The 57126-nt window shown below is 74.9% G+C and carries 48 protein-coding genes and 1 riboswitch (1 of these 49 only partly in view); of the genes, 33 read left to right on the top strand and 15 right to left on the bottom strand.

Annotated features, from left to right (window positions below; all coding sequences use genetic code 11):
* Positions 1-2762, bottom strand: a 2762-nt coding sequence (locus ACWDVG_RS21930; protein WP_451701022.1) for a HAMP domain-containing protein, incomplete at its 3' end; no start/stop codon positions are given.
* Between the two features lie 319 nt (positions 2763-3081).
* On the opposite strand from ACWDVG_RS21930, the gene ACWDVG_RS21935 reads away from it, so the two are divergent.
* The 3 genes from ACWDVG_RS21935 (at position 3082) to ACWDVG_RS21945 (ending at position 4651) form a co-directional block, all read left to right on the top strand.
* Positions 3082-3471, top strand: a complete 390-nt coding sequence (locus tag ACWDVG_RS21935; RefSeq protein WP_451701023.1) for an ATP-binding protein — start codon at positions 3082-3084, stop codon at positions 3469-3471.
* Between the two features lie 112 nt (positions 3472-3583).
* The gene (locus ACWDVG_RS21940; RefSeq protein WP_451701024.1) at positions 3584-3997 is read left to right on the top strand and encodes a DUF4190 domain-containing protein; all 414 of its coding nucleotides are present in this window, start codon (positions 3584-3586) and stop codon (positions 3995-3997) included.
* Positions 3998-4135: 138 nt separating this feature from the next.
* Positions 4136-4651: a MarR family winged helix-turn-helix transcriptional regulator gene (locus tag ACWDVG_RS21945; RefSeq protein WP_451701093.1), complete on the top strand. Its 516-nt coding sequence runs from the start codon at positions 4136-4138 to the stop codon at positions 4649-4651.
* Positions 4652-4677: 26 nt separating this feature from the next.
* Here ACWDVG_RS21945 and ACWDVG_RS21950 read toward each other — a convergent pair whose 3' ends face one another.
* Both ACWDVG_RS21950 and ACWDVG_RS21955 read right to left on the bottom strand, forming a co-directional pair.
* Complete coding sequence (locus tag ACWDVG_RS21950) at positions 4678-6417, bottom strand: PP2C family protein-serine/threonine phosphatase (protein WP_451701025.1); 1740 nt, start codon at positions 6415-6417, stop codon at positions 4678-4680.
* 279 nt (positions 6418-6696) lie between these two features.
* The gene (locus tag ACWDVG_RS21955; protein WP_451701027.1) at positions 6697-7869 is read right to left on the bottom strand and encodes a PP2C family protein-serine/threonine phosphatase; all 1173 of its coding nucleotides are present in this window, start codon (positions 7867-7869) and stop codon (positions 6697-6699) included.
* 143 nt (positions 7870-8012) lie between these two features.
* Here ACWDVG_RS21955 and ACWDVG_RS21960 point away from each other — a divergent pair, with 143 nt between their 5' ends.
* The 10 genes from ACWDVG_RS21960 to ACWDVG_RS22005 all read left to right on the top strand — a co-directional run bounded on the left by ACWDVG_RS21960 (position 8013) and on the right by ACWDVG_RS22005 (position 16886).
* Entirely contained in the window at positions 8013-8495 is a 483-nt protein-coding gene (locus ACWDVG_RS21960) for a MarR family winged helix-turn-helix transcriptional regulator (RefSeq protein ID WP_451701028.1), read from the top strand.
* A gap of 298 nt (positions 8496-8793) precedes the next feature.
* Positions 8794-9786 (top strand): dihydroxyacetone kinase subunit DhaK, encoded by a 993-nt coding sequence (gene dhaK / locus ACWDVG_RS21965; protein ID WP_451701029.1) that lies wholly within the window; start codon positions 8794-8796, stop codon positions 9784-9786.
* A 131-nt stretch (positions 9787-9917) separates the two neighbouring features.
* Positions 9918-10583 (top strand): dihydroxyacetone kinase subunit DhaL, encoded by a 666-nt coding sequence (dhaL, locus tag ACWDVG_RS21970; RefSeq protein WP_451701030.1) that lies wholly within the window; start codon positions 9918-9920, stop codon positions 10581-10583.
* Positions 10580-10990, top strand: a complete 411-nt coding sequence (locus tag ACWDVG_RS21975; protein WP_451701032.1) for a PTS-dependent dihydroxyacetone kinase phosphotransferase subunit DhaM — start codon at positions 10580-10582, stop codon at positions 10988-10990. The genes dhaL and ACWDVG_RS21975 overlap by 4 nt, the downstream gene beginning before the upstream one ends.
* 107 nt (positions 10991-11097) lie before the next feature.
* Positions 11098-11305, top strand: a riboswitch (cobalamin riboswitch).
* A gap of 29 nt (positions 11306-11334) precedes the next feature.
* Entirely contained in the window at positions 11335-12030 is a 696-nt protein-coding gene (locus tag ACWDVG_RS21980; RefSeq protein ID WP_451701033.1) for an energy-coupling factor ABC transporter permease, read from the top strand.
* Positions 12030-12494, top strand: coding sequence for an energy-coupling factor ABC transporter substrate-binding protein (locus tag ACWDVG_RS21985; RefSeq protein ID WP_451701034.1), 465 nt, complete (start codon positions 12030-12032; stop codon positions 12492-12494). The genes ACWDVG_RS21980 and ACWDVG_RS21985 overlap by 1 nt, the downstream gene beginning before the upstream one ends.
* 4 nt (positions 12495-12498) lie before the next feature.
* Positions 12499-13248 (top strand): cobalt ECF transporter T component CbiQ, encoded by a 750-nt coding sequence (gene cbiQ, locus ACWDVG_RS21990; protein ID WP_451701035.1) that lies wholly within the window; start codon positions 12499-12501, stop codon positions 13246-13248.
* A complete protein-coding gene (locus ACWDVG_RS21995) occupies positions 13245-14087 on the top strand; it encodes an ATP-binding cassette domain-containing protein (RefSeq protein ID WP_451701036.1) in 843 nt (280 codons plus the stop codon). Before cbiQ ends, ACWDVG_RS21995 begins: the two co-directional genes overlap by 4 nt.
* A 196-nt stretch (positions 14088-14283) precedes the next feature.
* Positions 14284-16311 carry an FAD-dependent oxidoreductase gene (locus ACWDVG_RS22000; RefSeq protein WP_451701037.1) on the top strand — a complete coding sequence of 676 codons (2028 nt, stop codon included), beginning with the start codon at positions 14284-14286 and terminating at the stop codon, positions 16309-16311.
* 32 nt (positions 16312-16343) lie between these two features.
* Positions 16344-16886: a PadR family transcriptional regulator gene (locus tag ACWDVG_RS22005; protein ID WP_451701038.1), complete on the top strand. Its 543-nt coding sequence runs from the start codon at positions 16344-16346 to the stop codon at positions 16884-16886.
* 66 nt (positions 16887-16952) lie between these two features.
* Here ACWDVG_RS22005 and ACWDVG_RS22010 read toward each other — a convergent pair whose 3' ends face one another.
* Positions 16953-18845 (bottom strand): heavy metal translocating P-type ATPase, encoded by a 1893-nt coding sequence (locus ACWDVG_RS22010; RefSeq protein WP_451701039.1) that lies wholly within the window; start codon positions 18843-18845, stop codon positions 16953-16955.
* A gap of 104 nt (positions 18846-18949) precedes the next feature.
* Here ACWDVG_RS22010 and ACWDVG_RS22015 point away from each other — a divergent pair, with 104 nt between their 5' ends.
* Both ACWDVG_RS22015 and ACWDVG_RS22020 read left to right on the top strand, forming a co-directional pair.
* The gene (locus ACWDVG_RS22015) at positions 18950-19333 is read left to right on the top strand and encodes an ArsR/SmtB family transcription factor (RefSeq protein WP_451701040.1); all 384 of its coding nucleotides are present in this window, start codon (positions 18950-18952) and stop codon (positions 19331-19333) included.
* Between the two features lie 23 nt (positions 19334-19356).
* On the top strand, positions 19357-20790 hold the full coding sequence (locus tag ACWDVG_RS22020) for an FAD-dependent oxidoreductase (RefSeq protein ID WP_451701041.1): 1434 nt from the start codon (positions 19357-19359) through the stop codon (positions 20788-20790).
* Positions 20791-20871: 81 nt separating this feature from the next.
* On the opposite strand, the gene ACWDVG_RS22025 is transcribed toward ACWDVG_RS22020, so the two are convergent.
* Positions 20872-22212, bottom strand: coding sequence for a DUF2252 domain-containing protein (locus tag ACWDVG_RS22025; protein ID WP_451701042.1), 1341 nt, complete (start codon positions 22210-22212; stop codon positions 20872-20874).
* Between the two features lie 185 nt (positions 22213-22397).
* Here ACWDVG_RS22025 and ACWDVG_RS22030 point away from each other — a divergent pair, with 185 nt between their 5' ends.
* Complete coding sequence (locus tag ACWDVG_RS22030; RefSeq protein WP_451701043.1) at positions 22398-23174, top strand: GntR family transcriptional regulator; 777 nt, start codon at positions 22398-22400, stop codon at positions 23172-23174.
* Positions 23175-23229: 55 nt separating this feature from the next.
* On the opposite strand, the gene ACWDVG_RS22035 is transcribed toward ACWDVG_RS22030, so the two are convergent.
* Both ACWDVG_RS22035 and ACWDVG_RS22040 read right to left on the bottom strand, forming a co-directional pair.
* Positions 23230-24768 (bottom strand): amino acid permease, encoded by a 1539-nt coding sequence (locus ACWDVG_RS22035; protein ID WP_451701044.1) that lies wholly within the window; start codon positions 24766-24768, stop codon positions 23230-23232.
* Positions 24769-24881: 113 nt separating this feature from the next.
* Positions 24882-25856: a hypothetical protein gene (locus tag ACWDVG_RS22040; protein WP_451701045.1), complete on the bottom strand. Its 975-nt coding sequence runs from the start codon at positions 25854-25856 to the stop codon at positions 24882-24884.
* 322 nt (positions 25857-26178) lie between these two features.
* On the opposite strand from ACWDVG_RS22040, the gene ACWDVG_RS22045 reads away from it, so the two are divergent.
* The 5 genes from ACWDVG_RS22045 to ACWDVG_RS22065 all read left to right on the top strand — a co-directional run bounded on the left by ACWDVG_RS22045 (position 26179) and on the right by ACWDVG_RS22065 (position 31350).
* Positions 26179-27621 carry an FGGY family carbohydrate kinase gene (locus ACWDVG_RS22045; RefSeq protein WP_451701047.1) on the top strand — a complete coding sequence of 481 codons (1443 nt, stop codon included), beginning with the start codon at positions 26179-26181 and terminating at the stop codon, positions 27619-27621.
* 209 nt (positions 27622-27830) lie between these two features.
* On the top strand, positions 27831-29225 hold the full coding sequence (locus ACWDVG_RS22050) for an FAD-dependent oxidoreductase (RefSeq protein ID WP_451701094.1): 1395 nt from the start codon (positions 27831-27833) through the stop codon (positions 29223-29225).
* The gene (locus ACWDVG_RS22055; RefSeq protein WP_451701048.1) at positions 29222-30454 is read left to right on the top strand and encodes an FAD-dependent oxidoreductase; all 1233 of its coding nucleotides are present in this window, start codon (positions 29222-29224) and stop codon (positions 30452-30454) included. Before ACWDVG_RS22050 ends, ACWDVG_RS22055 begins: the two co-directional genes overlap by 4 nt.
* Before the next feature lie 109 nt (positions 30455-30563).
* A complete protein-coding gene (locus ACWDVG_RS22060) occupies positions 30564-31040 on the top strand; it encodes an NUDIX domain-containing protein (protein ID WP_451701049.1) in 477 nt (158 codons plus the stop codon).
* A gap of 61 nt (positions 31041-31101) precedes the next feature.
* On the top strand, positions 31102-31350 hold the full coding sequence (locus ACWDVG_RS22065; protein WP_451701050.1) for a hypothetical protein: 249 nt from the start codon (positions 31102-31104) through the stop codon (positions 31348-31350).
* 48 nt (positions 31351-31398) lie between these two features.
* On the opposite strand, the gene ACWDVG_RS22070 is transcribed toward ACWDVG_RS22065, so the two are convergent.
* Complete coding sequence (locus ACWDVG_RS22070) at positions 31399-32649, bottom strand: cytochrome P450 family protein (RefSeq protein ID WP_451701051.1); 1251 nt, start codon at positions 32647-32649, stop codon at positions 31399-31401.
* A gap of 385 nt (positions 32650-33034) precedes the next feature.
* On the opposite strand from ACWDVG_RS22070, the gene ACWDVG_RS22075 reads away from it, so the two are divergent.
* A complete protein-coding gene (locus tag ACWDVG_RS22075; protein WP_451701052.1) occupies positions 33035-34417 on the top strand; it encodes a D-alanyl-D-alanine carboxypeptidase family protein in 1383 nt (460 codons plus the stop codon).
* A 65-nt stretch (positions 34418-34482) separates the two neighbouring features.
* On the opposite strand, the gene ACWDVG_RS22080 is transcribed toward ACWDVG_RS22075, so the two are convergent.
* Positions 34483-34731 (bottom strand): DUF5133 domain-containing protein, encoded by a 249-nt coding sequence (locus tag ACWDVG_RS22080; RefSeq protein ID WP_451701053.1) that lies wholly within the window; start codon positions 34729-34731, stop codon positions 34483-34485.
* Positions 34732-34885: 154 nt separating this feature from the next.
* Between ACWDVG_RS22080 and ACWDVG_RS22085 the strand changes: the two genes are divergently transcribed.
* Positions 34886-35923 carry an NAD-dependent epimerase/dehydratase family protein gene (locus ACWDVG_RS22085; protein WP_451701054.1) on the top strand — a complete coding sequence of 346 codons (1038 nt, stop codon included), beginning with the start codon at positions 34886-34888 and terminating at the stop codon, positions 35921-35923.
* 91 nt (positions 35924-36014) lie between these two features.
* Here the strand turns inward: ACWDVG_RS22085 and ACWDVG_RS22090 are convergent, their stop codons facing one another.
* Positions 36015-36953 carry a glutathione S-transferase C-terminal domain-containing protein gene (locus tag ACWDVG_RS22090; RefSeq protein WP_451701055.1) on the bottom strand — a complete coding sequence of 313 codons (939 nt, stop codon included), beginning with the start codon at positions 36951-36953 and terminating at the stop codon, positions 36015-36017.
* 413 nt (positions 36954-37366) lie between these two features.
* On the opposite strand from ACWDVG_RS22090, the gene ACWDVG_RS22095 reads away from it, so the two are divergent.
* From ACWDVG_RS22095 to ACWDVG_RS22110, 4 genes are all read left to right on the top strand, one after another.
* A complete protein-coding gene (locus tag ACWDVG_RS22095) occupies positions 37367-37822 on the top strand; it encodes an RrF2 family transcriptional regulator (RefSeq protein WP_451701056.1) in 456 nt (151 codons plus the stop codon).
* 225 nt (positions 37823-38047) lie between these two features.
* Positions 38048-39358 (top strand): acyl-CoA dehydrogenase family protein, encoded by a 1311-nt coding sequence (locus ACWDVG_RS22100; protein ID WP_451701057.1) that lies wholly within the window; start codon positions 38048-38050, stop codon positions 39356-39358.
* Between the two features lie 186 nt (positions 39359-39544).
* Positions 39545-40417: a universal stress protein gene (locus ACWDVG_RS22105; protein ID WP_451701058.1), complete on the top strand. Its 873-nt coding sequence runs from the start codon at positions 39545-39547 to the stop codon at positions 40415-40417.
* 387 nt (positions 40418-40804) lie between these two features.
* On the top strand, positions 40805-41287 hold the full coding sequence (locus ACWDVG_RS22110; RefSeq protein WP_451701059.1) for a CAP domain-containing protein: 483 nt from the start codon (positions 40805-40807) through the stop codon (positions 41285-41287).
* Positions 41288-41531: 244 nt separating this feature from the next.
* Here the strand turns inward: ACWDVG_RS22110 and ACWDVG_RS22115 are convergent, their stop codons facing one another.
* The 5 genes from ACWDVG_RS22115 to ACWDVG_RS22135 all read right to left on the bottom strand — a co-directional run bounded on the left by ACWDVG_RS22115 (position 41532) and on the right by ACWDVG_RS22135 (position 48932).
* A complete protein-coding gene (locus ACWDVG_RS22115) occupies positions 41532-43001 on the bottom strand; it encodes a sigma-70 family RNA polymerase sigma factor (protein ID WP_451701060.1) in 1470 nt (489 codons plus the stop codon).
* A gap of 135 nt (positions 43002-43136) precedes the next feature.
* On the bottom strand, positions 43137-43427 hold the full coding sequence (locus tag ACWDVG_RS22120; protein ID WP_451701061.1) for a hypothetical protein: 291 nt from the start codon (positions 43425-43427) through the stop codon (positions 43137-43139).
* A 95-nt stretch (positions 43428-43522) separates the two neighbouring features.
* Positions 43523-45742, bottom strand: coding sequence for an NADP-dependent isocitrate dehydrogenase (locus ACWDVG_RS22125; protein WP_451701063.1), 2220 nt, complete (start codon positions 45740-45742; stop codon positions 43523-43525).
* Positions 45743-45785: 43 nt separating this feature from the next.
* Positions 45786-46859 carry a phosphatase PAP2 family protein gene (locus ACWDVG_RS22130; RefSeq protein WP_451701064.1) on the bottom strand — a complete coding sequence of 358 codons (1074 nt, stop codon included), beginning with the start codon at positions 46857-46859 and terminating at the stop codon, positions 45786-45788.
* A gap of 198 nt (positions 46860-47057) precedes the next feature.
* Positions 47058-48932 (bottom strand): glycoside hydrolase family 15 protein, encoded by a 1875-nt coding sequence (locus tag ACWDVG_RS22135; RefSeq protein WP_451701065.1) that lies wholly within the window; start codon positions 48930-48932, stop codon positions 47058-47060.
* Positions 48933-49224: 292 nt separating this feature from the next.
* Between ACWDVG_RS22135 and ACWDVG_RS22140 the strand changes: the two genes are divergently transcribed.
* The 6 genes from ACWDVG_RS22140 to ACWDVG_RS22165 form a co-directional block, all read left to right on the top strand.
* The gene (locus ACWDVG_RS22140; protein ID WP_451701066.1) at positions 49225-49557 is read left to right on the top strand and encodes a glycosyltransferase; all 333 of its coding nucleotides are present in this window, start codon (positions 49225-49227) and stop codon (positions 49555-49557) included.
* Positions 49558-50222: 665 nt separating this feature from the next.
* Positions 50223-50990, top strand: coding sequence for a glycosyltransferase (locus ACWDVG_RS22145; RefSeq protein WP_451701067.1), 768 nt, complete (start codon positions 50223-50225; stop codon positions 50988-50990).
* Between the two features lie 5 nt (positions 50991-50995).
* Positions 50996-52429, top strand: a complete 1434-nt coding sequence (locus tag ACWDVG_RS22150; RefSeq protein WP_451701068.1) for a glycosyltransferase family 4 protein — start codon at positions 50996-50998, stop codon at positions 52427-52429.
* Positions 52430-52443: 14 nt separating this feature from the next.
* Positions 52444-55050, top strand: a complete 2607-nt coding sequence (locus tag ACWDVG_RS22155) for a hypothetical protein (RefSeq protein ID WP_451701069.1) — start codon at positions 52444-52446, stop codon at positions 55048-55050.
* Positions 55047-56948, top strand: a complete 1902-nt coding sequence (locus ACWDVG_RS22160; RefSeq protein ID WP_451701070.1) for a glycosyltransferase — start codon at positions 55047-55049, stop codon at positions 56946-56948. Before ACWDVG_RS22155 ends, ACWDVG_RS22160 begins: the two co-directional genes overlap by 4 nt.
* A protein-coding gene (locus tag ACWDVG_RS22165; RefSeq protein WP_451701071.1) for a PIG-L deacetylase family protein crosses the window boundary here: on the top strand, positions 56930-57126 show its 5' end (the start). 694 nt of this gene lie beyond the right edge of the window; 197 of the gene's 891 nt are visible here — the first part of the coding sequence; it begins with the start codon at positions 56930-56932; the stop codon falls past the right edge of the window. Before ACWDVG_RS22160 ends, ACWDVG_RS22165 begins: the two co-directional genes overlap by 19 nt.

Genomic DNA, 57126 nt, shown 5'->3' on the forward strand with positions numbered 1-57126 from the left:
TCGGATCCGGCCGAGTGGATGATGCCGGCGTACTCGACCTGCTTGGCGGTGAGGTTGCGGGTCGGGTTCTGGGCCAGCAACTGGGCGAGGATCAGAAGGCTGTTGAGCGGGGTGCGCAGCTCGTGGCTCATGTTGGCCAGGAACTCCGACTTGTACTTCGAGGCCAGCGAGAGCTGCTGGGCGCGATCCTCCAGCTCCTGCCGGGCCTGCTCGATCTCCAGGTTCTTGCCCTCGATGTCGCTGTTCTGGGCCGCGAGCAGCGCCGCCTTCTCCTCCAGCTCGGCGTTGGAGCGCTGCAGCTCCTGCTTCTGCACCTGCAGTTCTTCGGAGCGGGCCTGGAGTTCTCCGGCCAGTCGCTGGGACTCGTCGAGCAGTTCGTCGGTGCGGGCGTTGGCGACGATGGTGTTGACGTTGACGCCCACCGTCTCCATCAGCTGCTCCAGGAAGTCCCGGTGGACGGCCGTGAACGCGGTGAAGGAGCCCAGCTCGATGACGCCGAGGACCTGGTCGTCCGCCACGATGGGCACCACGATGAGGCTGCCCGGTGCCGTGCGGCCGAGACCGCAGGAGATGCCGATGTAGTCGGCGGGGACGTTCTCGACGGCGATGGTGCGGCGGCTGCGGGCGGCCTGTCCGACCAGGGACTCCCCCAGCTTGAAGCGTTCGTGGCCCGTGATGTCGGTGGGACGGCCGTAGGAGCCGACGAGCCGCAGCTCGGTGCCCTCGGACGTGTCCTCCGCCAGGTAGAAGGCGCCGTACTGGGCCGAGACCAGCGGGGCCAGCTCGTCCATGACCAGTTCGGCGACGACGGCCAGGTCGCGGTGGCCCTGCATCAGGCCGGAGATCAGGGCAAGGCTGGACTTGAGCCAGTCCTGCTCCTGGTTGGCGCGTGTCGTCTCGCGGAGCGAGCCGACCATCGCGTTGATGTTGTCCTTCAGTTCCGCCACCTCACCGGAGGCGTCGACGGTGATCGAGCGGGTCAGGTCGCCCTCGGCGACGGCGCTGGCGACCTCGGCGATGGCGCGAACCTGGCGGGTGAGGTTGCCGGCCAGCTCGTTGACGTTCTCGGTCAGCCGCTTCCAGGTGCCGGAGACACCCTCGACCTCGGCCTGGCCGCCGAGCCTGCCCTCGCTGCCGACCTCGCGGGCCACGCGGGTCACCTCGGCCGCGAACGAGGAGAGCTGGTCGACCATCGTGTTGATGGTCATCTTCAGCTCCAGGATCTCGCCCCGGGCGTCGACGTCGATCTTCTTCGACAGGTCGCCGTTGGCGACGGCGGTGGTGACGAGGGCGATGTTCCGGACCTGGCCGGTCAGGTTGTTCGCCATGGAGTTGACGTTGTCCGTGAGGTCCTTCCAGGTGCCGGCGACGTTCGGCACCCGGGCCTGGCCGCCGAGCCGGCCCTCGGTACCGACCTCGCGCGCCACCCGGGTCACCTCGTCGGCGAACGCCGACAGGGTGTCCACCATGGTGTTGATCACCGCGGCGAGTGCCGCGACCTCGCCCTTGGCCTCGACCGTGATCTTCCGGGACAGGTCGCCGCGCGCCACCGCCGTGGCGACCTGGGCGATGGAGCGCACCTGCCCGGTGAGGTTGGACGCCATCACGTTGACGTTGTCCGTGAGGTCCTTCCACGTGCCGGAGGCGCCCCGGACGGTGGCCTGGCCGCCGAGGTTGCCCTCGGTGCCGACCTCGCGGGCGACACGGGTCACCTCGTCGGCGAAGGCGGACAGCTGGTCGACCATCGTGTTGATGGTCTCCTTCAGCTCCAGGATCTCGCCCCGCGCCGTGACCTTGATCTTCTGCGACAGGTCGCCCTGCGCCACCGCCGTGGCCACCTGGGCGATGGACCGCACCTGGGCGGTCAGGTTGCCCGCCATGGAGTTGACCGAGTCGGTCAGGTCCCGCCAGGTGCCCGAGACGCCCTTCACGTCTGCCTGCCCGCCGAGGATGCCCTCCGTGCCCACCTCACGGGCCATACGGGTCACCTCGTCGGCGAACGAGGAGAGCTGGTCGACCATCGTGTTGATGGTCTCCTTCAGCTCCAGGATCTCGCCCCGCGCCGTCACCGTGATCTTCTGCGACAGATCGCCCTGCGCCACCGCCGTGGTGACCTGCGCGATGTTGCGGACCTGGGCGGTCAGGTTGCCCGCCATGGAGTTGACCGAGTCGGTCAGGTCCCGCCAGGTGCCCGAGACGCCCTTCACGTCTGCCTGGCCGCCGAGGTTGCCTTCGGTGCCCACCTCGCGGGCCACGCGGGTCACCTCGTCGGCGAACGCGGACAGCTGGTCGACCATCGTGTTGATGGTCTTCTTCAGCTCCAGGATCTCGCCCCGGGCGTCCACGTCGATCTTCTGCGACAGGTCGCCCCTGGCGACCGCGGTCGCGACCTGCGCGATGTCACGCACCTGGGTGGTGAGGTTGCCGGCCATGGCGTTGACGGAGTCGGTCAGGTCGGCCCAGGTGCCGGAGACCCCGGGCACCTCGGCCTGCCCGCCCAGGGTGCCCTCCGTGCCGACCTCGCGTGCGACGCGGGTCACCTCGGAGGTGAAGAGGGAGAGCTGGTCGACCATGCCGTTGAACACCGTGGCGATCTCGCCGAGCAGGCCGTCCGCCTCGTCCGGCAGGCGCGTGCCGAAGTCACCGTCGCGTACCGCCGTCAGTCCGGCGAGCAGCTGCCGCAGCTCCGGCTCCCCCACCTTGCCCGCACCCCGTGCGCGTGTCCGGGGGACACGCGCGTTGTCGACCGTCGTCTCAGCCATGACCATTCCTCGTTGAACGCTGCTGGGAGTCCGCCAGGAGCCGGACATCGCCACGGCCCGAACGGGCCGCCCCCCCTCGTCGGCAATCGTTGCCGTACGACAAATAAGAGTCAGCCTACCCCGTCCCGGGCAGCCGAGAAAGCAGCGGGCGGGACCGCTGCTTCCCGACTGCAAATAGCTTCCCGTGATACGGCGTGTAACCGGCCTTGGCGGGCAAACGAGGTCAATACGTATACACCTCACCAGGCAGGGGGTTCCGGCCATGACAACGGACGAAACGACCGTCGTCCGACAGGAGAACCGAGGGCAGAGGCGCGCCATGACCGCGGCAGCGGCTCGCGACGAGGTGCGCGGGTTCCTCGACGAGCGGTTCTGCCGCGAGCGGCCGGGGATGGGCGAGGACGTCGTCCTCGCCGACGCCCTGCTGGTCGCCACGGAGCTGGTCACCAACGCCAACCGGTACGGCGGCGGCGTGCGCGCCTTCCGACTGCATCTCGCCGACGAAGGCCTCTGGATCGCGGTCACGGACCGCGCTCGGACCTGGCCCACCGCCGTCGCCGCCGCCACCGCCCCCGCCGCCGCCCCCGGCGTGGCGGCCGCGCGTCCCGGGAGGCTCGGCCTCCTCATCGTCCGGCGCCTCAGCAAGGAGGTCACCGTCACGCCCGCGCCCGGGGGCAAGACCCTGCACGCGCTGGTGCCACTGAGGTGACGGGCGCGGCGCCTCCGTCAGCAAGGCCGGGCCCCCACGCATTCATCGCTCTCTCGCGGGCACACGGCCGGGGACAACTCCGTGGAACGACAGCAGAGATGAGCGTGATGGCGTGTCCTTCTCCGACCACCCCACGAAGCCGAACGACTCCGCGCAGCCCCTCTCGGCCCCGAGTGCGCGGCGGAGCAACGGTCTGGCGATCGCTTCCCTCGTTCTCGGCATCGCGGCGGTCCTCCTTTTCTGGACCGTCTTCGGTGGCATCGTGCTCGGCCTCCTCGCCCTGGTCCTCGGCGTCATCGGCGCTCGCAGGGCTCGTCGCGGCGGCGGTCCGCGCAGCGGCATGTCCGTGACCGGCGCGGTTCTCGGCGCCCTGGGGATGCTCGCCTCGGCCGTGATCCTCGCCATCGGCGCCTCGATCCTCAACTCGGACGAGTTCAAGAACTTCGACGACTGCGTCGCACACGCCGGCACGCAGGCCGAGCGGGACGCGTGCACGAGGGACTTCGACAGGGAGCTGAACGACTGACCGTGTCGCAGGACGGACGGCCGTGGCCGTCCGTCGGAGTGACGCCGTTCACCGTGTTGCCCGGCGCCTCATCGGGTACCGCGTTTAAATGAGGGTGCCATCCCGTTTGTGCAGGCGATTGCTGAAAGCGATGGGTTCGTGACTCGTCTCAGTGGCTCCGGGGACGACCAGACGAGGGGACCGGGCGAAGATCCGTTCTCGTTCGCGCTGGAGATCGCCGTTGCCGTGGACGGTCTGACGCACCTGTGGTCATCGGCGAGCCAGCAAGCGAGTCTGCGGCTGTCGCAGCATCAGCTCCGGGCGCTGCAGATCCTGCGGTCCCAGCCGAAGCTGAACCTCACCGCTCTGGCGAAGAGCATGGACATAGCGCTGCCGGCCGCCAGTCGATTGTGCGATCGACTGGCGGCGGCAGGACTTCTGGAACGTGTGCTGCACCCTCACAAGCGACGGGAACTCCAGTTGAACCTCACGGGGTACGGCCGTCATGTGCTGGACGAGGTGGCCTCGCACAGGTCGCGAGCGCTTGCCGAGGTCGCGGCGGCGATGAGACCGACCGACCTGGAGGCCCTGAGGCGGGGCCTGCGCGCCTTCCTGGTCGCCCAGGACGGCGCGGTCGCCCGGGGCGCCGCAGCCCGGGAGACGGAGACGCCCTGACCGCGCCGGGCCGGCCGGTGCGTGGATCAGTCGGTGGAGGCCGGGGCGTGGCACAGGAGCAGGCAGACGTCGTCGTCGCGTCCGGAGTCGCACAGGAGCTGCTGGAGCAGGCTGTCGGCCGCCGCGTCCAGGTCGCGGTCCAGGTCCGTGAGATCGAGGGCGGCCATGGCCCGGCCGAGGCGTTCGATGCCGGGGGCGATGCCGCGCGCGCGGCGTTCGACGAGGCCGTCGGTGTACATCGCGAGGGAGGATCCCGGGGGCAGGAAGGCCGTGTGTTCCTCGTACGTGAAGGGGACCGGGAGGCCGAGCATGACGCCCGGCTTGGCGTCCAGGAGGCGGACCGTCCCGACGGCGTCGCGGACCACGGCGGGTGGATGGCCGGCGGACGCCCAGACGACCTCCGCCTCGCCGGGCCGGAAGCGGGCGATCATGGCGGTGGCGTAGAGGTCGGGTTGCAGGTGCCGCAGCATGCGGTGCAGCTTGGTGAGCACGGCGCCCGGGCCGCTGTCCCCGACCGCGTAGGCACGCAGGGCGGTGCGCAACTGGCCCATGACCACGGCGGCGCGCAAACCGTGGCCGGTGACGTCACCCATGACGGTGATCAGGCTGCCGTCGGGCAGGTGGAAGGCGTCGTACCAGTCGCCCCCGATGTTCATGCCCTGGGCGGCCGGAAGGCAGCGGGCGGCCAGGAGCAGGCCGGGCGGAGTGGGCAGCTCGGTGAGCTGGGCTCGCTGGAGGGTCTCGGCGGTGTCGCGGTACCGCTCGTAACGGAGGGCGTTGTCCAGGGCGACGGCGACGCGGCGGGCGAGTTCGACCAGCATCACGCAGGTGTCCGCGTCGAAGCGGGGGCCGGGGGCGGTCAGGCTGAGCACGGCGAGGGCGCGGCGCGCGACGAGCGGAAGGGCGAGGAGGGGCCGCCGGGGGGACAGCTCGGAGGGCGGCAGGTCGTCCGTGCCCGGTAAGCCGCCGGGGTGAGCGGCGGCGTGCTGCGGGCGACCCGTGCGGGCTGCCGCCACCGCGGCGGCCGAATGTCCGTACGTCCGGGGTGCCCGCTCCGGGGCGGGCTCCTCGTCGCCCTCGTCGAACAGCCAGACGTCGAGGTGTTCCGCGTACTCCGGTACCAGCAGCTCGCCGAGGCGTCGCAGGACGACCGTGGGGCTGAGGGACTCGGTGACGGCCGCGCTGGCGTCACCGAGGAAGGTCAGCAGGCGCCGGGCCCGCTCCGCCTCGGCCCGTGCGGTCCGCTCGGCGTCCAGGAGCTCGCGTTGCGTCCGTGCGGCGACCTTGAGATCCGCGTGCAGGGCCAGCACGCCCTGGTTGGTCCGGTGCAGTTCTTCCCGGCCCGTTCGGACCAGGTGCTCCTGCTCGTCGAGCAGGCGAAGCACGGCCGCGGTGGTCTCGTCGGCGCGCAGCAGGGCTTCGGCGAGCGGCACGTCGGCCGGCGGACGGCGCTCGGCCGACGGTGCGGGCAGGGGACACGTGAGGGTGGGCGTGCTCTCGGGGGCGGGTGCGGGGGCGCCGACCGGTCGTAGCCGGACGTCGAGCCGGCCACCCCTGTCGGCGGTGGCCTTCCGGACGGTGAGCAGGAGTTCCCAGTCGCCGCCGAGGTCCAGACACGCACGCAGACCGGCCGTCAGTGACGTGAGGAAACGGGCCCGTTCGCGCGCCGGTGCTCGGCCGTCCTCCGTGAGCAGTCCGAGCGCGGCGCGCGCCTGGGCCGCGTCGGCGGTCGACGCCACCTTCCAGGTGTGCGACGTCAGGGTCATGGGGTGTCATCCGATGCTGCGGGGGCCAGGACGGTCACGCTGGTGTCGGCGCGCAGGGGACGCGCCGTGCCGCCGGCGCCCCGGAGGACGAAGGCGGCCACCACGGCCGGGCCGTGGTGGGGTCCTCCAGGGCCGTGTCGTGCTCCGGCTCGTGCATCGCCTCCCTGCAGCGACCCGGCGGGCCGGTCGCTCAATGAGCCGTCAGGCAATTGTTGTCGCATGGCAACTTTAGCGCGCGGGGTGGGGCGGAACAACACGCGGCCGCGGTCGCGGTCACGCTCAGCTGTCGGCGGGCCGTCCGCGCCAGTCCAGGCACACGATCAGGGCGTCGTCGTCCGGCGCGGGCCTGCCGCGGTGTCCGGTCAGCTCGCGCAGGATCGCGCGCGGCACCTCGGCGGCGGGCAGCAGCCGGGTGGACTGGATGGCCCGGGCGAGGGCCGCGTCCCCGTACACCTCGCCCCGGGGAGAGGCCACCGCGTGCACCCCGTCGCTCACGAAGACCAGTCGGTCGCCCGGCTCGACCTGGAAGTCCTGGGTCACGTAGTCCGTCTCCTCGAACATGCCGAGCGGCAGCTGGGCCTCGAAGTCCACGCGCTCGACCACCCCGTCGCGCAGCCGCACGAGCCGGGGGGAGCCCGCGTCCACGACGCTCGCCCGCCCCGTCGCCAGATCGAAGTCGAACATCAGGACCGACAAGTAGCAACGGCCCTGGTAGTGCGCGTAGACGGCCTGGTCGGCCAGCGCCGCCTGGTCCGCCATGGGAATGCCGGCGCGTCGCGCGTTGCGCAGGGCGTTGATGGCCAGGTTCGTCAGCAGGGCCGCCTCTATCCCCTCCCCCATGCCGTTGGTGACGTACAGCACCAGACGGTCGGCGCTGGCCGACCAGTCGAAGTTGTCACCGAAGATCGCGTACGCCGGCTCCAGCTGGGCTCCGAGGTCGTACTCGGGGCGCGAGCAGGAACGGCCGGGCAACAGCTGCCACTGCATCTCCGCTGCCAGCGTGAGCCGGTCCTTGCGCCTCGCCTGGAGGTAGAGGTCGGTGTCGCGCTCGGCCACCACCACCTCGTGCCCCAGCACGTCCGCGATCGCCGCGAGTTCGGTCTCCCACCTCCCCGCGGTCTCGCCGTCGGGGAAGGTCATCGACAGCACCCCGAGCCGGTCCCCCCGCACGCTGACCGGCAGGTGCAGACGGGTTCGGCCGCCGTCGGCGCTCTCCCGGTACGGCGCCTGCGAGCCGAAGGCGCGGCCGGCCGGACTGTTGTGCACCGACACCGGCTCCAGCGTGTGCGGCAGCACCGACACCGGCTGAAGCACCGTCAGGCCGTAGTCGGCCATGAACAGCTCCACGTCCCGCGCGCCGTACCGGTCGACCAGCACCGCGCGAACCGCATCGAGCAACTCGTGGGGAGCCGCTGTCCGCAGAGCGCGTTCAGCGGCCACAAATCTTTCCATAAGGGATAACACCCATCTTTCTCCGCAGAGACTCGCCTCTCGACCACGAGCCAGGCCTCAAACGGGACACAACGATCCCACGGGCATGTCTGACCCGTACGTACGCCTAGTACGCTGACAGGCACCCCAGTGCCTGCGAGAGTGTGACCGTGACTGCCTTCCGCCGCCCCGAGCCCGACGAGGTCGCGCGTGTGACCACGACGGCATCAGAGCTCCTGGAAGTCGTGTGGGGCCGGGCCTCGACCGCGCCCACCTCCGCGTCCCAGCTCCGTGCGCTGTACATCCTCGAGCACCACGAGGGCATCAACCTGCGCACCCTCGCCGAAGGCATGGCGTCCTCGGCGCCGTCCACCAGCCGCCTCTGCGACCGACTGCACGCGGCGGGTTTCATCGAGCGCGTGGCGAGCGCGGAGGACAGGCGCGAGGTGCGCCTGCGCCTGAGCAGCCACGGCCGCGCCTTTCTCGCCGACCTGCGGGCCCGCCGGGAGACGGAGCTGCAGAAGGTGCTGGAGGACATGCCCGCCACCAAGCGCGTCGCGCTCCTGGAGGGACTGGAAGCCTTCTGCTCCACCGCGGCGGCGCAGATACACGGCGAACCCCTGGACGCCGACAGCTGGACAGCCTGAACGGCGCCAGCACCCGGAGCGATCCCCGCCCACCGGAGCATTCCTGGTCCTTCCCCGTGCGTCCGACCTGGATACTTTGTTGCCTCACGGCCATAGTTGTCAAACGACAACCATCTCGTGGATGGCTCTCATCTCGGCCCTCCTACCCCCGATCGCCCGCCGTGAGCCGATGGGGCCCGGCCACCTCCCCCGCCCCTTCCGACCTGTACCCGCGTGCGGTCGTGCGCCGATAATGGCCTGGTGGCGCGCGTGCGCGACGATCGATCCGCCTGACTGCTCCTCTCACCAGGAGGTATCCGTGAGGATGCTGATCAATGTTCCCGAGACGGTCGTCGCCGACGCCCTGCGCGGCATGGCCGCCGCGCACCCCGGGCTCACCGTGGACGTCGAACGGCGGGTCGTGGTCCGGCGGGACGCGCCGGTGGCCGGAAAGGTGGCGCTTGTCTCCGGGGGCGGATCGGGGCACGAGCCGCTGCACGGCGGGTTCGTCGGGCCCGGGATGCTGGCGGCGGCCTGTCCCGGCGAGGTGTTCACCTCGCCCGTACCGGACCAGATGGTGCGGGCCGCGGCCGCGGTCGACAGCGGCGCCGGGGTGCTGTTCGTCGTCAAGAACTACACCGGTGACGTGCTGAACTTCGAGATGGCGGCGGAGCTCGCGGAGGACGAGGGCATCCAGGTCGCCCGGGTCCTCGTCGACGACGACGTGGCCGTGGTGGACAGCCTCTCCACGGCGGGGCGGCGTGGCACCGGGGCGACGCTCTTCGTGGAGAAGATCGCCGGAGCCGCCGCCGAGGAGGGCGCGCCGCTGGAGCGCGTCGAGGCGATCGCCCGCCGGGTCAACGAGCGGTCCCGCTCCTTCGGTGTCGCGCTGAGCGCCTGCACCACGCCCGCGAAGGGCTCTCCGACCTTCGACCTGCCGCCCGGGGAACTGGAGTTGGGGATCGGCATCCACGGCGAGCCGGGGCGCGAGCGGCGGCCGATGATGACCTCGGGCGAGATCGCGGACGTCGCCGTGGACGCCGTCCTCGACGACCTGCGGCCGTCCGGGCCGGTCCTCGCGCTGGTGAACGGGATGGGCGGCACCCCGCTGCTCGAACTGTACGGGTTCACGGCGGAGGTGACGCGGGTGCTGGGCGAGCGCGGGGTGCCGGTCGCGCGCACACTCGTCGGCAACTACGTGACCTCCCTGGACAGGGCGGGCTGCTCGGTCACCCTGTGCGAGGCGGACGAGGAGCTGCTGCGGCTCTGGGACGCGCCCGTGGAGACGCCCGCGCTGCGCTGGGGTCGGTGACCGCGGCGCGAGGGGGCGCAGGTGGCGACGGTGCCCGAGTCGGTGCCGATGTCGGTGCCGATGTCGGTGTCGGTGTCGGTGTCGGTGTCGGTGTCGGTGAGCAGTGCAGTCGGACGGGAGAGGGCGAGCGGATGACGGAGACCTACGGCGCGGAGTTCCTGGTGCGCTGGCTGACCACGGCGGCGGCCGGCGTCGACCGCGAGGCGGACCGGCTCACGGAGCTGGACTCGGCGATCGGCGACGCCGACCACGGTGCCAATCTTCGGCGCGGCTTCGCGGCCCTGACCGAGATCCTGGCGAAGGAACCGCCGGGCACCCCGGGGGCGGTGCTCGTGGCCGCCGGGAGGCAGTTGATCTCCACGGTGGGCGGGGCGTCGGGACCGCTGTACGGGACGCTGCTGCGCCGCGCCGGGAAGACGCTGGGCGAGGACGCCCGGGTCACGCGGGAGCAGCTCGCCGCGGCGCTGGACGCCGGGGTGTCCGCCGTTTCGCAACTGGGCGGTGCGCGGGTCGGTGACAAGACGATGCTGGACGCGCTCGTGCCGGGGGTGGCGGGGCTGCGGGAGTCCTTCGCCGCGGGGCGGGCGGCGGCCGCGGAGGGCGCCGTGGGGACCGTACCGCTGCGGGCCCGCAAGGGCAGGGCGAGTTATCTCGGCGAGCGTTCGGTGGGGCACCAGGATCCGGGGGCGGCCTCCTCGGCGCTGCTCCTGGCCGCCCTGGAGGAGGCCGCGCGGGCCGAGGCCGTATCAGCCGAGGCGGCGGACGGCGGCGTGGCGGGCGCGGAGGGCTCGGCGTGAGCGCCGCGCCGCGGGTCGGCATCGTCCTGGTCTCGCACAGCGCCGCGGTCGCCGCTTCGGTGGCGGTGCTGGCCCGCGGGCTCGCGGGTGGCGGGGAGACGGCCCGGGTCATGCCCGCGGGCGGGCTCCCGGACGGGGGCCTGGGGACGAGCGCGGAGCTGATCGCGGAGGCGGTGAGGGCCGCAGACGAGGGCGCAGGGGTGGCGCTCCTGGTCGATCTGGGCAGTGCGGTGCTGACCGTCAAGGCGCTGCTCGCGGAGGGCGACGAGCTGCCCGAGGGCGCCCGGCTCGTCGACGCGCCGTTCGTGGAAGGAGCCGTCGCCGCGCTGGTGACGGCGAGCGCGGGCGGTGACCTCGACGCGGTGGCGGCCGCGGCTTCGGAGGCGTACGCGTACCGGAAGGCATGAGCCCCCGTCGGCGGCCGGGGCGTGCTGCGGCGACACCGTCGGGCCGCCCCGGGCGACCGCGCCGCGTGAGTGACGGAACGCACGGAGTGGCGACCGTGTTGTGATGCACCTGGTCAACGCACTAGGGTCATGCCGCCTTGGTGTTCGGGAAACCGGTGCAGTACCGGTGCGGCCCTCGCCACTGTGATCGGGAGGTCCGGCTCCGTCCCTCAGGGGAAGCCACTGCTCCGCCGCGGGAGACCGCTGCGGGGTGGGAAGGCGGAGTCGGGCGGCATGACCGTCAGCCAGGAGACCGGCCAAGGTGCGTTGTCCATCCACGAGGTGCTGGAGAGGGTCTCCCAACCATGCATATAGCCGAGGGGTATCTGCCCCCTGTGCACGCCGCCGCCTGGAGCGTCGCGGCCGCGCCGTTCGTCGTCCACGGGGTCCGCGCGCTGACCCGTGAAGTCCGCTCGAACCCCGAGTCCACCCTGCTGCTCGGCGCCTCCGGCGCCTTCACCTTCGTCCTGTCCGCGCTCAAGCTGCCCTCGGTGACGGGAAGTTGTTCCCATCCGACGGGGACGGGGCTGGGCGCGATCCTGTTCCGGCCGCCGATCATGGCGGTACTCGGTACGATCACGCTCCTCTTCCAGGCGCTGCTGCTGGCCCACGGCGGTCTGACGACGCTGGGCGCCAACGCCTTCTCGATGGCGATCGTCGGGCCCTGGGCGGGGTACGGGACGTACGCCCTGCTGCGCCGGACCGGCGCGCCGCTGATGGTGAGCGTGTTCTTCGGCGCGTTCGTCGCCGACCTCTCGACGTACTGCGTGACCAGTGTGCAGCTGGCGCTCGCGTTCCCGGACCCGGGCAGCGGCGTCCTCGGCGCGCTCGCCAAGTTCGGCGGCATCTTCGCGCTCACGCAGATTCCGCTGGCCGTGAGCGAGGGCCTGCTCACGGTGCTCGTGATGCGGCTGCTCACGCAGTCCAGCAAGGGTGACCTGATCCGGCTGGGCGTGCTCTCCCGGCCGGCCGCCGCGCAGCGCGAGGGGGCGACGGCGTGATGAGCCGGAACGCGAAGATCAACAGTCTGCTGCTGCTCGTCGTGGCGGCGCTGGCGGTCCTGCCGCTGGCCCTCGGCCTCGGCGACCACAAGGAGGAGCCCTTCGCGGGCGCGGACGGGGAGGCGGAGTCCGCGATCACGGAGCTCCAGCCCGACTACGAGCCCTGGTTCAGCCCGCTGTACGAGCCGCCGTCCGGCGAGATCGAGTCGGCGCTGTTCTCGCTCCAGGCGGCACTGGGCGCCGGTGTCCTCGCGTACTACTTCGGGCTGCGGCGCGGCCGGAGGCAGGGCGAGGCGCGCGCGGCGGAGAAGGCGGAGCGGGGGGAGAGGTCGGAGCAGGCGCAGGGCACGCAGGACGCGGAGAAGGCGGAGGAGCCCGCGCCCGGCACCGCTGCGGCCCTCGCGGACGGGTCCCGCGCCGACGGGCCCCGCCCGAACGGGTCCCTCGCGCGGCGCGGCGACTAGCGCCGTGCTGCCGATCGACGCGGCGGCGCACCGCAGTCGCTGGCGCCGCCGCCATCCCGCCGAGAAGGCGCTGCTCGGCTTCGGGCTGACCCTGTGCGCCGTCTGTCTTCCGCCCTGGCCGGGCGCGGTGCTCGTCGCCGCGGTCACGCTGGCCGTGCTCCTCGGTCCGGCGGGCGTGCCGGGCCGGGGGCTGTGGCGGGCCTTCCGCATCCCGCTCGGGTTCTGCGTGACGGGCGCGGTGCCGCTGCTCTTCGAGGTCGGCGGCGACCGGGGGCTCGTGGCCCTCGCCGCCGACGGGCCGGTGCACGCGGGCGAGCTGCTGCTGCGGACCGCGTCGGCCTCGCTCGGCGTGCTGCTCTTCGCGTTCACGACGCCGGTCTCCGACGTGCTGCCCCGGCTCGTACGGGCGGGGGTGCCGGCGCCGGTGGTGGACGTGGCGCTGGTGATGTACCGGATCATCTTCCTGCTCCTCGACGCGCTGACGAAGATCCGGCAGGCGCAGGCCGCGCGGCTCGGGCACACCACCCGGGCGGCGGCCTGGCGCTCGCTGGCCGGACTCGGCGCGACGGCCTTCGTCCGCGCCTTCGACCGGGCCCAGCGGATGCAGACGGGGCTCGCCGGGCGCGGATACGACGGGACGCTGCGGGTCCTCGTCCCGCCGGCCGCCGTGTCGCGCCCGTTCCTCGGGGCGACCGCCGGGCTCCTCTGCGGGCTGGTCGCCCTCACCCTCGTACTGGAAAGGTTCCTGCCGTGACGACGTCGACCCCCGTGGTGGAGCTGGTGAAGGCGGGCTTCGCGTACGAGGACGGGCCCCCGGTCCTCTCCGGCGTGGACTTCGCGGTGACGCGGGGGCGCGCGGTGGCGCTGCTGGGCCGCAACGGCAGCGGCAAGACGACGCTGCTGCGGCTGCTGAGCGGGGGGCTGCGGTGCGGGAGCGGGGCGCTGCTCCTGGACGGGGCGGAGGTGGCGTACGACCGGAAGGGCCTCACGCGGCTGCGGACCACCGTCCAGCTGGTGGTGCAGGATCCGGACGACCAGCTGTTCGCGGCCTCGGTGGCGCAGGACGTGTCCTTCGGGCCGATGAACCTGGGCCTGCCGGAGGAGGAGGTACGGCTCCGGGTGGCGGAGGCGCTGGAGGCGCTGGACATCACGGCGCTCGCGGACCGGCCGACGCACCTGCTGTCGTACGGGCAGCGGAAGCGGGCGGCGATCGCGGGGGCGGTGGCCATGCGGCCGCGGGTGCTGATCATGGACGAGCCGACGGCCGGGCTCGACCCGCACGGGCAGGAGCGGCTGCTCGACGCCCTGGAGCGGCTGCGGGCGGCGGGGACGACGGTGCTGATGGCGACCCATGACGTGGACCTGGCACTGCGCTGGGCGGACGAGGCGGCGGTGCTCTCCCCCGCGGGGCTGCGGACGGGTCCCGTCGCGGAGCTGCTGGCCGACGACGCGCTGCTCGACGCGGCGCGGCTGCGGCGTCCGTGGGCCGTGTCGGTGGCCCGGCTGTTGCGCGGGCGGGGGCTGCTGCCGGAGGGGGCGCCGGGGCCGCGGACGCCGGAGGAGCTGGACGGGCTGCTCGACCGGGTGGGGTGAGTCCGCGGTCAGCCGGCGGGCGGGGCGGTGAGCCGTCGGGGCGGGGACAGCCGAGGGGGCGGGGTGCGGTCAAGACGCCGAGGCGCTTCTACCGAGTAGTAACCATCACACCCCGATCCTTCTGCAACTAGTTGCAGAACCGGGGGCGCGTCGCCTACAACAGGGTGCGACGACCCCTGCGCGAGGAGGCGCCCCGATGACCTCGACCCCGACCCCGTACCCGCATCTGCTGAGCCCGCTGGACCTCGGCTTCACCACGCTCCCCAACCGGGTGATCATGGGCTCGATGCACGTCGGCCTCGAAGAGGCCGAGCACGGCTTCGCGCGCATGGCCGCCTTCTACGCGGAGCGCGCCCGCGGCGGCGTCGGACTCATCGTCACCGGCGGCATCGCGCCCAACGAGGCCGGCCGGCCCTGGGACGGCGGCGCCAAGCTGACCACAGCGGAGGAGGTCGCCGAGCACCGGGTGATCACCGACGCCGTGCACGCCGAGGGCGGCCGGATCGCGATGCAGATCCTGCACTTCGGCCGGTACGCCTACCACCCCGGGCTCGTCGCGCCGAGCCCGGTCCAGGCCCCGATCAGCCCGTTCCCGCCGAACGAGCTGACCGACGCCGAGGTCGAGCAGACCGTCGAGGACTACGCGCGCTGCGCCGAGCTGGCCAAGGAGGCCGGGTACGACGGTGTCGAGGTGATGGGCTCCGAAGGCTACCTCATCAACGAGTTCATCGCCGCCGCCACGAACCACCGCACGGACCGCTGGGGCGGCTCGTACGAGAACCGGGTGCGCTTCCCGCTGGAGATCGTCCGCCGGATCCGCGAGCGGGTCGGCGAGGACTTCATCCTCGTCTACCGCCTCTCCATGCTGGACCTGGTCCCCGGCGGCTCGACCCTGGAGGAGGTCGTCCAGCTCGCCAAGGAGATCGAGGCGGCCGGCGCCACCATCATCAACACCGGCATCGGCTGGCACGAGGCCCGCATCCCCACCATCGCGACCTCCGTCCCGCGCGGCGCCTACACCTGGGTGACGCAGAAGCTGATGGGCGCGGTGAGCGTGCCGCTGGTCACCAGCAACCGCATCAACACCCCCGAGGTCGCCGAGCGCATCCTCGCCGAGGGCCGCGCCGACCTCGTGTCGCTGGCCCGGCCGTTCCTCGCCGACCCGGACTTCGTCGCGAAGGCCTCCGCCGACCGCGCCGAGACCATCAACACCTGCATCGGCTGCAACCAGGCCTGCCTGGACCACACCTTCAGCCTCAAGATCACCTCCTGCCTCGTCAATCCGCGCGCCTGCCACGAGACCGAGCTGGTCCTCTCCCCCACCCGCCTCGCCAAGCGGATCGCGGTCGTCGGCGCCGGTCCGGCCGGGCTCGCCTGCGCGGTGTCGGCAGCGGAGCGCGGGCATTCCGTGACCCTCTTCGACGGCGCCGACGAGATCGGCGGCCAGCTCAACGTCGCCAAGCGGGTGCCCGGCAAGGAGGAGTTCGACGAGACCCTCCGCTACTTCCGGGTGCAGCTCGCCGAGCGCGGTGTCGACGTGCGGCTGGGAACCTTCGTCACCGCCGACGACCTGGACGGGTACGACGAGGTCGTCGTCGCCACCGGCGTCACCCCGCGCGCCCCGGGCATCACGGGCGAGGACCACCCGAGCGTGCTCAGCTACCTCGACGTCCTGCGGGACGGCGCGCCGGTGGGCGAGCGCGTCGCGATCGTCGGCGCGGGCGGCATCGGCTTCGACGTGGCCGAGTTCCTCACGGACGGCGGCGAGGGCGCGAGCCAGGACCCCGAGACGTACTTCCGCCAGTGGGGCGTCGACACCTCGTACGCGAACCGGGGCGGGCTGCGGACGCCCGAGCGGAACGCGCCGCCGCGCCAGGTGCACCTGCTCCAGCGCAAGACGACCAAGGTCGGCGCGGGGCTCGGCAAGACGACCGGCTGGATCCACCGCACGGAGCTGAAGCACCGGGGCGTGACCATGGTCGCCGGCGCCTCCTACGACCGCATCGACGACGACGGCCTGCACCTGACGGTCGACGGCGAGGCGCAGGTGCTGCCGGTGGACACGATCGTCCTGTGCGCCGGGCAGGAGCCGAAGCGGGACCTGTACGAGCAGCTGGTGGCCGCGGGCCGTTCGGCGCACCTGATCGGCGGCGCGGACGTCGCGGCCGAACTGGACGCCAAGCGCGCCATCGACCAGGGCACGCGGCTCGCGGCGACCCTGTGAACCGCGTGGCCGGCCGAACCTAGGATGCGTGCATGTCCCTCCCGCACGCGATCCTGACCGCCCTGCTCGAGAAGCCGTCCTCCGGCCTCGAACTGACGCGCCGCTTCGACAAGTCGATCGGCTACTTCTGGTCGGCCACGCACCAGCAGATCTACCGCGAGCTGGGCAGGCTGGAGGAGGCGGGGCACATCCGCGCCCTGCCCGCTCCGGTGCCCGTGCGCGGGCAGCGCAAGGAGTACGAGGTGCTGCCGGCCGGGCGGGCCGAACTCACCGCCTGGGTGGGGAAGTCCGAGGACCCGAAGCCGCTGCGTTCCGCGCTGCTGCTGCGCATGCGGGCGGCCGCGATGGTCGGCACGGCCGGGCTGCGGGCCGAGCTGGAGCGCCATCTCGCACTGCACCGGGCGCAGTTGGACGAGTACCTGGCGATCGAGGCCCGCGACTTCCCGGCCGAGCGCCCCCGCACGGAGGCCGACCGGCTGCGCCACCTGGTCCTGCGGGGCGGGGTCGACCTGGAGCGGTTCTGGGTGGAGTGGCTGACGGGGGCGCTCACGACGCTCGACGCGCCGGCGCCCTGACCGGGCGCCGGTCCCGAGGCCCGGCGCATCGGGGCCCGGTCAGGGCCCGGGGCGCCGGGCGCCGCCTCAGCTGCGGGCCGCCTTGCGCCAGGCCGCGTCCCGCAGGAGCCGGAGGCCGTTGAGGCCGACCAGGACCGTGGAGCCCTCGTGTCCCGCCACACCCAGCGGGAGCGGGAGGTGGCCCACGAGGTCCCAGACGACGAGGGCGCCGATGCAGGCGCCGGCGATCACCAGGTTCTGGACGACCAGGCGGTGGGCCCTGCGGGAGAGGGCCACCACGGTGGGGATCGCGCCCAGTTCGTCGCGGACGACGATCGCGTCGGCGGTCTCCAGGGCCAGGTCGGAGCCGGCGCGGCCCATCGCGATGCCGGTGTGGGCGGCGGCGAGCGCGGGGGCGTCGTTGACGCCGTCGCCGACGATCAGCACCTTGGCGCCGGACCGCTCCCACTCCCGTACCGCCTCGGCCTTCTCGTGCGGCAGGAGCCCGGCCCGCACGTCGGTGAGACCGGCCTCGGCGGCGATCCGGGCGGCGGCGCCCGCGTTGTCGCCGGTGAGGAGGGTGGGGGCGGGGCCGGTGAGCCTGCCGAGGGCCGCCACCGCCTCGCGGGCGCCCTCGCGGAGCCGGTCGGAGAGCTCCAGGACGGCGACGGACCTGCCGTCGACGAGGACCTCGACGGTGGTGTCGGCGTGCGGGCCCTCCGCCCGCCGGACGCGCACCTCGCGGCCGTCGACCACGGCCCGTACGCCGGTGCCCGGCTCGGCGGTGAAGTCGCTCGCCTCGGGCAGGCGCAGGCCGCGGGCGCGGGCCTCGGCCACCACGGCGCGGGCCACCGGGTGCTCGCTGGGGAGTTCGGCCGCGGCGGCGAGGGCGAGCGCCTCGTCGTCGCCGTGCACGGCGGTGACCCGGGGCGTGCCCTCGGTGAGGGTGCCGGTCTTGTCGAGGGCGACGCGGTCGACGGCGCCGAGGCGCTCCATGACGACGGCGGACTTGACCAGGACGCCGTGCCGGCCGGCGGTCGCGATGGCGGAGAGCAGCGGCGGCATGGTGGCGAGGACGACGGCGCACGGCGAGGCGACGATCATGAAGGTCATGGCGCGCAGCAGGGCCTCGGTGAGGTCGGCGCCGAGGGCGACGGGCACGCCGAAGAGGGCGAGGGTGGCGACGACGACGCCGACGGAGTAGCGCTGTTCGATCTTCTCGACGAAGAGCTGGGTGGGGGCCTTGGTGGCGCTGGCCTCCTCGACGAGGGCGACGATCCGGGCGATGACGGAGTCGGCGGCGTCCCGGCCGACGCGGACGCGGAGGGCGCCCGAGCCGTTGAGGGTGCCGGCGAAGACCTCGTCGCCGGGGGCCTTTGCGGCCGGCAGGGGTTCGCCGGTGATGCTCGCCTGGTCGACGTCGCTGGTGCCGTGGAGGACGGCGCCGTCGGCCGGGAGGCGTTCCCCCGGCCGTACGAGGACGGTGTCGCCGATCGCGAGGGTGGCGGCCTCGACGGTCTCCTCTCCCCCGTCGTCGCGCAGGCGGGTGGCGGTGGCGGGCGCGAGGTCGAGCAGGCCGCGGACGGAGTCGGCGGTGCGGCGGGTGGCGAGCGCCTCCAGGGCGCCGGAGACGGCGAAGATGACGATCAGGAGGCCGCCGTCGAGGTACTGCCCGATGGCGGCGGCGCCGAGCGCGGCGACGATCATCAGCAGGTCGACGTCGAGGCTCCGTTCGCGCAGCGCCTGGAGCCCGGCGACGGCCGGCTCCCAGCCGCCGGCGGCGTAGCAGACGGCGTAGAGCGGTCCCCAGGCCCAGGCCGGGGCGCCCGCGAGGTCGAGCGGGAACGCGACGAGGAAGGCGAGGGCGGACAGGGCGGCCCAGCGCACCTCGGGGAGGTCGGTGGCGCGGGTGCGGCGCGCGGACGCCGGGGGCCGTACGGGAGCGGGGGCCTGCGCGGCGGCGAGCTCCGGGAGGGCCATGAGGACACCACTTTCGGGGGCTGCGGGACGGGGCCCCATCACCATACCCGAACACATGAAGAGGTCTTCACGTATTGATGTACGACCGCCGCTACGATGAGCGCATGGGACACGGAGCGAACGGCAACGGCGACACGACCCCCGCGACGCATCTGGACGCCGAGTCCGCCGCGACCATCGCCGCCACGCTCCAGGCCCTCGCCACCCCGTCCCGGCTGATGATCCTCACCAAGCTCCGCCAGGGCCCCTGCGGCGTCACCGAACTCGCCGAGGCCGTCGACATGGAGCAGTCGGCCGTCTCCCACCAGCTGCGGCTGCTGCGCGCGCTCGGGCTCGTCACCGGCGTGCGGCAGGGCCGCCGCATCGAGTACAGCCTGTACGACAACCACGTCGCGCAACTCCTCGACGAGGCCGTGTACCACATCGAGCACCTCCGGCTCGGCACCCGCGACGCGGCCCGCACCACCGTGGATACTGGGCAGTTGTAGCTCCACCACACGAAAGGGCGGGCATGGCCGACGACTTGGGGAACCGCGCGACGCGTCACGCGGTGGTCATCGGGGGAAGTCTCGCGGGGCTGCTGGCCGCGCGGGTCCTCGCCGAGCACGCGGAGAAGGTGACGGTCGTCGAGCGCGACCGCTTCCCGGAGGGACCGGAGGCCCGGCCGGGGGTGCCGCAGGGCCGCCACCTCCACGTACTGATCGCCGGAGGCCAGCAGGCACTCGACGAGCTGCTGCCCGGCTTCACGGACGAGCTGCGCGAGCTCGGCGCGCCCCGGGTGGGCATGCCCGAGGACATGGTGCAGTGGCAGAACGGCCAGTGGTTCCGCCGCACGCCCGCGACCGCCCACTTCTACAGCGGGCCGCGGCCCCAGCTGGAGTGGCTGGTGCGGCAGCGGGTCCTCGCCGATCCGCGGATCGAACTGCTCCAGGGGACCGAGACCGTCGGCCTCACCGGGGACTCCGCGCGGGTCACGGGCGTGCGGCTGCGCGAGCGGGGCGCGGGTTCGGGTCCGGGCGCGGGTTCGGGCGCGGGCGCGGGTGCGGGGGGTGGGAAGGCCGTGCGGACGCTCGCCGCCGACCTGGTCGTGGACGCGTCGGGCCGCTCCACGAAGGCGTCGGACTGGCTGGCCGGCATCGGCGCGGAGGCCCCGCACGAGGAGACGCTCGACACCGGCCTCGCGTACAGCACCCGCGTCTACCGCACGACGCCCGGGGGCCCCGAGACGGACGCGATCGGCTACTACGTCGTGCCCAACCCGGAGATGGTGTACGGGGCGGTGGTGCTGCCGCTCGGCGACGGACGGCACCTGGTGACGCTCTCCGGGCTGCGCGGCGACGAACCGCCCACGGAGGAGGGCGCGTTCGAGGAGTACGCCAAGCGGCTGCCGCATCCGGTGATCAGCGACTGGCTGGCGCGGGCCGAGCCGGAGTCGCCGGTGCACGGCTTCCGCAGGACGGCCAACGTCCGGCGGCGGTACGACCGTCCGGGCCGCCGCCCGGCCGGGTTCCTCGCCACCGGTGACGCGCTGTGCGCCTTCAACCCGATCTACGGCCAGGGCATGGCCGTGGCGGCGCTGAACGCGGTGGCGCTGCGCAAGGCGCTGTCCGACCCGAAGCGGACCCCGACCACCCGGACCGTGCAGCGGGCGCTGCTCGCCTCCTCCCGGCAGGCCTGGGACATCTCGGCGGGCGCCGACAAGAAGATGCCGGGTGCGACCGGGGACGCGGCCCGCCCGGGCCCGCTGGACAAGGCGGTGGGCTGGTACCTGGCGCGCGTGCAGGAGCGCGCCTCGGGCGATCCGGTCGTGGGCGCCCCCTTCCGGCGCGCGCTGACCCTGACGGACCCGCTGACCGTGCTGTTCGCACCGCGGGTGGCCCGCGCGGTCCTCTTCGGCCCCGTCCACCCGACCCCGGCGGAGCCGCCGCTGCTGCGGGGCGCGTAGGCGACGGCCCGACGGTGAGGCGACCGCGCCGGGGAGCGCTCCGGGGCGCGCATGCGACGGTGAGGCGGCCGCGCCGGGGCGTCAGACGCCCGGTGCGGCCGTCACCATGCCCGCCGCTATCGCCGCGCCGAGGGTCGCGAAGTCGTCGGCGTTCTGGCTCGCGTAGGCGAGCGAGAAGTCGGCGACGGCGCGGTCGAAGACGTCCGAGGTGCCGAGGTAGGCCGCGATGGCGATGCGGTCGCCGGAACGGGCGTGGGCGCGGGCGAGTGCGCGGCCGCAGAGGCGGGCGTAGTCGCGCAGGTCGGCCGGGCTCATCGTCTCGACCTCGGCCGAGCCCTTCATGTCGCGCAGCTGCCGCCAGTAGAAGTGGCGTTCCGCCGGGCCGCTCACCCAGCCGAGGAAGATGTCGCTCGCGGCCTGGATGAGCCGCTGGCCGTGCACGACGCGTCGGCCCTGATGGCTGTGGGCGCTCGGCGGCAGGTACGGCTCAAGGACGGAGCGGCCGGCCTCCTTGATCTGCAGGAAGAGCGGGTCCGTGTCGTCGCGGCCTTCGAGGAGGACGACGAAGCAGCGGGTGCCGACGCTGCCGACGCCGACGACCTTGCGGGCCGCCTCCAGGAAGCGGTAGCGGTCGAGGAGGACGCGGCGCTCCTCGGCGAGCGAGCTGCGGTAGTCGCTGAAGATCTTGCCGAGGGTGACCCGGTCGAGGTCGGTGACGCGTTCGAGGAGCGGCGGGTCGTCGACCAGGTGGCGGGCTCCGGAGGCATCCACCTCCGTGAGCCGTTCCAGCGCCTGGAGGCTGGTGCGGCGGCGGGCGCGGGCGAGCCTGTTCTCGACGCGGGCGCGGCGCTCCCGGCGGGCCAGCGGGACCAGGTCGTCGGCGGCGATCCGCTCGTACCAGACCTCCAGTTCACCCATCGTGGCCAGCCGGTGCATGGCGGTGCGGTAGGCCTCGGTGGCGGCGAGGGCGGCGCGGTGGGCCTTGGGGGCGGGGCTGCCGTTCTCGAGGGCGGCGACGGCCACGCTGGCGGCGAGCCGCTTGACGTCCCACTCGAAGGGGCCGGGGAGCGTCTCGTCGAAGTCGTTCACGTCGAAGAGGAGCGTCCGTTCGGGGGAGGCGTAGACGCCGAAGTTGAGCAGGTGCGCGTCGCCGCACAGCTGGACGGTGAGGCCGGTGTGGCGCTGGGCGGCGAGGTCGGCCGCCATGATCGCGGCGGCGCCGCGGAAGAAGGCGAAGGGGGACGCCGACATCCGCCCGTACCGGACGGGCACGAACTCGGGCAGCCGGTCGGCGGACTCGCGCTCAAGGACCGTCAGCGGGTCCGGGCGCTGCGAGGAGGGGATCCACCGTCCGTGCGAGGAGCGGGGGACGCTCCTCCGGGCGGTCCGGCCCCGCGCGGCGCGATCCGTGGGTGTCGTCATCCGGCCTCACCGACCTTCCCTCGCCGACGCGGCAGAGCCGCGTCGCCTGGAGCCCATTACACGATGCGGCGCTCCTTTCGGCCACTTCGCGCGACCGGCCTAGCGGAATGGTTTAGACCAATGATAGGAATTGATCACCCATACGGCCCATGCGATCACGCTGAGCGAAGAGAGGGTGGTTTCCCATGGCCGAACCCGCACCCGAACCCGTGCCCGACGCCGAGGTGCTGGAGGCGCCGCTGTACCTCCGGGTCGCCGCGGCCCTGCGCGAGGACCTGACCCGGCAGCGGCTCGCCCCGGGCAGCCGGCTGCCCTCCGAACGTTCCCTGGCGCAGCGGTACCACGTCAACCGGCAGACCGTCCGCAGCGCCCTGCACCTCCTGCGCGAGGAAGGGCTCGTGGTCACCGACCGGCGCGGCACCTTCGCCGCGGGCGGCGCCCCCGGTCCCGAACCCGCCGCGGCGGCACCGCGCGCCGCCCACCGGCCGACCTTCCCCGGCGGCCCTCGGGCCTCCGACGCCCTGGTGCGCGCCTCGCTCGCCTGGGAGGCCCCGCCGACCCCGCTGGCGCCCCGGCTGCTGCTCACCCCCGGGGAGCCCACGCTCGTCCACCGGCACCTGGTGCTCGGCCCGCAGGGGGCGCTGCTCCAGCGGGCGGTGTCGTGGTTCTCGCGCGCCGCGCTGACGGAGATCCCGCAGCTGGCCCGCTACCGGCGGGGCAGGGACTGTCACCGGCAGCCGGACCTGCGGCTCCTGTACCACTGGATGCACCAGGCCGGACTGCGGATCACGCACCGGGAGTCGGTCGGCGTGCCGCCGGGGCCCCTGACGGCGGCGGGCGGCGGGGCGGCCCGGCTGCTCGTCCACCGGGTGGTGAGCGATCAGCACGGGCACGCCCTGGAGATCACGGACATCGACTTCTCCGCCGCCAGGGCGGCGTGGACGTACGAGTTCACGGGCTGAGGCCCCCGGCGCCCGGGCCCCCGGCTCCCGGTGGGCCCGCGAGGTCCCGGGCGTGTCAGACGATGCCCTCGGCGATCTCCGCCTCCTCGCGGGCGTTGCCGTACGCGGTCGGGGTGCCGTACGAGCGGCGTGCCACGTACCACCAGACGCTGGCGAGGACGAGGACGACGGCGAGGGCGATCACCGCGTAGTTCATCGTGTCGACCGTGACCGGCGACTTCTGCGGCAGGCAGAACAGCACGGTCACGACGGCCACCCACACGACGGCGGTCCAGCCGATCGGGCGGCTCCATCGGCCGAGGCTCCAGGGGCCGGGGACGAACCGGTCACCGGCGCGCAGGCGCAGGTAGATCGGGATGGCGTACGCCGGGGTGATGCCGATGACGTTGATCGCGGTGACCGCGCCGTAGGCGGTGGCCGAGTAGAGCGAGGGAACGGCGAGCAGCGCGGCCACGCCGACGGCGAGCCAGACCGCCGGGACCGGGGTCTGGGTGCGGGTGCTGACCTTGCGCCAGAGGGCCGAGCCGGGCAGCGCGTTGTCGCGGCTGAAGGCGAAGACCATGCGGCTCGCGGCGGCCACCTCTGCGTTGCCGCAGAAGAGCTGGGCGACGATCACGACGAGGAGCAGGGCGGTGGCGCCACCGGTGCCGAGCGCGTCGAGGAGGATCTGGGCGGGCGGGACGCCGGTGGCGCTGTTCTGCGTGGCGGCGTAGTCCTGGATCGCGAAGGTCAGCCCGGCGAGCAGCGCGAAGCCGGCGATCCAGGAGACCCAGATGGCGCGGACGATGCCCTTGGCGGCGGTGACGGAGGCGTTGGAGGTCTCCTCGGAGAGGTGGGCCGAGGCGTCGTAGCCGGAGAACGTGTACTGGGCGAGGAGCAGGCCGACGGCAGCGACGTAGAAGGGGTTCGCCCAGCCGGTGTCGTTGACGAACTCGGTGAAGACGAACTCGGCCGACTGGTGGTGGTCCGGGACGATCGCGAGGGCGCCGACGATCACGGCCACGCCCGCGAGGTGCCACCAGACGCTGATCGAGTTGAGCACGCTGACGAGGCGGACGCCGAAGAGGTTGAGGACGGCGTGCAGGAGCAGGATGGCCAGGAAGATGAGGAACGTCGAGCCCGGGGTCGGCTCGAAGCCCCACTGCAGGTTGAGGAAGGCGCCGGTGAAGAGGGCGGCGCCGTAGTCGATGCCGGCGATGGCGCCGAGCAGACCGAGCAGGTTCAGCCAGCCGGTGTACCAGCCCCAGCGGCGTCCGCCGAGCCGGTCGGCCATGTAGTAGAGCGCCCCGGAGGTGGGGTAGGCACTGGTGACCTCCGCGAGGGCGAGGCCGACGCAGAGGACGAAGAGGCCGACTCCGGCCCAGCCCCAGAGCATGACGGCGGGGCCGCCGGTGCCGAGGCCGAAGCCGTACAGCGTCATGCAGCCGGAGAGGATGGAGATGACGGAGAAGCTGATGGCGAAGTTGCCGAAGCCGCCCATGCGGCGGGCGAGGACGGGCTGGTAGCCGAGCTCTCTGAGCCGGGCCTCCTCGTCCTGCGCGGGCGCGGGGTCGCGGGGCGTGCGTATCGCGTCGTGGGGGGCGGTGCGGGACATGAGCGGGTTTCCTCCGGGGGACGGGGTCGTACGCGGGGACGGGGTCGTACGCGGGTCGCGGGGGACGGCGTCCTGCGCGGGGACGTGGGGGGAGCGGCGGGGGGCCTTGGCCGTCAGTCGCCCGTGCAGCGGGCGCGGGCGCGCAGGAAGACCTCCTCGGCCAGGGCGCGGTCGTCGGGCCGTTCGGTGCGGTAGGCCCAGGGCACGGTGGTGTAGTACGGGCCGAGCGCCTCGAAGACGCGGGCCGCGTCGGCGAAGCGGAGGGCTCCGTAGAGGGCGTGCGCGAGGTGGTTCAGGTCGAGCAGCGAGGCCTCGTCGGTGGCGCAGAAGAGGAACCAGGCGTCGAGGGCCCGCTGGGCGTCGCGCACGGCGTCCTCGGCGACCCAGTGCAGGTCCAGGGCGCGTTCGTGGCCGTTCTCGCGGCGGTAGCGCTCGACGCGGACGTAGAGCGGGAGCGCGTGCAGGGCGGAGCCCACGGGGGCCGACGCGGCGGCCCACTGCGCGTAGTTGACGGCCTCGGAGAGCGGCCCGCGGGTGCGGGCGTAGACGCACTGGAGCATCCGGTGGTGCCCCTCGCGGTTGTGCGGGTCGCGCTTCTCGACTTCGGCGAGGAGGCCCCAGGGGCCGGGCGGCAGCATGGGGGCGGGCGGCGCGAGCCGGTGTTCGGCCATCCGCTGGCGTCCGTCGAGGACGGCGAGGGCGAGGAGCCCGATCCAGGGCACGGGGTCGGTGGGGGCGTGTTCGGCCGCGTCCCGGCAGGCGGTCCAGGCCTCCTGCCAGAGCTCGCGGGTGCGGGCGTGTCCGGCGCGGTGGGCGCGGACGGCGCGTTCGACGGCGACGCGGCCGTGCATGACGGCGGCGGCGACGCTCCCGGGCTGTTCGGTGCGCCAGGTGTGGACGACGTCGGTGCCGGCGGCGACCGTGGCGAGGACCTGGGTGCGGCGGGTCCAGCCGTCCCAGCCGGTGGTCTCGTCGAGGAGCCGGGCCATGGAGACCCAGCGGCCGGCGCGCACGTCCTGGAGGGCGTGGCGCAGGGCGTTGTCGTGGCCGGCGGGGTGGTAGACGGGCCGGAATCCGTGTCCGGCCATCAGGGGGTCGGGCGTGGTGTGGATGGCATGGGTCCTCGTTGGGCGTGGAGGGGTGGTCAGCCCCCCGGCCGGCGTCCCGGCCGTTGGTCGGCGATCACTATAGGGGCCACTGGACGTGACCGGTCCACTTTCCTCCGTGACCGTAACTATTCGGCCAGCGACTGAATTTGACTTACTGTCAGGTATGCCGCGCGACCTGACAGGCTCGTCGCACCGGGGTTGACGGGCGTCACCGTGGGCGACACCCTGACCCTTTTCGGTGACCGGACGATCACCCGCCGGGCGGCGGGCCGCGGCCGGTCCGCAGCACGGGAGGGCGTACATGACGGGCGGTCCGGTACTCGCCGTCGACCAGGGCACCTCGGGCACGAAGGCACTCGTCCTGTGCCCCGAGCGCGGGGTGATCGGGACGGGCACGGCGCCGGTACGGCCCCGCCACCTGCCGGGCGGACGGGTGGAGGTCGACCCGCGCGAGCTGTACGACTCCGTCGTCGACGCCGGACGGGCGGCGCTCGCGGAGGCCGGCACCGCGGTGGAGGCCGTGGGCCTCGCGAACCAGGGCGAGACCGTCCTCGCCTGGGACCCGGTCACCGGCGAGCCGCTCACCGACGCGCTGGTCTGGCAGGACCGCAGGGCCACCTCCGTCTGCGACGAACTCGCCCGGCGCGCAACGGAGTTGACACGGATCACCGGTCTGCCGCTCGATCCCTACTTCGCCGCGCCGAAGATGGCCTGGATCCGTCGTCACGCCACCGGGGCCGGGACCGTCACCACCAGTGACGCCTGGCTCGTGCACCGGCTCACGGGCGCCTTCGTCACGGACGCCGCCACCGCGGGCCGCACCGGACTCCTCGACCCGGCCGCGGTCGCCTGGTCGGACCGGGCCCTCGACCTGTACGGCCTCGGAGGCGAGCCGCTCCCCCGGGTGGTCGACTGCGACGCGCCGGTCGGCACCACGACCGCCTTCGGGGCGCCCGTCCCGCTCACCGGACTGCTCGTCGACCAGCAGGCGGCGCTGCTGGCGCAGAGCGCTACCGACCCGGCCGCCGCCAAGTGCACGTACGGCACGGGCGCGTTCCTCCTGGCACAGACGGGCCCCGAGCCCCTGCCGTCCACGACCGGCCTCGTCGGCTGCGTCGCCTGGCGGCTCGGCGGCCGGACCACCCACTGCCTCGACGGCCAGGTGTACACGGTCGCCTCCGCCGTCCGCTGGCTCACCGACCTCGGCGTCATCGCCGGGCCCGAGGCGCTCGACCCCGTCGGCGGCGCCGTCCCGGACACCGGCGGGGTCACCTTCGTACCCGCCCTCGCCGGGCTCGCGGCGCCGTGGTGGCGCGGCGACGCGCGCGGTTCGCTGACCGGCCTCGGCCTCGACACCACCCCCGGGCACCTGGTCCGGGCGCTCTGCGAGGGCATCGCCGCACAGGTCGTGGAGCTGGCCTCGGCCGTGGCGGCCGACCGGGGCGCGCCCCTGACGGCGCTGCGCGCCGACGGCGGCCTGACCCGCTCGGCACTCCTCATGCAGACCCAGGCCGACCTGCTGCAACGGCCGGTCGAGGTGGCGGCGTCGCCCGACGCGACGGCCCTCGGCGTCGGCGCCGTGGCCCGGCTCGGCCGGCGTCCCGGGCTCGCCGTCCACGAGGCCGTACCGGAGTGGAAGCCGTCCGCCGTGTACGAGCCGATGATCACGCCCGACGAGGCGGCCGAACGCCTCGCCCGGTTCCGCACGGCGGTCGACGCGCTCGTCGGGACGGACGGGCGGTGACGGCCGGGGTGCCGCCCAGGGTGACCGCGACGGCGGCGGAGAGGGCGACGGCACCGGAGAGGGCGGGGGCGACCGCCACCGCGGAGGCGACGGCGACGGCGAGGGGGAGGGCGGCCGCGGCCGCTCGGGCGAAGGCACCCGGAGCGGCGCGGCGCCGGGCCGGTGGCGAAGGGGCACGGAGTACCGGGGCCGTCACGCGGCGCGGGCCGCTGCCCGTCGGGGCCGACGACGCGTACGACGTCGTGGTCGTCGGCGCCGGGGTGGTCGGGTGCGCCGTCGCGCGGGCGTTGGGACGGTATCCGCTGCGCGTGGCGCTCGTGGACGCCGCGGACGACGTCGGCGACGGCACGTCCAAGGCGAACACGGCCATCCTGCACACCGGGTTCGACGCCGTACCCGGCACCCTGGAGGCCCGGCTCGTACGGGAAGGGCACCGGATGCTGGGCGCGTACGCCCGCGAGGCCGGCATCCCCGTGGAGCCGCTCGGCGCGCTCCTCGTGGCCTGGGACGAGGAGCAGCGGGCGGCGCTCCCGGGGCTCATGGAGAAGGCGGAGCGCAACGGCCACCACGGCACCCGGCTCCTCGACGCGGAGGCGCTGCGGCGCCGCGAGCCGCATCTGGGGCCGGGAGCGCCGGCCGCGCTCGCCGTGCCCGGCGAGTCGGTGATCTGCCCCTGGACGACCACCCTCGCGTACGCCACCCAGGCCGTGCGCTCCGGCGTCGACCTGCACCTCGCGTGCCGGGTGGAGTCGGTCGGCACGGGCACGCCGCTGCACCGGATCGGCACCTCGCGCGGGGAGCTGCGGACCCGGTTCCTCGTCAACGCCTGCGGCCTGTACGCGGACGCCTTCGACGGTCTCCTCGGCCACCGCGACTTCACCGTCACCCCGCGCCGGGGACAGCTCCTGGTCTTCGACCGGTTCGCGCGCGACCTGGTCCGGCACATCCTGCTGCCCGTCCCCGGCCGGCTCGGCAAGGGGGTGCTGATCACCCCGACCGTGTTCGGGAACGTCATGCTCGGGCCGACCGCCGAGGACCTCGACGACAAGACGGCCACCGGCACGACGGCGGACGGCATCGCCGGGCTCCGCGAGTGCGGGGCGCGCATCGTGCCCGCGCTGCTCGACGAGGAGGTGACCGCGGTCTACGCGGGGCTGCGGGCCTCCGTCGGGCGGGAGGACTACGCCTGCGCGGCCCGTCCCGCGCTGCGGTACGTGACGGTGGGCGGCATCCGGTCCACCGGGCTCTCGGCGTCCCTGGCGCTCGCCGAGCACGTCCTCGGCCTTCTCGTCGACTGCGGCCTCGACCCGGGCCCCGAGCGGCCGCTCCCCCCGGTGCGGATGCCGAACCTGGGCGAGTCCTTCCCCCGCCCGTACCGGGACGGCGAACTGATCGCCCGGGACCCGGAGTTCGGGGCGATCGTCTGCCACTGCGAGCGGGTCACGCGGGGGGAGATCCGGGACGCGTTCGCCTCCGCGATCCCGCCGGCCGGACTCGACGGGCTGCGCCGCCGCACGCGCGCACGGGCCGGCCGGTGCCAGGGGAACCACTGCGGCGCGGAGCTGCGGAAGCTCTCCGCGCGGTACGGGAAGGGGGCACGGTGAACCGTACGGTCGACGTCCTGGTGGTGGGCGCGGGCCCGGCGGGGCTCGCCGCGGCCGCCCGGCTCGCCGCCGCCGGGGCGGGCCGGGTCGAGGTCCTGGAACGCGAACCGGCCGCGGGCGGCGTGCCGCGGCACTGCGCGCACCCGGGGTTCGGCACCGACGCGCGGGGCCGGGCGCTCGACGGTCCCGCCGCCGCGCGGCGCGCGGTCCGGACGGCGCTGCGCGCCGGGGCCGCGGTGCGCACCGGCGTGTCGGCGACCGGGTGGAGCGGGCCGCTCACCCTGGAGGTGACGGCGCCCACCGGAACCGAACGGATCGGGGCCCGGGCCGTGCTGCTCGCGACCGGGGCGCGCGAACGCCCGCGCGGCGCCCGCCTGCTGCCGGGCTCACGCCCGGCGGGGGTGTTCACCACGGGCGAGCTCCAGCGGACGGTGGCGCTGCTGGGGTCCGGCGACCGGGAGACGGTGGCGGCGGGCCGGGAGGCGCTCGGGCGGCGGGCCGTGGTCGTCGGCGGCGAGCCGGTGGCTCGGCACGCCGTCCGCGCGCTGCGGGGTGCGGGCGTGCACGTGGTGGCGGTGGTCACCGAGGGGGCGCGGACCGCGGCCCTCGGAGCCGTACCGCCGCCGCTGCTGGTGGAGACGGTCGTGACGGAAGTGGTCGGACGGGGACGGCTGAGCGGGGTCGCGGTAGCGGGGCGGGACGGGCGCGCGCGGCTGCTGCGGTGCGACACGGTGGTCCTCACCGGGGACTGGGTGCCCGAGCACGAACTGGCCCGTTCCGGTGGGCTGCCGCTCGCGCCGGGGAGCCGCGGCCCGCTGGTCGACGCCGGGTTCCGGACGGGGGCGCCCGGGGTGTTCGCCGCGGGGAACCTGCTGCGGGGGGTGGAGGCGGCCGTGGCGGCCGCGGCGGAGGGGCGGGCCGCCGCCGGAGCCGTACTCGACCATCTGGCGGGGCGGTCGGGGCCGTGCGCCGGGGTTCCGGTGGAGACGGCGGGGCCGCTGCGCTGGGTGGTGCCCGGGCTGCTCGGGCCGGGGGACGCGCCCCTGTCCGTGCGGGCCGCCCGGCCGTTGTCCCGGCCCGTCCTGACCGTGGGCCAGGGCGGCGCGGTGCTGCGGCGCGAGCGGCTGCGGGCCGCGGTGGTGCCGTGGCGGTCGGTGCGGCTGGGTCCGGCGTGGACGGACGGGGTCGATCCGGCGGGTGGGCCGGTGGTGGTCGGCGTCGAGGAGTGAGCCGGCGGCGGGCGGGCCGGCGGGCGCACGGGCGGGCGCGCGACGCGCTTGCGGGCGCTCGGGTCGTGCGCTACTCGCCCGGTGGGCGGTCCCGGGGGAGACTGACGGCATGACGGGCAAGCGCAGCGCGGGTCTTCTGGTCTTCCGCCGTACGACGGACGGAGGCGTGGAGGTGCTCATCGGGCACATGGGCGGTCCCCTGTGGGCGACCCGGGAGGAGGCCGCCTGGTCGGTCCCGAAGGGCGAGTACACGGCGGAGGAGTCGCCGGAGGCGGCGGCGCGGCGGGAGTTCGAGGAGGAGCTGGGGCTCCCCGCGCCCGACGGGGTGTGGATCCCGCTCGGCGAGATCCGGCAGCGGAACGGAAAGACCGTCGTCGCGTGGGCGGTCGAGGGCGACCTGGACCCGGCGGCGGTCGTGCCGGGCACGTTCACCATGGAGTGGCCGCCCCGCTCGGGCGTGCGGGCCGAGTTCCCGGAGATCGACCGCGTGGGCTGGTTCGGCCCCGAGGAGGCCGCGCCGCTGCTCGTGGCGGGTCAGCGGGTCTTGCTCGAACGGCTGGTGACACACCTCCAGGAGCGGTCCTGAGGGCCATTGTCAGACCCGTGCGAGAGGGTGGGAGCGGCAATCCGTCGAGAGGGAGCCCGACATGACCACCATCGCCACCGCAACCGAGCGCGCCGCCGCCCAGGCGTACCTGCGGCTGCTCGAATCGACCCAGGCCGTGCTCACCGACCCGTCGCTCGCCCCGTACGCCGCGGCGATGCTCGCCAACCCCATGGCGGAGGCGGACGAGGCGCTGCGCGCGGCGGGCCTCTCGGGAAACGAGGACCGGCTGCTGCGGCTCGTCTCCTCGCTGCGGGCCTCCCCCGCGAGCGAGTGGGGGTGGGTCGGCTGAGCGGCCGCGGTCGGCGGACGGACGCGCGGGCGGACGCGCGGGTCCCGGTCAGCCCGTGAGGCGGACCGGGAGCGCGCGGACGCTGTTGCCGACGAAACCGGAGTGGCGGGTCAGGTCCGCTTCCGGGACGGCCAGGTCGAGCGCCGGGAAGCGGGTGAAGAGCGCCTCCAGGGCGACGGCCGCCTCCATCCGGGCGAGCGGGGCGCCCAGGCAGTAGTGCGGGCCGTGGCCGAGGGAGAGGTGCTTGGCCCGCACGGTCCTCGTGACGTCGAAGCGGTCGGCGTCGGGACCGTGGACGCTCGCGTCCCGGCCGGCCGCCGAGTAGCCCGCGAGGACCGGGGTGCCCCGGGGGACGAGGGTGCCGTCGACGACGAGGTCGCGGGTCGGGTAGCGGAACGGGAAGTAGCTGACCGGGCTGTCCCAGCGGAGGGTCTCCTCCACGACGTCCGCCCAGTCGGCCCGGCCCTCGACGACCAGGGCGAGTTGGTCGCGGTGGGCGCAGAGGGCCCGGACGGCGTTGGTGACCAGGTTCAGGGTCGTCTCGTGCCCGGCGACGATCAGGAGCAGCAGGGTGCCGATCAGCTCGGCCTGGGCGAGCCGGTCACCGCCCTCGTCCCGGGCGGCGATCAGGGCGCTCGTCAGGTCGTCGCCCGGCTCCTTCGCCTTGGCGGCGACGACGGCCGCAAGGAGTTCGCCGAGCTCCCGGTTGGCGGCGAGGGCCAGCGGGGGTTCGGTGTCGGTGGCGACCACGATGCCGGAGAGGTGGTGCAGCCGCTCCTGGTGCGCCGGGTCCACGCCGAGGAGTTCGCAGATGACGCCGAGCGGCAGCGGCAGGGCGTAGTGGCGGCGGAGGTCGGCGACGCCGTCCCCCGCGCGGGCGGCCTCGGCGAGGCCGTCGAGGAACCCGGCCGCCAGGGACTCGACCCGCGGGCGGAGCTCCTCGACCCGCCGGACGGTGAAGGCACTGCTGACCAGGGCGCGCAGACGTCGGTGGTCGGCGCCGTCCGCGGTGGTCATGCCGGGGACGACGGCGAAGGTCCGCAGGGGCCAGCCCTCGGGTATGCGGCCGTCGACGAGCGCGGTGAAGTGCTGGGGCCCCTTGGCGACGTCGGGGTGGGCGAGGAAGCCGCGGAGGGCGTCGTGACCGAGCACCGCCATGCCCTCGATGTCGCCGGGCAGGAGCACCGGGGCGACGGCGCCGCGGGCGAGCAGCCGGGCGTTGTCCGCGTGCGGACAGCCGCCCGCGGGGTCGATGCGGTACGGGGTCCGGTCGGCTCCGGCGCTGGACGGTGTGGTCACGAAGGGCTCCTGACTGCGGCGCGGGTCCGGTGGTGGCGTCCGGGCGGACCGATCCTAAGGTCAACCGGCGCGGACGCGGCCGGGGTTGCGCACGGCGGAAGCGGAAGCGGATGTTCGCGGGCGCCGGGGCGGCCTGGGCCGGGGACGGGACACGGCTCCGGCAGGGCAGGGTCATCGGTCGGGCGGGGGCCGGAACACCCGTCGGGCAGGGCCGGGTCATCGGTCGGGCCGGGGCCGGAGCACCCGTCGGGCGGTGTCCCGTCGGCTCGTTTCGGAGCGCGCGCCACCCGCCCGGCCCAACGACGCGCCGCCGCGGGCAGGATCCGCTACGCCGGTCGGCGCACTTCGCTCTGCGTCCCGTGCGGGCCCTTCCTACGGTGACTGAATGATCGTCACGTCAGCTGTTCGTCATGCCGCCGCGGGGACCGCGGCACTGCTGCTCGTGCTGCCCGCTCCGGTGGCCTCCGCCTCCCACGCCACGCACGACACGCACGCCGTCGGGGGCCGGGCGGCCGCCGAGGGCCGGGGCGCCGCCGCGAGCGGCGCGTCCGGTTCGGCCGTGCGCGCCCCCGGCGCGGTCGGGGAGCCGACGCCGCCCGCGCGGCGGTTCGTCGACCGGGCCCGGCTCGACCGGCGGGGCACCCACGTGCAGCCGCTGGCGGGTGCGCCGGAGCTGCCGTCGGTCTCCGCCCTGGCGTGGGTGGTCGCCGACGCCTCGACGGGCGAGGTGCTGGCCGCGCGGAACGCGCACCGGCGACTTCCGCCCGCCAGCACGCTGAAGACGCTGTTCGCGCTCACGGCCCTCCCGCACAACGCCCCGTCCGAACGGCACACGGTGGCCGACTCCGAGCTGACGGGGATCGGCGAGGGCAGCAGCCTGGTGGGGATCAAGGAGGGGTACACGTACAAGGTGTCGGACCTCTGGAACGGCGTCTTCCTCAGCTCGGGCAACGACGCCGTCCACGTGCTCGCCGCGATGAACGGCGGCTGGGACTCGATGGCGAAGCAGATGCAGGAGAAGGCCCGCGCGCTCGGCGCGCACGACACCAGGGTCGTGTCGCCCGACGGCTACGACGCGCCGGGGCAGGTCTCGTCCGCCTTCGACCTCGCCGTCTTCGGACGGGCCGGGCTCCAGGACCCGGAGTTCACCCGGTACTGCTCGACGCCGTACGCGGACTTCCCGGCGGGCTCCTGGTCGTACGGCATCGCCAACACCAACCGGCTCCTGACGGGCGCCGACGGCGTCGCTCGCTACCCGGGGCTCATCGGCATCAAGAACGGCTACACGAGCAACGCCGGAAACACGCTCGTCGCCGGGGCCCGGCGGGGCGGCCGCACCCTCGTCGTCTCGGTCATGAACCCGCAGCGGGGCGGTGGTCTCGCCGTGTACGAGGAGGCGAGGGACCTGCTCGACTGGGGCTTCGGCGCGGCGGGCCGGGTCCAGCCGGTGGGCTCGCTGCTCCCGGGGCCGACGCAGAAGACGACCACCCCCGAAGCCGGTACGCGTGCGGTGTCGGCGGTACGGGACGGAGCCGCGACCGGGCGCGAGTCCGGGGTGGGGGCGCCGGCGGTGCCGGGCGCGGCGGGCGCGCCCGTACCGAAGGAGGGCGTCGTCAAGGCGGAGGCGGAGGCGGGACCGGGCGCCTCGGCCGGGCTGCCGCTGGCACTCGTGGGGTCGGCCTGTGCGGCGGCGCTCGCCCTGTGGGCCTGGCGACGCCGCGGCGGCGCCGGGAACGCGACCGACCACGTCTACGCCGAACGGTCGTAGGTCGGAGCCGCCCCGGGGCCCGGCGGCGGGTGCCGGGGCTCCGGCGGGCGAGATCGGAAGATGGCCTAGGCGCCCGAGACGTTGTTCACGGGCTGCTGCCAGGGGCCGGTCGGGCCGCGCCGGGCGACGTACCGTTCGGCGGCGCGCACCGCCTCGGAGGCCGTCCGCTCCCCCATCAGGACACAGAGCGTGTACGCGGTGTCCTCGAAGCTCCGGCGGACCGACAGGTCGCACGGCCCGGCGCGCACGATCCGTTCCTGGGAACGGTAGTGGCGCAGCAACCGGTCGACCGTCTTCCTGTCGGGCAGCAGCATGGCATCCTCCTGGCGGGTGCTCCTGTGACCCCCTCGGCAAGGCATCGCTTCATCGTCGCGGCGTACCGCCATGTGCGCGACCCGCGCGACCACGCACCGTGACGACCGGCGCCCCGGAATGCGGTCCGGCCCCGGATGGCGGAGGGTCGGAGTCATGAACTCCACCTCTCTCCCCCGCGTGGTCGTCACCGGTGCCACCGGCAATGTCGGTACGAGTCTGGTGCGCGCCCTCGCCGCCGACGCCCGGATCGGCTCCGTCCTCGGACTCGCCCGGCGCCGCCCCTCGCTCGACCTGTCGGGCGTGGAGTGGGCCGAGGTGGACCTCTCCCGTGAGGGGGACGAGCCGATGCTGCGGCAGCACGTGGCGGACGCCGACGCGGTCGTCCACCTGGCCTGGCGGTTCGGTCCCACGCACGATCCGGTGGAGACCTGGCGGGCCAATGTCCTGGGCTCGGTGCGCGTCTTCGAGGCCGTCGCGGCGGCCCGGGTCCCGGTCCTGGTGCACGCCTCGTCGGTGGGGGCCTACTCCCCCGGGCCGTCCGGTGGTGCTCCCGTCTCCGAGGAGTGGCCGACCCACGGGTGGCCCGACGCCGCCTACACCCGTGAGAAGGCCTATCTGGAGCGGGTCCTCGACACCTTCGAGCGCGACCATCCGCAGATCCGGGTGGTGCGGATGCGTCCGGCGTTCCTGTTCAAGGAGGAGTCGGCGAGCAGCCAGCGCCGGATCTTCGCCGGGCGGTTCTTCCCCGGGCAGCTGATGCGGCCCGAGATGCTGCCGCTGCTGCCGGAGTTCGCGGGCCTGCGGTTCCAGGTGCTGCACACGGACGACGCGGCGGACGCCTACCGCAGGGCGCTGCTGCGGGACGTCCGGGGCGCGTTCAACCTCGCCGCCGAGCCCGTGGTCGACGCCGAGCTGCTGGGACGGCTGCTGGACGCACGGCCGGTGCGGGTTCCGGCCGGTGCGGTGCGGGGCGCGCTGGCGACGGCCTGGCATCTGCGGCTCGTGCCCGCGTCGCCGGGGCTCTTCGAAGCGATGCGGCACCTGCCGCTGATGGCGACCGAGCGGGCGCGACGGCAGCTGGAGTGGGAGCCGGAGGCGAGCTCGGTGGAGGCCCTGGGCGCCTTCCTGCGCGGCGTGCGGGCGGGCGCGGGCGACGACACGGCGCCTCTGACGGGCCGGCGCGTCGGCTGACGCGGTGGCTGACGCGTCGGCTGATAGGCCGCGACTGGGTGGCGGCCGGCCGTGGCGCGACGCCGGTCGTCGCGCCACGGCCGGTCCGCGCTCAGGAGGTGGGGTCGTGCCACCCTCCGGCGTTCCAGTCGACGATGCGGATGGCCGCTCCGGCGGCCTCGCGGCCCCGGCAGTGCGCCCGGTGCCTGCGCAGCAGGGCGTCGATGTCGAGGTGGCGGGCGAACTCGGGTCGGGCGGCGAGCCGTTGGGCGTAGGCCCACAGGGCGGGGTGGTCGGCGACGCGGTCGAGGGCGGCGGCGTCCAGGTGCCAGCGGTGGACGGTGTCGAGCCGCACGAGCGTGACCCAGACGTGGACGTCGGCGGCGGTGGGCGCTGCTCCGAGGACGTACGGATGGCGGACGAGCCGCCGTTCGAGCGAGCCGAGTGCCGCAAAGAGGGCGGCGAGCGGCTCGTGGTGGGCGGAGCGGTCGTCGAGGCCGAGTTCTCCGGCGCGCTGGGCTGCCCGGTCGATGTCGCGCGCGCACAGGTCGGCGACCGTTTCGATCTCCTCGCGCCGCGCCTCGGGCAGCAGGTCGGGCCCCTCGCCCCGGAAGCGGAGGGCGAGGTCGCGGAGGATGTCGGGGACGTGGGTGCTGACGATCCGTCCGGTCCAGTCGTCGCTGAGGACGGGGGCGGCGGCCGGTCCGGGGTACAGGTGGGCGCTCGCCTCGTAGAGGGGCCGCAACGCGGCGTATCCCCCGTCGGGCGTGTCGGGCTCCTCGGGCAGGACGGTGAGCGGGAGCGTGTCGCCGAGCCCGAGGAGTCCGTGGGTGACCGCGATGCCCAGACAGTCGGGGCCCGACGGTGCCAGGTGGAGGCGGTACCGGTGCGGCACCGCGTAGTGGCCGCTGTGCGGGTCGCGGCCGATGCGGCCCCGGAACGCCGGAGCGGCCAGGGCGGAGGAGACGGAGAGAAGGGTGGAGGACGAGGAGGTGTGGGAGGGCGTGGAGGGCCAAGGGGACGAGGAGGGGGGCGGGGCGACGGCGGACATGCTTCTCCCTCGGGGGTGCTCGATGCGCGGGGGCGCGTCGTGGGTGGCCGAATTCCGTCGCCCCGAGCGGGGCGAAGCGGGACGTACGCGAGCGCGTACGGAGGGGGCGTGGAGGGGAGCGCGGCGTGGCCGTACCGGCTCAGCGGTCGACGGAACCACCCGGACGGGTGCGGCGACTCGCGGCGCTGCAGACCCGCAGCAGATCGATGTGGCGGCGGGAGGTCAGGAGGGGAAGCGGGCACGGGAGCGGGGCGGCCGGTGCGGAGTGCCCTGCGCTGCGTCCCATCGTTCCCTACCCGTTCGCTCGGTTTCCCGTCCCGAGTGTCGGGCCGCGCCCCGGCGGCGTCAAGGGTGCGGCCGGCGCCGCTTCATGGGGTACGGATCCGGTCGCGGCCGTGCGGGATAATGCGGCCATGCGCATCTCAGCCAGGGCCGACTACGCGGTACGCGCCGCCCTTCAGCTCGCCGCCGCCCGCGACGCGGGGCCGCTCAAGGCCGAGGCCATCGCCGAGGACCAGGGCATCTCCCACAAGTTCCTGGAGGGCATCCTCGGCGACATGCGCAAGGGCGGCCTGGTGCAGAGCCAGCGCGGCGGCAACGGCGGCTACTGGCTGGCGCGGCCCGCGGAGTCGATCTCGGTCGCGGACGTCATCCGCTGCGTGGACGGCCCGCTCGTGTCGGTGCGCGGCGAGCGGCCGCCGGACCTGTCGTACACGGGGCCCGCCGAGTCGCTGCTCCCGCTGTGGATCGCCCTGCGGGCGAGCGTCCGCGAGGTGCTCGGGGTCTCCCTGGCGGAGGTGGCGTCGGCGCAGCTGCCGGCCGGGATCACGGCGCGCGCGAGCGATCCGGAGGCATGGACCAACCCCTGACGCCCACCCGCCCACCGCTCACCCGCTGACCTGCGGAATCGGGCCTCCGGCGTCCGGCCTCCGAGCGGGCCACCGCCGAACCGGTCCCGGCCACCGCCCCCCTGACGCCGTCTCATGACCGAAGACGGTGCTGTCCACCCCTCGGACGCCCCTTGGGGCGCGAGCACCCCCTCTGCCACTATCCCTACTTATTCACTGGGGATATTGAGGACAGGGCGGGGTGACGTGAGTACGCCGAGGAAGTCGTCGAAGAGAGCAGCGATACGCACCACCCCGCCGGAACCGGCGGCCGACGCCGTCCGGTGGCCACGCGTCACGCGCGAGCTGGCCGACGACCTCGCCGTCGACGCCGCCGCCCGCGACCGGGCGGGCAAGTCCCCGTCCGACGAGGTCGCCCGGCTTCAGGAGGCCGGGCTGCCCGCCCTGCTGACCCCACCGCACGCCGACGGGCGGGGCGCGGAGCTGCGCGCGGCCTGTGCGGTCGTACGGGAGATCTCGGCGGCCGACAGTTCCATCGGCGAACTCCTCGCCCACCACTACCTCCTGTCCTGGTCCGGGCGGCTCTTCGGTCGCCCCGCACCCGGGACCGGCTCGGTCGCCGACCCGTCCGGCCTCGACACCCGTACGGCGGAACGGCACTGGCTGCTCGCCGGCGGCATCGAGGCACCGACCGGCGAGTCCGGCCCCGGCCTGGCGCTCACGCCCACCGAGGACGGCTGGCTCCTGCACGGCCGGCGCTCCTTCGCCTCGGGCGTCACCGTGGCCGACCGCCTCGTCGTCGGGGCACGCCCGGCCGGGACCGGCGACCTGCTGGTCCTCCTGGTGGACCCCGGCGGGCCGGGGGTGCTCACCGACGCCGGTGCGGAGCGGGTCGGGCAGCGGCTCTCGGGGGCCGGGACGGTCACGTTCGACCACGTCCGGGTTCCGGCCGCGGACGTCCTCGGCACGCTGCCCCACGACGAGCACGCCGCCGCGCCGTTCAGCACCCTCGCCCCGCTCGCCCTGCGGCTGCTCCTCGTCCAGGTGGGCCTCGGCATCGCCGAGGGGGCGCTCGCCGAGGCGCGTGACGTGAGCCGGGCCGGACAGGCCGCCGGGCCCGGGACCGCCGAGGGCTCCCCCGGTGAGGGGGCCCCGGCCGCGGGGGACGATCCGTACCTGCTGCTCGCGTACGGCGAACTGGCGACGGCCGTGCACGCCGCGGCGGCGGTCGCGGAGCGCGCCACCGACGCGCTGGAACGGGGTCTGGCCGCCGGCTGGGACCTCGGGGCCGAGGAACGGGCCGACATCGCCGTGCTGGTCTCGGCGGCCGAGACGGTGACCGGCCGGGCGGCCGTGCACCTCACCACCCGGGTCCTCGAACTGGTCGACGGCGCGGAGGACGGCGGCGGCCGGGTGCGGGGCGCCGGTCCCGGCTTCGACCGCTTCTGGCGCAACGCCCGCGCGCTGACCGCCCACACCCGCCCGTCGCACCGGCTCCGTGACATCGGGGACCACTACCTCAACGGCACGCACTCCCGCCTCACCCTCCTGGCCTGACGGCGCGGACGCGCGGTCGCCGCACACCTCCGGAGGGGCCGGTGCGGGCGGGGTCCGGGCGGGAAGTGGGAAGATCAAGATCTCGGGACCTCCGGCTCTCTCGCCGGAGGGCCGGAGGGCCCAAGCTGGACGTTGGAGGGCCGGTCCACCGGGACGCGGCCCGACCCGAGCCGAGGAGGCAGCCCGATGAGTCGCGAGATCGTCGCTGGAGTGGACGGTTCCCCGGAGAGCCTGGCAGCGGCCGACTGGGCCGCGCGCGAGGCCCTCCACCGGGGCCTTCCGCTGCGGCTCGCCCACGCGTGGCGGTGGGAGCCGCTCGACCTGCCCCTGGTGCAGGACCGCGCGGACCAGGAGCGGACCGCCGAGGAGGTCGTCCGCGGGGCCGAGGCGACGGTCGCGAGCCGGTACCCGGACCTCCCGCTCACCGCCGAGGTGCTCACGGACACCCCGGCCGCCGCGCTGCTCGGCGCCGAGGACCGGGCCGAGCTGCTGGTCATCGGCTCGCGCGGATACGGCGCCGTGGCCGGCTTCCTGCTCGGCTCGTACGGCCAGGAGATCATCGCCGGGGCGACCCGTCCGGTGGTGGCCGTGCGGTCCCGGAACGGCGAACCGGCCGAACCGCCCACGGGGGACGTGCTGGTGGGCCAGCTCGGCAGCCCCGAGGACAGTGCCGCCGCGCTCGGCTTCGCCTTCGAGACGGCCGCGGCGCGCGGCGCCGCCGTGCGGGCCGTTCGGGCCTGGAGCCTGCCGCCGCTGTTCGCGTACAGCCCGACGTCCCTGGCCCTCGCCGACGAGGCCGGTGGCCTCGTACCGTACGAGGAGAAGGCCCTCCGCGAGGCGCTCGCGCCCTGGCGGGAGCGGTTCCCCGAGGTGCGGGTGACCGAGCACGTGGAGCTCGGCTCCGCCGGGCAGGTGCTGCTCTCCGCCTCGGGCGCGGCGCAGCTGCTCGTGGTCGGACGGCGGGCACGCCGCGGCGCGCGGGGGCCCCGGATCGGCTCCGTCGCGCACGCGGCGCTGCACCTCGCGCCCTGCCCGGTAGCGGTCGTCCCGCAGGGGTGAACCGCGGCGGGGCCGACGGCCGTCGGGAGGCACGCGGACAGGACTCCGTCGAGAATGGGACCCGTTCGCCGGATTGACGCCCCGCGTTGACGAAGCGTGTCGGGGCGGGACCGGCCGGAAAGTGTTGTCGCCGTCGCCCCGGTGGCTCTCGCGAGCGCCGGTCCCCCGGCGGCCCGACCGAGAGAGCGGAGCTTCATGCGGCACGCGTACGAGGACCGTCCCGAGCCCTCCGTCCCCCCGGAACCGCGCGGGGAGTCCCCCGCGCGGGAGCCACGGCCTGACCCACCGCCGGGGCGGCGAGGGCGGCACGCCGTCCGGCGCCCCTCCTTCCGTACGGCCGTCCTGGCGGCGGGCGGCGCGGCGGCCGCGCTCACGGTGGCGACCGGAATGTACGTGGCGGCCCCGGCCCCGGCCCCGCCGGAGGACCCCCGGGTCGTCGCCGCGCCCGCCGCGACCGCCCTGGCCGTCGCGGCCGGCGGGGCGGCGGGGCAGTTCGTCCAGGAGGTGGTCGCGCTGGCCAACGCGGAGCGCGCGAAGGCGGGTTGCCGGCCGCTGCGGTCCGAGAAACGGCTGCGGAGCGCCGCGCAGGGGCACGCCGACGACATGGCCGCCCGCGGCTACTACCAGCACGACAGTCCGGAGGGGCGGGACGCGGGCGACCGGATCCGCGCCGCCGGGTACCGCTGGTCCACGTGGGCGGAGAACATCCACCGGGGGCCGCGGACGCCCGCCCGCGCGATGGAGGACTGGATGGAGAGCAGCGGCCACCGGGCGAACATCCTCAACTGCTCGTTCGATGAGATCGGCGTCGGGGTGGCCCTGACCGCCAACGGCCCCTGGTGGGTGCAGAACTTCGGCAGCAGGGACTGAGCCGGGCCGGGCGCCGCCCGGCCCTTCCCGGCACGTCCGGCGCCCCACGGGCGGGAAGCGGGGCCCGGTGCGCGGCGCGACCGACCGAAGTCGGACTCGGCGAGGACGGTCCGGCCGACCGGCCGCCACGCCCCGGCGCCCGCGGCTCGCCCGCCCCGCACCCCGACCGACCGGTACCGGGGCGCACTCCCCGCTGCCGGGCCGACCGCGCGCCGCGACGCGGCGTCCGTTCACGGCCCGAGGCTCACGGCGCGGCGAGCTTCTGCACCCAGATCGTGCCGTCGGGGCCCGGGACCGACGCGACTCCGGTGTCGCGGTACCGGCAGTTCAGCATGTTCTCCTCGTGCAGGGACCCGTCGGTCCAGTCCTCGACGACGGACGCCGGGTCGTCCGCGCCGCGCGCGAGGTTCTCCGCCCAGGCCGACCAGGAGTACCCGGCGGCGGTGATGCGGCCGTCGGCGTACTCGCCCTCCGGGCTGCTGTGCCCGTAGTACCCGCGCGCCGCCATGTCACGGGCGTAGGCGCGGGCCGCGGCGGCCAGCCGCGGGTCGGTGCGCAGCGGGCCGCAGCCGGCCGCGGCGCGCAGCCGGTTGACCCGGGCGGTGACCTCCTCCTCGGGGGTGGGCGCGGGCGTACGGCGCGGGGTCGGCCGCACCGTCGGTGACGGCGGGGGCGTCGTGGTGACCGAGGGTGACGGGGACGGTGGCGTCGTGGCGGGGGTGGGCGGCGGCGTCGTGGGGACCGGCGGCGCCGCGACGGGCCGGGCGGGAGCCACCCGGGCCTCGGTCTGTCCCGGTACGAGCAGGGTGACCGCGCCGAGGACGGCGACCGCCGCCGTACCGGCGAGTGCGGCGCGCCGCAGCGGCGTCCAGCGCCCGACGGGGGCGGCGGCGAGGGCGGCGCCGCGCGCGCCCTCGGCCGCGGACACGGCGGAGACGGCGAGCGGTGGGACGAGGCCGATGCCGACGAGCAGGCCCTCCACGGGGGCGAGGCCGCCGAGTCCCGCCGGGCGTCCGGCGCACCGGCCGCAGCTCCGCAGGTGGCGGGCGACGCGTTTGCGCCACAGCGGGGACGGCCGGCCGTCCCAGGCCCGCAGCGCCTCGGCCAGCTCCGGGCACGGCGGGTCGGCGTCCAGGGCGCGGACGACGGCCCGGCCGGTCTCCAGGCGCTCCTTCATCCGCTGGATGCGCACGGCGGCGTGCTGCGGGGAGATGCCGCCGAGGCCCTCGGCGAGTTCGGCGCGGGTCAGCTCGCCGGCCGCTTCCAGCCACCACAGCGCGAGGAGTTCGCGGTCCTCGTCGTCGAGCCAGCGGGTGGCGCGGGCGACGTCGCGGCGCTGCCCGGAGAGGCCGAGGCGCAGGATGGTGAGTTCGGTGAAGTCGCCGCCGGCCGGGTCGGCGAGGTCGGCGGCCCGGTCCAGGCCGGGGAGGGGCGCCTGCTGCCGTTCGCGCCAGCGGCGCCGTACGCCGTTCATGGCGATGGCGACGAGCCAGGAGCGGAAGCGGGCGGGGTCGCGCAGGCCGGTCAGGCCGTCGAGGGCGCGGACCATCGTCTCCTGGACGATGTCGTCGGTGTCCGCGTGGCCGTCGAGGGCGCGGCCGACGATGTTGTGGACGAGCGGCAGGTAGGCCCGTACCAGCTCGTCACGGGCGCGCGCGTCGCCCGCGCGCGCCGCCTCCACGAGCAGGACGGTGCGGTGCTCGTCGTTGTGCATGGGTGGTGCTCCCTCTTCCCTGGACCGAGTTCCCCGGTGAGGAGACCCGTGGGAGCGGGAGGGATAACACTTCTCCACGCCGTCCGCAGGGCGTTCCGCACGTGTCCGCCCGGTGTGCCGGGCGGGCCGGTGCGGCTACCCGGTGACGTGGGGCAGGGTGGGGACGGTCGCCCCTCTCCCCGCCCGTACGGCCTCGACGACCGCGTCGTGGAGCTCTCGGCTCTCCTCCTCGGTGGCGCACGGAACGGGACTTCCCGACATGGTGAACCAGTCGGATGCGCCGCTGTACTGCACGGCCACGCGTGCTTCCCCGTCGGCCCAGGTCGTGTGCACGGTCATGTCGCCCGTGACGGCCCCGGCCTCGTCGGTCAGCACCCCACCTCGCCCGGTGTAGACACCGGCGGTCGTCCATGATGCCCAGCTCATCCATCCAGGTTCACACCAGGACGTCGAGCGCGCCACCGACGGGACCGCCCCGGCCGGATTGCCTCCGGCCGGGGCGGTTCGGGTCTCGTCCTGGATCAGGCGAGGGAGGCGACGGCCTCGTTGAACGTCGCGGACGGACGCATCACGGCCGCGGCCTTGGCCGGGTCGGGCTGGTAGTAGCCGCCGATCTCGGCCGGGGAGCCCTGGACGGCGTTCAGCTCGTCGACGATCTTCTGCTCGTTGGCGGTGAGCGTCTCGGCGAGCGGGGCGAAGGCCTTCGCCAGCTCCGCGTCGTCGGTCTGCTTGGCCAGCTCCTGGGCCCAGTAGAGGGCCAGGTAGAAGTGGCTGCCGCGGTTGTCGATGCCGCCGACGCGGCGGGTCGGCGACTTGTCCTCGTTGAGGAAGGTGCCGGTGGCGCGGTCGAGGGTGTCGGCGAGGACCTGGGCGCGGGCGTTGCCCGTGGTGGTCGCGAGGTGCTCGAAGGAGGCCGCGAGGGCGAAGAACTCGCCGAGCGAGTCCCAGCGGAGGTAGTTCTCCTTGACGAGCTGCTGCACGTGCTTGGGGGCGGAGCCGCCGGCGCCGGTCTCGAAGAGGCCGCCGCCCGCCATCAGCGGGACGACCGACAGCATCTTGGCGCTGGTGCCCAGCTCCAGGATCGGGAAGAGGTCGGTCAGGTAGTCGCGCAGGACGTTGCCGGTGACGGAGATGGTGTCCTCGCCGCGGCGGATGCGCTCCAGGGAGAACTTCGTCGCCTCGACCGGGGAGAGGATCTTGATCTCCAGGCCCTCGGTGTCGTGCTGCGGCAGGTACTCCTTGACCTTGGCGATCAGCTGGGCGTCGTGGGCGCGGTTCTCGTCCAGCCAGAAGACGGCCGGGGCGCCGGTGGCGCGGGCGCGGGTGACGGCGAGCTTGACCCAGTCCTGGATCGGGAGGTCCTTGGTCTGGCAGGCGCGGAAGATGTCGCCCTCGGCGACCTCCTGCTCCAGGAGGACGGTGCCGGAGCCGTCGACGATGCGGACGGTGCCCGCCGCGGCCATCTCGAAGGTCTTGTCGTGGGAGCCGTACTCCTCGGCCTTCTGCGCCATGAGGCCGACGTTCGGGACGGAGCCCATGGTCGACGGGTCGAAGGCGCCGTGGGCGCGGCAGTCGTCGATGACGGCCTGGTAGACGCCCGAGTAGCTGTGGTCCGGGAGGACGGCGAGGGTGTCGGCCTCCTGGCCGTCCGGGCCCCACATGTGGCCGGAGGTGCGGATCATGGCCGGCATCGAGGCGTCGACGATGACGTCGGACGGCACGTGCAGGTTGGTGATGCCCTTGTCGGAGTCGACCATGGCGAGGGCCGGGCCCTCGGCCAGCTCGGCCTCGAAGGAGGCCTTGATCTCGGCGCCGTTCGGGAGGGCGGCTAGACCGTTCAGGACCGTGCCGAGGCCGTCGTTGGGGGACAGACCGGCGGCGGCGAGGGCCTCGCCGTACTTCGCGAACGTGTTCGGGAAGAAGGCGCGCACGACGTGGCCGAAGACGATCGGGTCGGAGACCTTCATCATCGTGGCCTTGAGGTGCACGGAGAAGAGGACGCCCTCCGCCTTGGCGCGGGCGACCTGCTCGCCGAGGAACGTGCGCAGGGCGGCGGCGCGCATGACGGCGGCGTCGACGACCTCGCCTGCGATGACCTTCAGCGGCTCGCGGAGCTCGCTGACGGTGCCGTCGGCGGCGGTGAACTCGAAGCGGAGGGTGTCGTCCTGCGCGATGACGACGGACTTCTCGGTGGAGGCGAAGTCGTTCTCGCTCATCGTGGCGACGTTGGTCTTGGACTCGGGGGTCCAGGCGCCCATGCGGTGCGGGTGGGTCTTGGCGTAGTTCTTGACCGAGCCGGGCGCGCGGCGGTCGGAGTTGCCCTCGCGCAGGACCGGGTTGACGGCCGAGCCCTTGATCTTGTCGTAGCGGGCGCGGACGTCCTTGTCCTGGTCCGTCTTCGGGTCGTCCGGGTAGTCCGGGAGGGCGTAGCCCTGCGCCTGGAGCTCGGCGATCGCGGCCTTCAGCTGCGGGATCGACGCGGAGACGTTCGGCAGCTTGATGATGTTGGCCTCGGGGCGCTTGGCCAGCTCGCCGAGCTCGGAGAGGGCGTCGCCGATGCGCTGGCCCTCCTCCAGGTACTCCGGGAAGACGGCGATGATGCGGCCCGCGAGGGAGATGTCACGCGTCTCGACCGTGACGCCGGCCTGCGAGGCATACGCCTGGATCACGGGCAGGAACGAGTACGTCGCCAGGGCGGGCGCCTCGTCAGTGTGGGTGTAGATGATGGTCGAGTCAGTCACCGGGTGCTCCGCTCCACGTCTGCGTATGCGAGATTGCTCGACATCAAGATATCTCGTGATCGCGGTCCTCGGTAAAGGGCCCCACGAGCATCCCGTCCTCGGGTGCCCCGGAGGCCTCCACGAAGGGTCCGCCGAGCCGGTACGGGACGGGGCCGCCGTCCAGGTCGACGTGGCGGAGCACGAGCAGCAGCGCCAGGCCGCAGGCGGCGACCACCCCGGCGGCGACGGCCTGGCCGCAGCGATGGGCGAGCCTCAGGTCGGCCGCGTCGTAGGGGGCGGTGGCCGGCAGGCCGAGCGTCTCGCCGAGGAGCATGATCCCGGCGCCGAGGCCGGCCGCGGCGACGAGGGCGAGGGGCACGGTGACGAACAGGCCGCGCGCGGCCTGGCCGCCCCGGCGGGCGGGGCGGACCCTGCCCCTGCGGGCCACGAGGGCGAGCAGTCCGCCGAAGACGGCGAGGACGAGGAGCGCTGCGGCCACGACGTCGCCGGGCCGGTGGTCTCCGGCGGCGACGGTGTAGGCGCTGACGGCGACGGCCCAGAGGGTGGCGGAGCCCACGGCGAGGCCGCGCTGCCGGTGGGGGACGACGAGCACGAAGCCGAGGGCGATGCCGAGGGAGAGGGTGGTCTGCGCGCTGGGGAAGCCGCTCGGCGCGAGGGCGGCGGCTCCTTCGGTGACCGGGGGCCTCGGCGCGTACCGCTGGAGCGCTCCGGTCAGGGCGAGGGCCGTGACGACGCCGCCCGCCGCGAGGCCGGTGGCGGCGTACCGCCTGCGCAGCACGCCGACGGCGGGCAGCAGCACGGCGCCGACGACGAGCGAGAGGGTGACCATCCCGGCGAGCGAGGGGTGCTCGCGGATCAGGGTGGCGGCGGTCGTGTCGGCACGTCGGCCGACGACGGCGGCGTCGCCCCAGCGGCGGCCGGTGGCCGTGAGGACCAGGCCGGCGTAGACGACGGTCAGGAGCAGGACGGCCCCGAGGCAGGCACGCCGGGTCCGGGTGCGGACGCGGGTGCTGAACGAGCCGGCGGCCTCGCCGGCCACGGCGGCGTACCACCAGGTGTCCCCGGTCTCGATCGGCCTCGGGGAGCCGTCGGCGCGGGGCCTGTCGTAGGAAGCCATGCCCCGATTCGAACCCACGGGCGGCCGCGCCGCCCGCTGGAGTCACCCGAACGACACGCCGGGGCCCGGCGCGGCCCTCGCGGGGCGGGGTGGTGTGCGTACGGGGCGGGGCGGCGCGCGTGCGGCGGAGCGGGCACGGGGTCTGTACGGCGGAGGGGGCGCGGGGCCTACGGCAGAGGGGGCGCCGGGCGGGGAGGGTCACGCGCGCGCGAGGTCGGCGGCCGTGGGGGCGCGGGTGCGGCGGCGGGTGCCGTAGAGCATGAAGGCGGTGTTGACGAGGGCCACGTGGCTGAGCGCCTGGGGCATGTTGCCGAGCTGCCGGGCGGCCGCGGGGTCCCATTCCTCGGCGAGGAGCCCGACGTCGTTGCGGACGTCGAGGAGCCGCTGGAAGACCGCCCGCGCCTCGTCCAGACGGCCCGTCATGGCGAGGGCGTCCGCGTACCAGAACGTGCAGGCGAGGAAGGCCCCTTCGGTGCCGCCGAGGCCGTCGACCTCGTGCGGCCGGCCGTTCGGCGCCCCGTCGTAGCGGCGCAGGAAACCGTGGTCGTCGAGCCGGTCCATGGCCCGGACGGTGCCGAGGACCCGGGGGTCGTCGGCCGGGAGGAAGCCGAGGCGCGGGATGAGCAGGGCGGTGGCGTCGACGCGGCGGCTGCCGTAGTACTGGGTGAAGGAGCCCTGTTCGCCGCTCCAGCCGCGCGCGCAGACCTCCGCGCGGATCTCGTCGCGCAGCGCCTGCCAGCGGTGGACGGAGCCGCGCAGTCCCGCGACGCGGGCGAGGCGGACGGCCCGGTCGGCGGCGGCCCAGGCCATCACCTTGGAGTGGACGAACTGGCGGCGCGGACCGCGCACTTCCCAGATGCCCTCGTCGGGTTCCCGCCAGCGTGCGCCGAGGTACTCCAGGAGGGAGGCGACCAGGGCCCAAGCGGGCGCGCGGAGCGTGAGTCCGGCGCGCACGGCGGAGTAGAGGGTGTTGAGGACCTCGCCGTAGACGTCGAGCTGGAACTGGTCCACGGCGGCGTTGCCGAATCTGACGGGCCGTGAGTTCTCGTAGCCGGGCAGCCAGTCGGCGTACGTCTCGGGGAGCCGTCGCTGGCCCCCGACCCCGTACAGCGGCTGGAGGTCGGCCGGGTCGCCCGCGACGGCGCGCAGCAGCCAGTCCGTCCACGCCAGGGCCTCGCGCCGGCAGCCGCCGCGCAGCAGGGAGGAGAGGGTGAAGGTGGAGTCGCGCAGCCAGCAGAAGCGGTAGTCCCAGTTGCGCCGGCCGCCGGGGCACTCGGGCAGCGAGGCGGTGGCGGCCGCGACGACGCCGCCGGTGGGGGCGTAGGTGAGGGCCTTGAGGGTGACGAGGGAGCGGATGACGGCCTCGCGGGCGGGGCCTTCGTAGAGCAGTCCGGCCGTCCAGTCCCGCCAGAACGCGAGGGTGCGGTCGAGGGCGCCGGTGACGTCGGCGGGCGCGAGCGGGGGCGGGGCGGGTGCGTGGGAGGGGCGCCAGCCGAGGACGAACGCCACGCGCCGCCCGGCCGGGACGGTGAAGGTGGTGGTGCTGCCGTCGGGGGTGACGGTGAGGTCGACGCCGGGACCGCAGGTGAGGTAGGCCGCGTCGGGCCCGGCGACGGAGGCGACGGTGCGGGGGTTCAGGGCGCGGGTCCAGGGGGTGATGCTGCCGTGGTGGAAACGGAGTCTGACCTCGCCCCGCATGACGACCCGTCCGGAGAGGCCCTCGACGACGCGCACGATCCGCGGTCCGCCGCCGCCGTCACCGTCACCGACGGCGGCAGCGGCGCCGTCGGTGCGCGGCGGCATGAAGTCGGTGACGCGGACGGCGCCCGATGCCGACTCCCAGACGGTGTCGAGGACGAGGGTGTCCCCGCGGTAACTGCGGCGGCTGCACCGGCCGTTGCCGAGCGGGGCGAGGAGCCAGCGGCCGTGGTCGGGGCGGCCGAGGAGGGCGGCGAGGCAGGCGGGCGAATCGAAGCGGGGTGCGCACCACCAGTCGACGGACCCGTCGGTTCCGACGAGTGCGGCCGTCTCCAGATCACCGACGAGGGCGTAGTCCTCGATTCGCCCCGGCATGACGGAATTGTATTCCGGCCGGGGGCCGCGCGCAGAAGGGGAATTCCGTTCCCGGCCCGTCCGGGAAACCGGTCCGCCGTTTTTCCGCGGGCGCGTGAAGCGCCGTCGGTGAATTCCTTCGCGGTAATCCGCATGGCAATTCCGAGTTTCTTGACGGGGTCGCCCCGCTCGCAGGAATCTGGAAGGCGGACGTGTCCTGGTCGTCGCGGTACGGCCGGGCGACGGGGGCGACTCGGGCGCGGCACTCGGGCGGCTGCTCGACCGGGCGCCGCCGAGCGGGGCGGACGTCGTCGTGGTGGGGGCGCCCGCACCGGACGGGGCCGTGCGGCGCGGCCGGTCCGTGCGGGCGCTCGGCCCGTGGGACTGCACGCGCGGCGACGTACCGCATGCCGGACTGCTCGCCGCCACCGGCGATCCGGTGGTCGTCATGAACGCCGACGGCACGATGTCGCCGCACGAGATCCCGCATTACCTGCACTATCTCGAAAGCGGTTGCGACTTCGTCAAGGGATCCCGTTTCATCGCGGGCGGCGACGCCGCCGACTATCCGCTCTCCCGGCGCGTCGGACACCGCGCACTGCTGCGGGTCGCGCGCCGGCGCCCGCATCCTGGGCACGCTCCTTGAGGAGCGGCCGCACAACGCCGTGGTGCGGCTCGCGCGCCGCTCCCGGGGACCCGCACGCCCGTCCGGGAACTCCTCCGGCCGACGACAACCCTCCGGTTGACGACACCTCCCCGGAGGTGCTAACGGTGGAAACAGCATCATTTCAGGATGAATCAGACCTTTGGCAGGGTCGTCAGCCGGAAGTCGTTCCCCGGAAGGCTCGTCGTGACCCCCACTCCCCTCGGCCGCGCACAGGCGGCACCCGGACCGCATCCCCTGCGGCGGGTGACCGACTGGCCCTCGGCCGGGCCGTGGCGCCGGTCCCCCCGCCCCGCCCCGCGCACTCCGGCCCGCCACCCGGCGCGCCGCGCCTCCGACCGGTGCCGCGCCGCCACGCCGCCCCGGCACCCGGTCTGCCGCCCGCGCGGATCGACCCGCCGCCACCGCGCCCGTACGACCCGTTCCGGTACGGCGCGCCGCAGCGGGCCCTCCGCACCGGACGGCTCCGCCGGAGCGGATGACGCGGCCGGCGGAGACGGCGGGGACGGCGCGGGCACCGCGGGTGACGCCCCCGGACCCCACCCCACGCGGCGCCACGGTCCCGCGCCCCACGCCCCGCCTCCGTACGCCCTGAACCACCGCGCGACCGTCCCGCGCCGCGCCCTCCTCCGAGGAGGCGAGGCGCGATGACCACCGCACGCGCCGTACCCACCGCACGCGCCCACGCCCCGCTCCCCCGGTCGCTGATCCGCCCGCCCGTGGAGCTCGAACTCCTCATCCCGGCCTACAACGAGCAGCGCAGGCTGCCCTCGACCGTGGCCGCCACCATCGACTACCTCGCCTCCCGGCCCTGGTCCTCGGCGGTCGTCGTGGTCGACAACAACAGCGTCGACGGCACCCACGACATCGCGACCCGCTTCGCCGGCTCCCCGGTGCCCGTCCACGCGATCGGCTGCGCCGACCGGGGCAAGGGCGCCGCCGTCCGGCGCGGGATCGCGACCTCGTCGGCGCGCTTCATCGGGTTCGAGGACGCCGACAACGCCACCCCCGTCGAGACCCTGGACCGGGTGATGGAGCTGCTGAGGGCCGGGCACGGCGCGGTCATCGCCTCCCGGCACGCCCCCGGCGCGCGCCGCGACGTCGAGCAGTCGCTGCTGCGGCGCGGCGGCGGGCTGCTCTTCCGGACGCTCGCGCACCTGTCGCTGCCCGGGGTCACCGACACCCAGTGCGGCTTCAAGTTCTTCCCCGGCCCGCTGGCCCGGTCGATCGCGCGCGACTGCCACGTCGACGGCTTCGCGTTCGACGTGGAGCTGCTCGCCCGGGTCGTCCGGTCCGGCCGTGACGTCGTCGAGGTGCCGGTGACCTGGCACGACGTACCCGGCTCGACGTTCTCCGCGCGACGCGACGGGCTGCGCTCCATGACCGATCTCCTCCGCATCTCGCTCGGCCGGTGATTTCCGTGACCGCTCTCGACCGGCTCGCCCGCACGGACCTCGCGTTCCTCAACTGGCGCGACCCGGCGCACCCCGACGCGGGTGGCGCGGAGGCGTACTGCTGGGAGATCGCCCGGCGGTTCGTCGCCGCGGGGGCCCGGGTCACCCTGCTCTCCTCGCGGTGTCCGGGCGCCCCCGCCCGGGAGTTCCGCGAGGGCATCAGGATCGTGCGGGGCGGCGGGACGTTCGGGGTGTACGCGGCGGCCGGTGCGCACCTGCTGCGGAACCGTCACGCGTACGACGCCGTGGTCGACTTCCAGAACGGCATCCCGTTCTTCTCACCGCTCTTCACGCCCCGCTGGACCGCCGACGTGTGCGTGATCCACCACGTGCACCAGCACCAGTTCGACGTGCGGTTCCGCTGGCCGATGAACGCGGTGGGCCGCGCCCTGGAGAAGCAGGTGAGCCGGCTGGTCTACCGGGGGCGGCCCGTGGTCGTCGTCTCCCCGTCCACCCGCGAGGGCACCCGGCGCGAACTCGGCTTCGGCAACCCGATCCACATCGTGCCCAACGGCAGCCCGTACGAGCCGGCGGCCGAGCCCCTCGGGGAGCGCTCGGCGACGCCCGCCGTCACCGTGGTCAGCCGGCTGGTCCCGCAGAAGCGGGTCGACCTGATCCTGCGGGCCCTTCCCGCGCTGCTGCGCCGGCTGCCGGACCTCCGGGTCGACCTGTGCGGGGACGGGCCCGAGGCGGGGCCGCTGCGCAAGCTCGCCGCCGACCTCGGCGTCGCTCCGGCCGTCGTCTTCCACGGCCACGTGCCGGAGGAGCGCAAGCGGGAGCTGTTCCACCACGCCTGGCTGACGGTCGTCCCGTCGGTCGCCGAAGGCTGGGGCCTCACCGTCATCGAGGCGAACAGCGTCGGCACCCCGGCCCTCGCGTTCGACGTGCCCGGGCTGCGGGACGCGATCCAGCCGGGCGTCAACGGCCGGCTGCTCGGCCCGGACGAGGACCTGGCGACAGGGATCGCCGACGCGCTCGCCGAGCTGGCGACGCCGGCCGTCCGCCGGGCGGCCGGGGCCCGGTGCCGGGCCTGGGCGGCCGCGTTCTCCTGGGACGACAGCGCGGAACGGCTCGCCCAGGTGATCCTGGAGGACCTCCAGCGCATCCACCGGCACCGCCGGTCCCGGCGCCGCGCCTGCGACCTGTCGGTGCTCACCCGCTTCGCCTCCTCCGATCCGGACGGCACCGAGCGGGCGGTGCGCACCTCCCTGCGGGAGACGGACGCGTGGAGCCGCGACGGGGACACCTTCCAGGTGCTGCTGCACGGCTGCGACGAGGTCCGGGCGCTGACCGCGCTCGCCCGGCTCGACGTCCGGGACGCCGAGATCACCCTGGCGAGCGCCCAGGACGTCCTCGTGGGCGGGCCGCGTCCGCCCGCCCCGCGCGAGGCCGGGCCGTGAGCACCGTCGGCCCCGTGGCACCCGTGACGCCGCCGCCGGCGCCGGCCACCGCCCCCGTCCACCGCGACGAGGTCACGGCGGTGCACGGCGCGCGCTGGATCGCGACGGCGGCGGTCGTCGTGGGCGCCGTCAACTACGCGTACGCGCTGGTCCTCACCCGGCTGCTCGACGTCGCCGGGTACGCCACCTTCGCCGCGGGTCAGGGGCTCGTCGTGTGCGCGTCGGCGGTCGCCGTGGTGACGGTGCCGTGGATGCTGGCGCAGGCGCTGGCGCGGGCGGGCTTGGACGCGGAGCGGACGGACGCGGTGCGGTTCGCCGTGGTGACGGCGGTCTCCGGCGGGGTGGTGGCGGCGGTCGTGGTGGGCGTGGTGGCGGCGCAGTTCGCCGGGAGCTGGTCGATCGCCGCCGTCGCGGGCAGCACGCTGCTGGTCTATGTGACCCGGGTGAGCGCGGGCTGGCTGCAGGGCACCGAGCGGCTGCGGACCCTGGCCGTCCTGCACGCCCTCGAAGCGGTGCTGAAGCTCGGGGTGGGCCTGTTCCTGGTCACCGCGCTCGGCCTCGGCGAGGCGGGCGCCCTCGCGGCGTTCGGGATCGCCGTCCTGCCGTACGTCTTCGTCCGGCCGCGCGGGCCGCGCGGCGGGGCCCGCCGTCCCTGGCGCGCGGTGAGCGCGGACCGCGAGCTGTGGCGGCGGGCGGTCGGGGTCGCCTCGCTCCAGGGCGTGGTGGCGCTCCTCGCGGCCGTGGACGTCGTACTGGTCGCGGTGCTGCCGACGGACCGTGCGGCGGCGGCCAGTTACCAGGCGGCGGTCATGCTGGGCCGCGTCCCGATCTTCCTCGCCGGCGCCGTGTCGATCGCCTTCCTGCCCGCGCTCTCGCGCCGGGCGGGCGGGCATCCGATGACGGGCGGCGCGCTGCGGATGTACCTGACGGTGGCGCTGCCCGTGACGGTGGTGGCCGCGACCGTTCCGGGCGCGGTCCTGACGGCGGTCTTCCCGCCCGGGTACGCGACGGTGGCCACGCTGATGCCCTGCACGGCGACGGCGGGGCTGGCGCTCGGCGCGCTGGCGCTGCTCGTGACCTTCGCGCAGGCCGTGAACGACTACGCGTGCCTGCGGACGCTGCTCGCCGGCCTCGTCCTGTACGTGGCGGCGCTCGGCTGCGGCTGGGCGGCGGGCGGGGTGGTCGGAATGGCCGTCGGCGGGCTGTGCGGGACGGTGGCGGCGCTCGCGCTGCTGGCCGTCCGGCACGCCCGGCGGTACGGATTCGGGGGCGCCGACCGGCCCCCCGGGCGGGCGGTCAAGCCGGGGCGGGTCGAGGCGGCGCCGGTCGAACCGGGGCCGGCGGCCAAGGCGGCGCGGGTCGAGCCGGGGCGGGCGGTCGGGCTGGTGGTCGTGCCGGTGCTGGTGGTCGCCGGGGCCCTGGTGGCGCTCCGCCCGTACCCCGTCGCCTGGCTCGCCCTGGCGGTCGCGGTGTCCGGTTTCGCCCTGTGGCGCTTCTTCGGGCGGGGCGGCTCCCCGGTCCCCGGGGCCACCAGCACCGGCCCGGACCACCCGCCCGGCGTTCCCACCGGTGCCGGTGCCGGGGGCGCGGCGGGCGGCGGGGCAGCTCCGTCCCCGGCCCCGTCCCGCGCCCCGTCCCGCGCCGTGGTCCCCGCCCCGGTTCACGACGGGCGGGCCGTGCCGCTGCTCGTCGAGGCCGTGTGGCGGGGCCGCGTCCGGCCGGCCGGAGACGAGGAGCTGCGGGCGGCGCTGGCCGCGGCCCGGCTCAACCAGGTCGAGGGCAGGCTCGCCCGCGCGTACCCCCGCCAACTGGCCGGGACGCTCTGCGAGGTGGAGCTCGCCACCGGGCTCTTCCGGCGCAATCTCGTGGAGTCCACCGGTCTGCTGCGGGCCGCGGGCATCCCCACGGTCCTGATCAAGGCGGACCTCGGCGGCGACTACGTGTACGGCAACTTCGACCTGGTGATCCCGCCGGGACGGCTCGCGGCGGCGCAGGACGCGCTCACCGGCTGGTACGCGCACCGGTCCACGTACTGGCTGGAGCGGACCAGCAAGGTCCTCCTGGAGCCGCCGACCGGTCCGGCCGCCCATCTGCACGGCTCCGTCTCGTGGTTCGGGGTGCCGGTGGTGCCCACGGAGCGGCTGTTCGCCCGCGCCGAACGAGCCGACGGCAGCGGACGCGCCGACAGCGGCGGACGCGTCGACGGCGCCGGACGCGTCGACGGAGGCGGCTGGCTGACGCCCTGTCCGGCCGACCGGCTGCGGATCTGGCTGGCGCACGCGCTCTTCCAGAACCTCACCCTCGACCTCTCCGAGCTCCTCGCGCTGCGCGACCTCCTGGACGGCGACGTCCTGGCGGAGGCGCGGGCCGAGGCCGCGCGGGAGGGCTGGAGCGCGGGCGGGGCGGCGGCCCTCGCGACCGCCGTGGACGCGATGGCCCGGCTCGACCGGGGCGAGCCCGTGCCGCTGCCGCTGCCGCTGCCCGTCCGGACGTCGCTGCGCGTCGGCGCCGAGCACTCCGGCCACCTCCTCGGCGACGGCCGGGTGCGCGCGGCCGCCCGCGAGGCGGCCCTGCGCGTGCCGCTCGTGGTGACCAAGCGACTGCGGAGGCGAGTGCCATGACGACCTCTCGGCGTCCCCTCCTGGTCGCGGTCTCCGGACCGGACGGCGCGGGCAAGTCCTCGCTGGTCCGCCGGGTCGGCACGCTGCTCGGCGAGCGCGGCTTCGCGGTGGCGACCGTGCACTGCTACGGCTGCTTCCTCTGCCGCAGGTTCCCGGTTCCCCCGCGGGTGAGGGCCGCGGAGGAACCGGGTCGTCCCGCGCCTCCGGGATCGGGGACGCCGGGTGCGCGGGACCCGGGCGCGCAGCGCCCGGGCGGGGACGAGTGGGCACGACCGGCCGGACGTCCCGAGCGCCGGGGGCGCCGGACGCGTCGTGCCCACGCGTTCCTGGACGCGGCGGAGCTCTCCACGCGGATCGCCGCGGCCCGGCTGCGGGTCTCGGCCCGCGCCCGTGGGCGCGAGGCCGTGGTCGTCACGGACCGGGGGCCGCTGGACGGCCTGGTGAAGTTCGACCCGCCGGCCCGTTCGCGGGCGGCCCGCGCCTTCCTGCGGATCGCGGACCGCTACGGGCTGACGCTGCTCGTGGAGACCGGTCCCGAGACGCTCCGCGGCCGTGGCTGGGAGGAGACGGCGGGGCCTCCGGCGCTCTGGTGGGCCCGCTACCGCGCCTGGTCGGGGCGGCTGCCCCGGGTCGCGTCCCTCGACGGGGAGCGCGCCCCCTCGCGCGTCGCCGCGACCGCGCTCGAGCTGGTCCTCGACGCCGTACGGAAGCGGGAACGGGACGCGGCGGGCCGCAGGCACGTGGTGGTGTCGGTCTACGACGACGCCACGAACTCCGCCTACCGGGGCGGCGGCGCCCTCGTGGTGGCGAAGATCGCCGAAAGGCTCTCCGAGGACTTCCGGGTGACGGTCGTGACGGCGGGCCGCCGCCGCGGCAGCGAGGACCGCGACGGCATCCGGTACGTACGGCTGCCGGTGTGCGGGGCCGGGCCGCGCGCCGGGCAGCTGCTCTTCCTGGCCATGCTCCCGTTCGCCGCCCGGCGCATTCCGCACGACCTGTGGCTGGAGAGCTTCACTCCCCCGTTCTCGACGAGCTTCCTGCCGCTGACCACCCGGGCGCCGGTCGTCGGCATCGACCAGGGCCGCAGCGCGGAGGCCCTGTGGCGCCGCTACCACCTGCCGTTCTTCCTGGTGGAGCGGCTCGGGCTGCGCTGCTACCGGCACCTGGTGACGATGAACGCGGCGGACGCGGCGGTGGTGCGGCGGCTCAGCCCCCGGGCCACGGTGCAGGTGATCGCGAACGGCGTCGAGCCGCACCGGATCGACGAGGACCGCACGGGGTCGGGCCGGTACATCCTGTTCCTCGGCCGGATCGACACCTGGGTCAAGGGGCTCGACCTGCTCCTCGACGCGTACGACCGGGCCGCGCCGCCCCTCGACCTGGTGCTGGCGGGCGGCGGCACCCCGGCCGAGGAGCGCCGGCTCGCCGCGCTCCTCGCGGCGCACCCGCGGAACACCGCCCGCTCGAACGGGTCACCGCCGCGGATCCGGTGGGTCGGGTACGCCGGTGAGGAGCGCAAGCGGCTGCTGCTGCGCGACGCGGCCTTCCTCGTGGTGCCCTCCCGGCACGAGACGTTCGGGCTCGTGGCCCTGGAGGGCATGGCGTACGGCAAGCCGGTGCTCCACTTCGACCTGCCGGCGCTGCGCTGGATGCGCGACGGCGGCGACCTGGCCGTGCCGCCGTTCGACGCGGCGGCGTTCGGGGAGGGGATGCGGGAGCTGGCCACCGACGCGGCGCTGCGGCGCCGCCTCGGCCGCCGCTCGGCGCTGGCCGCCCGGCACTACACCTGGGACGAGATGACGGGCCGCTATCTGACCCTCGCCCGTCGCCTCCTGGAGACGCCCGCCCGTCCGCGGCGGCCGAGGAAGAGGGGTGCGTCATGGCAGACGACCCGCTGACCGGATTCGTCCGGACCGTCGTCGGGTCCGGTGTGCCGGTGCTCGTGCTCTCCCCGCACCTGGACGACGCCGTCCTGTCCTGCGGAGCGCTGCTCGGCTGGGCGGGGCGGAGGGCGCCGGTGACCGTGGCCACGTTGTTCACGGAGGGGGCGCCGCCGCCGTACACGCTGTCGGTCCG

This window comes from Streptomyces sp. NPDC003327 (assembly GCF_053589515.1).

Bases quoted from the DNA above. Each gene is read 5' to 3' on its own strand.
- ACWDVG_RS22090 (WP_451701055.1), bottom strand. From the start codon at position 36,953: ATGTCCGCCGTCGCCCCGCCCCCCTCCTCGTCCCCTTGGCCCTCCACG.
- ACWDVG_RS22010 (WP_451701039.1), bottom strand. From the start codon at position 18,845: ATGGCCCTCCCGGAGCTCGCCGCCGCGCAGGCCCCCGCTCCCGTACGG.
- ACWDVG_RS22025 (WP_451701042.1), bottom strand. From the start codon at position 22,212: ATGACGACACCCACGGATCGCGCCGCGCGGGGCCGGACCGCCCGGAGG.
- ACWDVG_RS22005 (WP_451701038.1), top strand. From the start codon at position 16,344: ATGTCCCTCCCGCACGCGATCCTGACCGCCCTGCTCGAGAAGCCGTCC.
- ACWDVG_RS22075 (WP_451701052.1), top strand. From the start codon at position 33,035: ATGATCGTCACGTCAGCTGTTCGTCATGCCGCCGCGGGGACCGCGGCA.
- ACWDVG_RS22080 (WP_451701053.1), bottom strand. From the start codon at position 34,731: ATGCTGCTGCCCGACAGGAAGACGGTCGACCGGTTGCTGCGCCACTAC.
- ACWDVG_RS22015 (WP_451701040.1), top strand. From the start codon at position 18,950: ATGGGACACGGAGCGAACGGCAACGGCGACACGACCCCCGCGACGCAT.
- ACWDVG_RS22160 (WP_451701070.1), top strand. From the start codon at position 55,047: ATGACGACCTCTCGGCGTCCCCTCCTGGTCGCGGTCTCCGGACCGGAC.
- ACWDVG_RS21985 (WP_451701034.1), top strand. From the start codon at position 12,030: ATGAGCCGGAACGCGAAGATCAACAGTCTGCTGCTGCTCGTCGTGGCG.
- ACWDVG_RS22130 (WP_451701064.1), bottom strand. From the start codon at position 46,859: ATGGCTTCCTACGACAGGCCCCGCGCCGACGGCTCCCCGAGGCCGATC.
- ACWDVG_RS22110 (WP_451701059.1), top strand. From the start codon at position 40,805: ATGTACGTGGCGGCCCCGGCCCCGGCCCCGCCGGAGGACCCCCGGGTC.
- ACWDVG_RS21950 (WP_451701025.1), bottom strand. From the start codon at position 6,417: ATGACCCTGACGTCGCACACCTGGAAGGTGGCGTCGACCGCCGACGCG.
- ACWDVG_RS22115 (WP_451701060.1), bottom strand. From the start codon at position 43,001: ATGCACAACGACGAGCACCGCACCGTCCTGCTCGTGGAGGCGGCGCGC.
- ACWDVG_RS21980 (WP_451701033.1), top strand. From the start codon at position 11,335: ATGCATATAGCCGAGGGGTATCTGCCCCCTGTGCACGCCGCCGCCTGG.
- ACWDVG_RS22045 (WP_451701047.1), top strand. From the start codon at position 26,179: ATGACGGGCGGTCCGGTACTCGCCGTCGACCAGGGCACCTCGGGCACG.
- ACWDVG_RS22040 (WP_451701045.1), bottom strand. From the start codon at position 25,856: ATGGCCGGACACGGATTCCGGCCCGTCTACCACCCCGCCGGCCACGAC.
- ACWDVG_RS22120 (WP_451701061.1), bottom strand. From the start codon at position 43,427: ATGAGCTGGGCATCATGGACGACCGCCGGTGTCTACACCGGGCGAGGT.
- ACWDVG_RS22085 (WP_451701054.1), top strand. From the start codon at position 34,886: ATGAACTCCACCTCTCTCCCCCGCGTGGTCGTCACCGGTGCCACCGGC.
- ACWDVG_RS22060 (WP_451701049.1), top strand. From the start codon at position 30,564: ATGACGGGCAAGCGCAGCGCGGGTCTTCTGGTCTTCCGCCGTACGACG.
- ACWDVG_RS22105 (WP_451701058.1), top strand. From the start codon at position 39,545: ATGAGTCGCGAGATCGTCGCTGGAGTGGACGGTTCCCCGGAGAGCCTG.
- ACWDVG_RS22135 (WP_451701065.1), bottom strand. From the start codon at position 48,932: ATGCCGGGGCGAATCGAGGACTACGCCCTCGTCGGTGATCTGGAGACG.
- ACWDVG_RS22020 (WP_451701041.1), top strand. From the start codon at position 19,357: ATGGCCGACGACTTGGGGAACCGCGCGACGCGTCACGCGGTGGTCATC.
- dhaL (WP_451701030.1), top strand. From the start codon at position 9,918: ATGACGGAGACCTACGGCGCGGAGTTCCTGGTGCGCTGGCTGACCACG.
- ACWDVG_RS22000 (WP_451701037.1), top strand. From the start codon at position 14,284: ATGACCTCGACCCCGACCCCGTACCCGCATCTGCTGAGCCCGCTGGAC.
- ACWDVG_RS22095 (WP_451701056.1), top strand. From the start codon at position 37,367: ATGCGCATCTCAGCCAGGGCCGACTACGCGGTACGCGCCGCCCTTCAG.
- ACWDVG_RS22145 (WP_451701067.1), top strand. From the start codon at position 50,223: ATGACCACCGCACGCGCCGTACCCACCGCACGCGCCCACGCCCCGCTC.
- ACWDVG_RS21935 (WP_451701023.1), top strand. From the start codon at position 3,082: ATGACCGCGGCAGCGGCTCGCGACGAGGTGCGCGGGTTCCTCGACGAG.
- ACWDVG_RS22065 (WP_451701050.1), top strand. From the start codon at position 31,102: ATGACCACCATCGCCACCGCAACCGAGCGCGCCGCCGCCCAGGCGTAC.
- ACWDVG_RS22035 (WP_451701044.1), bottom strand. From the start codon at position 24,768: ATGTCCCGCACCGCCCCCCACGACGCGATACGCACGCCCCGCGACCCC.
- ACWDVG_RS22030 (WP_451701043.1), top strand. From the start codon at position 22,398: ATGGCCGAACCCGCACCCGAACCCGTGCCCGACGCCGAGGTGCTGGAG.
- ACWDVG_RS21955 (WP_451701027.1), bottom strand. From the start codon at position 7,869: ATGGAAAGATTTGTGGCCGCTGAACGCGCTCTGCGGACAGCGGCTCCC.